The sequence below is a fragment of the Microcoleus sp. MON1_C1 genome, from assembly GCF_036701945.1.
Classification (GTDB): Bacteria; Cyanobacteriota; Cyanobacteriia; order Cyanobacteriales; family Microcoleaceae; genus Microcoleus.
In genome coordinates this window covers 65,928-123,598 of sequence record NZ_JAUBRO010000019.1, presented here as the reverse complement: position 1 = coordinate 123,598, position 57,671 = coordinate 65,928, and the positions used below count along the sequence as shown (strand labels likewise).

The following is a 57,671-nucleotide window of genomic DNA, read 5'->3' as shown; positions in this document are numbered from 1 at the left end:
CTTGCAGAGAAGGAAGTGGGTCAGTAGTTGTCATTAAGATGTTTTTTAGCTCCGTGACTGTCAGGCTGGGGTTCTGAGCTAAAAGCAGAGCCGCTGCACCTGCCACATGAGGGGCTGCTTGAGAGGTGCCTGGAATCCAGCCATACTGATTATTAGGGAGTGTGCTGCGGATGTCACGCTTATCGCCGCCTGGAAAAACCGCACCAGTACCGCCTGGAGCACCTAGGTCTACTGTATTTTCTCCATAATTCGAGAACCCGGATAGCTGGTCTACGTCATTCGTGGCCGCTACCGAGATGACATTAGGGAGGTCGTAGTTAGCAGGGTAAGACGGCAAACTGTCGTTGTTTGAAGGGCCATTACCCGCTGCTGCTATGAACAAAACGCCCTTGTTGTTGGCGTCGCCGATCGCATTAAACATTGCTTGAGAGTACGAACCACCACTAAAGCTGGCATTAATCACCTTTGCCCCTTTTTTTGTGGCGTAGTCAACTGCTCTCACTGCATCGCTAGTCGACCCCAATCCATCAAAGTTAAACTTTAATGGCATGATACTAACATTTTGACTCACCCCCACTACACCGATGTTGTTGTTACCAACAGCTCCAATTGTTCCCGCTACGTGAGTACCATGACCCTTGTCATCCATCGGATCGCGGTCGTTGTTAACAAAGTCATAACCGCGCACATCATCAATGTAGCCATTTTCATCATCATCTATGTCATTGCCTGCTATTTCTCTTAAGTTCGTCCACATATTAGCAGCAAGGTCTTGGTGAGTGTAGTCCACACCAGTATCAATAACCGCCACTACCACATTTTTGCTACCCCTTTGAATATCCCAAGCTTCCGGTGCATCAATATCGGCATCTGGCGTCCCACCAGTCTGTCCAGTATTATTCAAACCCCAGAGTTGATCGAATTGTGGATCGTTGGGTACTGAGTTGATAGAGAGCAAATAGTTGAGTTCAACGGTCTCGACCCTGGGATCTTGAGCTAAGCTGGTTTGAGTCGCTAGCAAATCTGCATTTGGAGCCAACTTTACTAATCGCCATTGCTCCAATTCACCTGGCTCCACTGCTGAATTGATCTGTAAGCTTGGCGGTACAAGGTCTTCGACTGCGATCGCGCCATTAATTTGAAAAACACTCTGGATGGCAGCATCGTTTACATTAGGTCTCAACTTAACCAGAAGCTCACCTGGCTTATATTCCACCCCAGTTGAGGGATCGACTGCGACTCGCCCATTGCTAGCAGTCTCGTTATCCCTGTTAACAACAGTGGCATCCCATGCGTTGAGGCCGTTGTAGTTACTATCGGCACTCACAGCAGGCGCAGTCACAATCTGATAAGTCTTATCGCCGTCAAATACTTGATCGTTGACACCCGTTACCGTAATCGGCTGCCACTGATTCCAATTAGCAGAATTGAAGGTAATCGATTCCGTTGAAATTACTCCCTCTGCCTCATTGTTGCTACGCACATCAATTCTCACATCAGCAGTAGGTTGGCTGTTGAGTCTGATGGTGAATTGGTCTGTGCCGCCTGTTTCTGTAGTTACTAATCCGGATGCCGGACTAATAACAATGCCAGGACTTCCTATTGGTTGCGGATCGGCAGCTACTGGTGGTGTCGGCGTCGGCGTGACTGGTGTCGGCGTCGGCGTGACTGGTGTCGGTGTCGGCGTGACTGGTGTCGGTGTCGGCGTGACTGGTGTCGGTGTCGGCGTGACTGGTGTCGGCGTCGGCGTGACTGGTGTCGGCGTCGGCGTGACTGGTGTCGGCGTCGGCGCTACATCGTTATCAGCGATCGCCACTGTCACGCCCGGAATCCCGATCGCACTATACTTACTATCAGCACTCTGGGCCGTATGAGAAATACTGCCTGTATGATTTCCTTCAACAACCGCATCGTCTGTAGCCGTTACAGTCACTGGTTTCGCGACATTCCAGTTAGTAGCGTCAAAAGTAACATCAGCGATCGCATTAATTTGACTGCCATTGGCGAAACTAACCGTCACAGGTGCCGTGGGCACAGAAGTTAGTTGAACGCTGTAAGTGCCAGTAGCACCACCTTCGGTAGCAGTTATGTTCGTAGGTGAAATACTCACGCCTGCGGTATCGTTGTCAGCAATCGTGGCAGTCACAGGAGAAATTGTCAGCGCATTATACTTGATATCGGTGCTGGCAGAAGTGTGAGCGATGGTGCCGCCGTGGGTTCCTTGGGCTATGCTGTCATCGATCGCACTAACAGTGACAGTCTGATCCACATTCCAGTTAATGCTGTCAAAAGTAATTGGGGCGATCGCATTTATTTGATCCCCTGTAGCGAAACTAACCGTCACAGGCGCGATCGGCTGTGATTTTAACTTAACCCTGTACGTGCCATTCGCACTGCCTTCGGTAGCAGTTGTACTCGTAGCTGAAATAGTCACGCCTGCGGTATCGTTGTCAGCAATCGTGGCAGTCACAGGAGAAATCGTCAGCCCATTATACAAAGTATCGGAACTGACAGAAGTGTGAGCAATCGTGCCGCTGTGGGTTGCTTCGGCTATGCTGTCCTCGATCGCACTAACAGTCACATTTTGAGCAACATTCCAATTACTGGGGGTGAAAGTCAGAGGTGCGATCGCACTAATTTGACTGCCCGCGTCAAAATTAATCGTAACGTTGGCAGCAGGTGCGGTAGTCAAAACCACGCCGTAGGTAGCCGTTGCACCGCCTTCAGCAATATTTGTACTGCCTGCCGATTGCACAATGGAAACACCGGGACTATCGTTATCAGTAATCGAAGCCGTGACATCGGGCATCGGTTTGGCGTTATAACTGGCATCGGTACTGGTAACTGTGTGAGCGATCGTACCGCTGTGGGTTCCTTGTGCTACACTGTCGTCGATCGCACTAACAGTCACAGTTTGATCGACATTCCAGTTTGTGCTGTCAAAAGTAATCGGTGTGGCGATCGGGCTAATTGCATTGCCAGTATTAAAGCTAATATTAACCGGTGCCGTCGGTTCCGAAGTTAGCTTGACTTTGTAACTACCAGTTGCGCCGCCTTCTGTAGCAGTGATGTTCGTAGGTGCAATGCTGAAATCGGCAGAGTCATCATTTGTGATGGTAGTTGTAGCAGTTGCAGCAGTAAGGGTAGGTGTCGGCCCCGGTGCAACAGGATTCGACAGCGTAATTTCAACTGTTTCGTCGGGTTCTACTAATCCGTCGCCTACCACATTTAATGTAATAGTTTTAGATGTTTCCGCTACCGCAAAATTGATTGTGCCACTAATACCCGTTGCCCCAGAAGTGCCGCCGATGTTGTTGTAGTCGCTGACGTTTGTAGCTGTTCCTCCAATTGCATAATTTACGCTACTCGCTACACCAGTGCCGCCGCTGCGAGTCACGGTAAAAGTCAGAGGAGTTGTGTCGCTATTACCTTCGGGAATGCTGGCAATATCGGCTGCGACAGCGTAAGAAACACTACCGTTAGCTGCAATAGTTAGTGTTGTTTGTTTGGTTATACCTGCAACGCTACCAGTGATTGTGCCAAAGTTGAGGATTGCTGTTTCGGCGTTTTCAGGGATATTGTCAGGTTTGATAGTAACTGCAACATTCTGGGTGAGTGCGGCACCTGTTGCACCTGCTGGGAATGTAATCGAGGTAGGGGAAAAGGTGTAGTCTGAATTTTCGGTGGCTGTGCTGCTGGGGTCGATGACAATTGGTACTGTTACAGTAGCGTCAGGAGTGCCGCTGATAGTAACGGGAATATTAACTACCGTGTCTGCGGTTCCTTCTGTTGCGCTGTAAGTTGCAGCACCGAAATTTACCGCCGGGGATGTATTCAGCAGAATCGAGGTGTTATCACCCGCAGTGTTCGCCGTAGCTAAATCGGATAAGCCATCTTTGTTAAAATCGCCTACAACAATACCTGAGGTACCGCCTCCCACAACAAAATTAGTGGCAGTCCCAAAGCTGCCATTGCCACTTCCAAACAAGACGGAGACATTGCTCGATGAACCGTTGGCTGTGGCTAAATCGAGTTTTCCATCGGCATTGAAGTCACCACTAGCAATATCTTCGGGTTGCAATCCAACGCTAAAGTTGGTAGCTGTACTAAAGCTTCCAGTGCCAGTTCCTAACAGTATTGATACGTTGTTTGAGCTGTAATTGCTGGCTGCTAAGTCAGGATTATTGTCCGCGTTAAAGTCTCCTATAGCAATGGAATAAGGCTGATCTCCAACGGTAAAGTTAGTGGCGGCGCCGAAAGTGCCATTAGCATTCTGCAACAGGATGGATACGCTGCTAGAATAAAAGTTCGTTGCCGCTAAGTCAGACTTGCCATCTTTGTTAAAGTCGCCGACAGCCACATAAGTGGGACTTGACCCCACGCTCAAATTAGTAGCTGCGCCAAAAATACCATTACCATTACCCAGCAAGATGGAGGCGTTGTTAGAGTTTAGATTGGCTGTAGCTAAGTCTGAATTGCCGTCCCCGTTGAAGTCTGCCACAGTGACGGTATCGGGGTTTGACCCCACACCAAAGTAGGTGGCTGCACCAAAAGTGCCATCACCATTCCCTAACAGGATAGAAACGTTGTTAGTCGCTTGATTACCCGTAACCAAGTCAAAATTACCGTCTTTGTTAAAGTCGCCTACAGCGACAGACTCGGTAGAGAGCAGGGTCGGCGAGTTGGTGTTAAAATAAGTGGCAGTGCCAAATTGGCCAGTGCCATCTCCCAATGCGATCGAGACGCTGTTAACTCCAGGGCTGGCAAAGGCTAGGTCAAGATTGCCATCTTTATTAAAATCCCCACTGGCCACTTCCTGGACCTCGTCGGTTATGGGAAAATTAGTCGCAGTACCAAAAGTAGACAGAACGTACTCGTAACCCGCTAACACTTCGGCTTCAAATACCAGTGGCGTTTCTATTTTCCCGGTTCTGACTTTTAGTTCCCAGTCCCCGCCCTTTGCTACACTTCCGGTGAGGTTTTCGGAAGCTGCAACACTGGCCCCGGTTAACTCACTCAAGCGTTTGACAAATGCTTTTCCTGTCTCGCCTGCTGCTACACAGCACCCGTAAAGGAGGATATTAGGTCGATTTTTGCTCCTTGAGTCGGTTTGTGGCGAAAACCATTGCTGTAGAGAATCCTGATCGCACTCTATATCATCTAAACTAAAGCGAACGTCGCCGAGTTGCAAGCTACCCGGAGCACCGTGAGAAACGATGTGAATGCTGTCAATATTGGTACGAAGAGCTAAAATTTGAGTAATTTGGTCGATCGCATCTTTATTCCCATCCAAAACGATTACTTCCGTACCCGGTTTTACCCCAGCGACTAAACTTTGGTAATTTTCTACTTGAGTGTCGATAAAGGCGATCGCACTTGGTGAAACTTGATTATTTAAATTTGGCATAGTGCACCTACTAATAGCTAAAAAAAGACAATGATTACCCTGTTTCGCGACTTGCGTCCGAAACTATTCCTGAAGGTTGTAGTAACCATAACTGTTTTTTGAGAAAATATATATAAACTTTTCTTTATAAACCCCTATTTAATTAAAGTTTTGATAAAGTTGGGGAATTCTCTTAAGTAATATTGGGGATGAGCAATCGCGAGGTTGCTCATATAACACAAAAAGAATTCAATCGCAAGTGTAATGAAACTGAAATATTAAGAGCGGGATTTTTGATATATATGTGCGATCCCGTTCCGCCGTTCGTTTCAACCCCTGGCGGACTTTCGGGCAAGGGTGGGAGCGGGTTTACTAGATAATTGGTTTTAGGCAATTATTTCTCGTAAAACAGCCCCTACAAGTTATTCGTTAGAATCTTTAAGGGCGATTCCCTACGGGATAGCTTCGCTTCACGTACTTACTTCAAACTCTCACAGAAGAAGTGCTTGAATTCAAATCGCTCTTAGAGCAATGCGAAATTAACCGCACTAATATTGCTAGCAGAAACTCCCGCCAGAGAAGCTAAAATCTCCCCTGTTTGGGCAAACCGGATTAAAGTTGAACCGCTATCTTCGGCAATTGCCAATTGCGAGAAACTTAGCCCGTTCCCCAATACTAACAAGTCTTTACCAACCTCAAAGTCAGCAACAGTATCAGTACCGGAATAGGTAGAGAGTAAGAATTTATCATTGCCTACATCCCCTACTAAGGTATCATCGCCCAAATCGCCGCTGAGGAAATCGTTACCCTGACCTCCTAGCAGAATATCATTGCCTTGACCGCCGTAGAGGGTATCGTCGCTCTTTTCACCAATTACGATGTCTTCACCTCGATTACCAGAAAGGAAGTCACTGCTGGCACCACCAGTCAAAGTATCAAAACCCTTTCCGCCATAAAGCGTATCGTCCCCAATTCCACCATCTGTTAAGTCGTTCCCCTGATTGCCATTCATCCAATCATTGCCATCAAGGCTAAACAACAGGTCATTCCCTTTTTTACCGCGCAATATATCATCGCTAGCGCTGCCCGTCAGGGTATCATCGCCATCGGTGCTTTCGGTAGTATTTTCCCCATCTTTAACGAATTCAATACCGCTTTCTAGGAATGGTTCATCGGGTGTAGATGGTGCGCTAGAGTCATCAGTATCTAAGGTATTGCGGACTGTTGGGTTGTTAGCTGTCGCCGACTGAATTTTGGTATTTAGAGATGCACCAGTATTTTCGGAAATCGCCGACTGAATCGTTTTATTTCCGGCTGCGACTTGCAGTAAATCTTGGGCTACTTCTCCTTGTGCGACTTTTTGTAGGCGGGCGATTTCTGTGGCGGCATCTGAGGGCGAGGAATTGCTGGATGCGATCGCCTTTATTCGCTGATTTCCCTCGGCAATAATAGAGGCAGCATCCGAAGCAATACTAGATACTTGCGGTACTTGCAGTTGACTTGTCGCCGACTCAATAATCGCCTGCAACTGCGTTGAATTGCTTAAATCGACAGTGCCAAATTTAATTTGATCGGCAACGGCGGAAATTACGCGATCGGCAATCTCATTTTTCGCGGTATTTGAAGCACCGCTAATTAAATCAGTTATCAAAACAATGGTATTTTGCACCTGAGCGTGTGCTGCATAAACCGCCAAACCGTTCGGGTCGTTTTGAGTAATTGCCTGTAGCGGATCGTAGCTAGTCAAGTCAATTTCTGACGACACTCCCAGTGCAGATTTTACCTCAATTTGCGCCTGATTTTGGTCAGTACCTTGCTCGACCAACTCGGTCATTAGGGTAGTTAACGGAGTGACGACTGTAGCATCAGGTGTGGCAAATAGGGGTGTTTGCTGGGGCAAATAAGTAGAAGTATCGATGCCATCGGTAAGGACAATTTTGCCTTCATTTGGTTCGATATCGCCACTGTTATTTTTGTCGAAATCGTCAAGAGAGACATCTAAGTCAAAGCTGCCATCGGCGTTAGTAATGGTGAAGGGTTCGTTATCATCTCGGATACCGTTAAAGTTGCCATCAAAGAAAACAGTAGCCCCGGCCATGTAACCGTCTATTGCTCTGCCCCTACTGCTAGAACTCGGTCCCAAACTAAAGTTAGCTAACTCAAATGTAGCCAAGTTATTATCGTAGACTGTTTTGTAATCAAATCCGCAGGGATAAGGTATACGGATGCGCTTACCAAATATTTTGAAACTTTTCTCACAGAATTTGACTGAAATTACCTTAGCTTCAGCACCGAGAAAAGCATTAACTTGTCCTGTTACATCAAACAGTACCGAGGGTTGGCTGATGCGGGAAGTAATTTCCGATGTTCTGATTTTGCCGTCGCCGCCTTGTTTGGGCTGGAATTCTCCAATATCTATCAAATCGATGCCGACTTTTCCTTGAATTCCACCTTTGACATAACCCTCGACAATTTTTGCATCTATCCCAGCACCCACCGCAATACTAGCGTCAAGACTGAGTTCGTCAACATCTGGCCCTGTACCGTCAGCATTTTCGCGATCGCTCACATAAAATCCATCCAAAACTTTGTCAGCAGAACCCGCATCAAAATTCGAGTTTTTCCACTCATTTAATCCGTAGGTATCGTACCCAAATCCTAGATGAGCTGAAGCACTAAAATTCCCTTCTAGTAAACCCTCGATCGGCCCCCAAATAGGAAATTTTTGATCGATATTAAAGTCAAATCCCAGTTTGGGCATCTGATAGGTGAATACCGGAACATCCGGTTTACCTATCAGCAATTGAATCGCGGTTTCCGGTTTGGTCAAGAGTGGCAAATCAAAGCCATCAATATCTTGTAAAGCATTTAAGAACTCCTTGACCTGGCCGCTTGTTTTGGAGTTGATTTGTTGGTTAGCGGTTTGCTGTACAGCAGTCTTTGGAAGCGGGGAAGCATTCTGAAGATTCGCACTGTTATCAGCAACGTCTATATTACCCAGAGTGTAAGAGCCCAAATCGATTTTATCGGGAGAATTTGCTATTTGGTTTGCCAAATCAACAACTTTATCAACCTTAGCAACCGCATCTAAAAAGCGAGTATCGATATCGCGACCAGAGATTTTTGCTGCCAGTTCTAGTACGCTAACTTTGCCATCCCCATTTTTATCAAACGGCCCCCCTAGACCGAGTTTAGACAGTAACTTGGTGTCGGCATTGAGGAAGTTGATAACTGGTCGAAATGGTTTAATGACATCGGAAATTTTACCGATTATTGGTTTAGCAAAATTATTGACAAATGTCCCCAAATCAAGTTGCATATTGTTAAATGCAACTGCGGGCTTTTGCGGTCCGGTTAACTGACCGTTAGCGTAATTTAGGATCGGCCAATCAACTGCTAAGTCGAAGTTATAGGAGGGGAAGGCAGCATTGCCGTTGATGCTGGTTTTTGCTGTGAGACCGAGATTAGCATTGCTCGTTAAGTTGGCATTGAATAAGTCTTTAAACTGATAGTTGCCTTGCAGTTCTGGCAAGGTGAGGCGAGATCCATCATTCAGGCCGCCCAGATTGTCTAAGTCATTGAGCTTGACTTCGAGGTTGGCATCGACTTTAGTAGGGTTGTTGGTATCGTTGGCCAGGTCAACTTGGAAAAAACCTAAGTTGCCTTTAGCCTTGAATTGGTCATCTAGACCCAAGTCAATGTTGGCGGTTAACTTGGTTTTGTCAGTATCTATGTAGCAGCCGAAATCTTTACTAACACCAACTCCTAGGGACAAGTTGTAGTTGTATTTTGATTTTGCTTTTCCATCTACATCTAAGCTTAATGCCGGTACTCCTAAGTTTGTCGAGAGATTGATGTCGGGAAACTCATATTGCTTGCCAAGAGTAATTAGCAAGGTACTTTCAGCAGAAGTAGAATTCCCAGTGAGAGCAACATTGAAGTCCGATCCCAGTGCAGTGCGGAGGCTAGTTTCTAACTGAGTCAGAGTTTGATTTCCCTGATTTTTAATCGTATCGACTAACTTAGTCTTGATGTTGCTAATAAAATCTGAGGGAATGTTCTTGAGAGGGCCGACAATGGGTAGGTTAACTGCCTGTAATTGGTCGTCAAGAATTTTCTCAAGTTTATCCAATCCAGCTTCTACGCCGCACCAATTCTTCTGTGTGTCGATGGTACCACCAGGTGTGTCATCGCCTCCAATGCGTAGCCCTATCGGCGGTGTCGGCGGTGTCAGCGGCGTTGGTGTGGGAGTCCCTGTTATCGGCGTCGGCGTCGGAGTACCAGTTGTCGGCGTCGGCGTCGGAGTAGCAGTTGTCGGCGTCGGCGTCGGAGTGCCAGTTGTCGGCGTCGGCGTCGGAGTGCCAGTTGTCGGCGTCGGCGTCGGAGTAGCAGTTGTCGGCGTCGGCGTCGGAGTGCCAGTTGTCGGCGTCGGTGTTGGTGTCGGCGTTGGTGTCGGCGGTGGCGCTACATCGTTATCAGCGATCGCCACTGTCACCCCTGGAACCACAATTTCGTTATACTTAGCATCAGTGCTACTCACACTGTGAGTGATATTACCGCTGTGCGCCCCTTCCACAATCGTATCATCAGCAGCTTTCACCGTAAGGGTTTGACCGACATTCCAATTATCTGCAGTGAAAGTCACAGGGGCGATCGCCTGAATCTGCTCACCTGTTGTGAGAGTGATAGTTACAGGGGCGATCGGCTGCGACGTTAATTTGATCCCATAACTGCCATTCGCACCGCCTTCTGTAGCAGTTGTTTGCGTGGGAGTAACAGAAATACCAGCGGTATCATTGTCCTTATTGGTAATGCTAACATCCGCTACATCTCGGTTGTTATAATTCACATCTGTACTAACAGCAGCAGCCGTGACTATTTTGTAGTCAATATCGCCGTCAACAATGCTATCGTTAATCCCTGTTACTGTCACCGGCTGCGGTGTATTCCAGTTAGCAGGAGTGAAAGTTAAACTATTAGTCGAAACAGTTCCCTCGGCAACATTATCCGTGTTCAAACCGATAGTAACATCAGCGATCGGCTGAGTATTCAGAACCACAGCAAAGTTAGCCTTGGTGCCATCTTCCCCAGTAGTTAATCCCGCCGTCGGATTAATTGTAATTCCCGGAGTGTCATTGTCAGTGCTGGTGACCGCGACATCATCAGGATCGAGGTTATTGTAATTAACATCGGTACTCACAGCAGCAGCCGTGACAATTTTGTAAGGTTGAGGGCCATCAGCTACTAAATCGTCAATGCCACTCACTGTTATTGTTTGCGGTTGAGTGTAATTAGCGGGAGTGAAAGTTAAGCTATTAGTTGAAACTGTTCCTTCTGCAAGATTGTCACTCCTCAAACCGATGGTAACGTTAGCAGTAGGTTGAGCGTTGAGTTTGACTGTAAATTCTGCCTTGCCACCAACTTCACTTGTAGTTAATCCCGATATTGAGTTAACTGTGAAACCGGCTTTGTCATCATTAGTAATAGTTGTGGTAGCGGTAGCAGTGGTAATTTTAGGTGTTACGCCCGGGCTTGTGGGACTTGAAAGGGTGACGGCTATGGTTTCGTCGGGTTCAACTAGGGTGTCGCCTAATACATCGAGAGTAATAGTTTTGGATGTTTCACTGGCGGCAAAATTAATAGTGCCAGTAACAGCAGTTGCGGCAGAAATGCCGCCGATGTTGTTGTAATCGCTGACGTTTGTAGCAGTTCCTCCAATGGTATAATTGACGCTACTTGCCCCGCCTGTGTTGCCGCTGCGAGTCGCAGTGAAAGTCAGAGGTTTTGTGCCGGTATTACCTTCGTCCATGCTTGCAATATCGGCGGCAATGGCATAAGAAACAGTACCGTTAGCAGCAATAGTTAATGTTGTTTGTTTGGTTGTACCTGCAACGCTACCGGTGATTGTGCCAAAGTTGAGAATTGCGGTTTCGGCGTTTTCAGGGAGATTGTCAGGTTTGATAGTAACTGCAACATTCTGAGTGAGAGTAGTAGTGCCGACGGGGAAAGTAACAGTAGTAGGGGAAAAGGTGTAGTCTGAATTTTCGGTGGCTGTGCTAGTGGGGTCGATCGCAATTGGTACTGTTACAGCAGCGTCAGGAGTAGCGCTGATAGTAACGGGAATATTGACTACTGTATCCGCAGTTCCTTCAGTGCCACTGTAAGTTGCAGCACCGAAATTTACCGCCGGGGATGTATTCAGCAGAATCGAGGTGTTTTGAGAGGCAAAGTTCGCCGTAGCTAAATCGGATAAGCCATCTTTGTTAAAATCGCCTACAACAATACCTTGGGGACTGGCTGCCACAAGAAAAGTAGTGGCAGTCCCAAAGCTGCCATTGCCACTTCCAAACAAGACGGAGACATCGCCCGCTCCATTGTCGGCTGTAGCTAAATCGACTTTTCCATCGGCATTGAAGTCACCACTAGCAATAGCAAGGGGTTGTGTTCCAACGCTAAAGTTGTTAGCTGCACTAAAGCTTCCTGTGCCATTTCCTAACAGTATTGATACGTTGCTTGAGATTTGATTGCTGGTTGCTAAGTCAGGATTGTTGTCCCCATTAAAGTCTCCTAAAGCAATGTAATTAGGGCTATTTCCAACGGTAAAGTTAGCGGCGGCGCCGAAAGTGCCATCGCCATTCCCTAACAGGATGGATACGCTGTTAGAACCAAAGTTCGCTGTCGCTAAGTCTGGCTTGCCATCTTTGTTAAAGTCGCCGACAAGCACAAAATAGGGAGTTGACCCCACGCTCAAAGTAGTAGCTGTGCCAAAAGTACCATTACCATTACCCGGCAAGATGGAGACGTTGTTAGAGGTTTGATTGGCTGTAGCTAAATCTGAATTGCCGTCCCCGTTGAAGTCTCCCACAGCGACGGTATAGGGCCTTGACCCCACACCAAAGTAGGTGGCTGCACCAAAAGTGCCATCGCCATTCCCTAACAGGAGAGAAACGTTGTTAGTCGCATTATTAGCCGTAACCAGGTCAGAATTACCGTCTTTGTTAAAGTCGCCTACAGCGACAGAGTAGGTAGAGAGATCGCTTGGCGGGCTGGTGTTAAGATTAGTGGCAGCGCCAAATTTGCCAGTGCCATCTCCCAGTGCGATCGAGACGTTGCGAGCCTCTCCAGTGGTTGCAAAGGCTAGGTCAAGATTGCCGTCTTTGTTAAAATCGCCAGTGGCAACTTTACGGAGACTGTAGGTTATGGGAAAATTAGTCGCAGCACCAAAACTATTCAAAACGTACTCGTAACCTGCTAATACTTCGGGTTCAAATACCAGCGGCGTTTCTATTTTCCCGGTTCTGACTTCTAGTTCCCAGTCGCCGCCTTTGGCTACACTTCCGGTGAGGTTTTGGGAAGCTGCAACCGACGCGCCGGTTAACTCACTCAAGCGTTTGACAAATGCTTTACCTGTCTCGCCTGCTGCTACACAGCACCCGTACAGCAGGATAGTCGGTCGAGTGTCGCCGATTGAGTCGGTTCGTGGCGAAAACCACTGCTGTAGAGCCTCCCGATCGCACTCTATATCATCTAGACTCAAGCTACCGTCGCCGAGTTGCAAGCTGCCCGGAGCACCGTGAGAAATGATGTGAATGCTGTCAATATTGGTACGATGACCTAAAATTTCAGTAATTTGGTCGATCGCATCTTTATTCCCATCCAAAACGACTACTTCTGTACCCGGTGTTACTCCGGCCATCAAACTTTGATAATCTTCAACTTGAGTGTCGATAAAGGCGATCGACCTTACTGAAACTGGAATATTTAAATTGGGCATAATCCACCTGACTGGGGTTTCAAAAAAATACAATAATTCCGCTATTTCGTGACTGGCGTCCGAAACTATCTATCAATTTTTATTTATACAGACACACCCTTTATCCGTAAAAACTCGGTGACTCCTCATCTTTTGTCGTAACGATAACAGTTTTTTTACAGAAAATATGTAAATTTTTCTTAAAAAATACCTGGTTAATTAAATTTTTGATAAAGATATGGAAAATACTTAAGTATTATTACTGTAACGAATGCGAGATTAATTTACCAAAAATATTTGTGAAACGTAAGTGCAATTGTACAGAAATTTCAAACTCAGCAATTTTGATACATACTTTAGGGTGCGTCAGCAATTAGTCGTGCAGAAAATACGGTCTTCTAACGCACCTACTAAACTTTTGATTATTTCAAACCCCCATCTATCCCCGCTAAAATCTGCTCAGCTTGTCCGCACAAAGCAGCGTGACAGCAACCGTTACTCGCCAACAATCCCCCCCACTGACTCACATCTCCCCGGTTATATTGCAAAGTAGAACCGTCAAAACGAGTAAATCGGCCGCCCGCTTCAGTCAAAATTAATTCCGGTGCCGCTAAATCCCAATCTTTCGGTGCAGACTTTCCCGAAAGTGCAATATAAACATCAGCCTTTTGTTCAACAATTGTCGCAATTTTACAGCCGATACTACCGACAGCTATTTGATTTTGACATGGCAGTTTTTGTAACAATTGATTAAAGCGATCGCCCCGGTGACTGCGGCTAGTTACTATAGATAAATCTGCCACTATATTTCGCGCCGAAACCTGCAATTTGACTGCAGAACCGTCCCGACTTTCCCCAAAAGCACCCGCATCGCGGATTGCGTAATAAATCTTTTGCTGTTGGGGCCAAGCCACAACTGCTAATACAGGTCTTCCCTCGAACGCTAAAGCAATGTGAACCGCAAATTCACCTGTCCTGTCAATAAAATCTCGCGTTCCATCCAAAGGGTCAATAATCCAAACCCAACTTTGAGGTAAGGGAATCTGACCGTTTTTTTCTAAATAAGATTTGTAAGTTTCTTCGCTGAGATAGCCAAATTCTGCATTCCCTAAAGCCGACTGCAATTCGTCGAGAATGTAAGAGTTGACAGCGACATCGGCGGCGGTGACGGGGCCATCTTTTTTCTCTTGGATGTCAAGGTTAGGAGTGTTGGAATCCTGGCGATAATAGGATTGTAGGATATCTGATGCACTCCAGGCGATCGATCGGGCAATTTCGCTGATTTCTTCGAGAGTTTTCATGAATTTCTTTGTTGTGAACCGCAGATGAACGCCGATTAACGCAGATTTCTGTAGGGGGGGTGCCCCCGTGCCCGCCCCTAGAAACCATACATTAGCAATTACCAATTAATATGAGGATATTTCCATTCATAATAATTTGGAAACACAAAATTAGTAAACGAAACCGAAATACTAACCTCCAATGATTTTACATGATGCCACCAACCGACCGGAATAAAGATAGCTTCTCCCGGTTCCAAAATTACTTCAATAATTTTCGCATCTCTGTAAAGCGGGTAGTTGTCATAATCGGGATTTTCGCCGTCAACCTTGCTGAAAACTCCGACGTGATTATAAAGCAGAGGTGTTTGTTGCGGAGAAATCAATTTAATTAGTTTGCGACCCGACACTTGAGCTAAAATTAAATTAACTGGGTCATGGTGCAGCGGTGTAATCGTGCCTTTCGGACCGAACCAAAAGAAAACTCTGCCTTTTGTGTCCGTTGGATTTAGGTATTCTGGGAAGATTTCAATGTCATCGAATAGGGGTTTAAATTCCTCTCTTTCCAGAGTTTGGTTGTTAGCAACCATGTAGTAGTCGTTGCTAGGCCCGCCCTTGACCACCATTTCTACATATTTGCGGAACAAAACAATTTTTTTGTGATTTTCTATTTTAATTTCGTAATTCGGGTCGGAATTGCGGTTAGCTTGAATTTGTACCTCTGCATCGCCATATTTTTGCTGCAAATACTCCGGCGTCCACAACTGCAACGCTTTCCAGTTGTGCATAATATTGGTAATAATTACTGGAGTATTTTTGGCGTAGTAATTTTCGAGAAAATACTCTCTAGAAAGGCTGCTTTTGCGTTCGATTGTGCCAAACTTGGAAGACAATGCAGCTAATTGATTGCTAATCCTGAGATGCGATTCTAATTTTTGCAATAACTGCACGTACTGACTACCTGCTTGAAAGTAGGGATGAGATGATATTTCTCTCACTTCTGCGGTGGCTGTTTCCGCATCTATGCCGGTACTTATTAGCGCTTGAATGATTTCTTCGTCGGGTTTATTTAATAATTTGTTAGCCGCCACCCACTGTTTCATATTGTCGGGGACTTCTTGTTTGCTTGGGGTGAGGAGATTGGGCAAGTTTTGTGTCAGCCATTCTAGGTTAACTTGCTGTTGTTCTGTGAGGGTAATCCGCAAAGGGGGAAGGGTGATACTTAGAGGTTGGGTGTCAGCCATGATTCGGGTATGTTGTTTTGGGAGTGTTTTGTGTGACTTTAACTTGTCTTACTAATATAGCAATTTTGTTAACGAACCGCGAAGGCGCTAAGGGCGCGAAGAAAGAGAAGAGGGAAGTTCACAAATTTTGTCGAGGTTGCTGTCAGGATTTTAACTTAACAAGTGTTGCCAGTTCAAGTTTTCTAGCTTTGAGCGGTTTTAACCGGATAGTTTGGTTAATTTTAATTTTAAATTAACCCTTATTCATCCAGGCGCGGGTTCCGAAGTTTTTGCAGGAATGGGAAGCGATTTTAGTCGCTGCGGCCAGAGTATCGGTAAAGTTATTTTGCAAAATGTAGTGACAGAAAGCCCCGTGAAAGATGTCGCCAGCGCCTAAAGTGTCGGTGGCTTGAATTTGAGGTACTTCTATAGTGCCGTAAGTGCCATTGCTGAGGTATAAAATTGATTTTTCGCCGCGAGTGATGGCAACATGGGAAATTCCGGCTGCTGAGAGGTAAGCAAAAACTTGTTCTGAATTGTCGCAGTCTGGTGGATTAAAATTCTCGGAACATACCGCCCACTCAACAAAAGGTAATATTTCCTCTGATCCGGGTTTCCAACTGCCGCCGTCGAGGACAATGGGAATGTTTTTTGACTTGGCAAGTTGAGCAATTTCTTGGCTGGCTGCGATTTGATGTCCGTCAAGCAGTACAATATTAACTGATGTTAAAAAATCCTGGTTAATTGTTTGACTGTCAACTTGCGATTTCGTAGCATTGATGGAAATTACCGATCGATCGCCCGTTGCTTCAGTTACAATAATTGAGGAAACTGGCGGCGAGTGCGATCGCCCGGGCTCCAAATCAATTATCCTGACATTATACTCCGCTAAGTCTGCACGAATTAATTGGGCGATCGCGTGAGTGCCCAAAACGCCAGCCCATATCGCCGCATTCCCCAAATAGCTAAAAGTCACCGCCGCATTAGCCGCGGGCCCGCCCGCAGCAATGGTACAATCAGAAGCAACAACTTTCTGATTTTCACGCGGAGGCTTCTCGGCCAAATAAACTAAATCTAAAGTTGCCAATCCCAAAAACAATCCGGTTTTCATATCTTCTTAAATATGTGGCATGGGCGTGTGGCATGGGCGTCCCGCCCGTGTCGCATCTGCGGTTAAAAACTTCAAAATATCAAAATGCAGCCAAATCCCAATACAGGAACACTTTACATCGTAGGAACCCCGATCGGCAACCTCGAAGACATGACATTTCGCGGCATCCGAATCTTGCAAACAGTAGACTTCATCGCCGCCGAAGATACCCGCCATACCGGCAAACTTTTGCACCACTTTCAAATCCAAACGCCCCAAATCAGCTATCACGAACACAACCAACACCAGCGACTTCCCGAACTCATCGGCAAACTGCATTTAGGCAAAGATATCGCCCTCGTCACCGATGCCGGGATGCCGGGAATTTCTGACCCCGGATACGAGTTAGTCAAAGCTTGCGCCGATGCTAATATTAACATTATTCCGATTCCCGGTCCGACCGCCTGCATTGTTGGCCTAACTGCATCAGGATTACCCACAGAAAGATTTGTATTTGAAGGTTTCTTACCCGTGAAAGGTCAAGAACGACAACAAAGTTTAGAAGCTTTGCAAATAGAATCCCGCACTATAATCTTATACGAATCTCCCCACCGATTGCGGCAAACTTTACAAGATTTAGCAAATACTTTGGGAAGCGACAGACAGATTGTTCTGGCGAGAGAGTTAACTAAAATGCACGAAGAGTTTTGGCGTGGTAGTATGGAAAGTGCGATCGAGCTTTACACCAGTCGTGAACCCCAGGGAGAATTTACCCTCGTAATTGCCGGCATCCAAACAGCAGCCCCTATATTTTCCGAAGACGCCATTAAAGCAGAATTGCAAACATTAATTGCAGAAGGCATAAGTCGTTCCCAAGCCAGCCGCCAGCTAGCGCAACAAACATCTCTGCCCCGCCGCCAAATCTACCAACTCGCCCTCACAATAGGCGACAGTTAATGATTATAATAGAAGCCATGCACGACACCGATTTTGACACGCATACACGGATTAATTATTGACCGTGAGGCAGCACTTAGAAAAAAAAGCGAAGTTTGGAATAATACCTACAATCATACTATAAAAACCTATGGCACGCGGCAACTACGAGCGACACAAACCATATTTACGCAACCCCCACATCAACAAACCAATCGCCGAAATTTATGCAGACTTAGACGCCTTTAGCTGGGAGATATTTGAGGATCAACCCCAGCGCTTCGATACCGTCAGTTTTTACGTTTTGCTTCCCCCATTGATGTACGAAGGAAAATTCATCAAAGGAATTTACTTCAGCGAAGGAATCGAACTCATCAACAAACTATTTCCCGGATTATCATCAGTCTTTCATTCCTTTGCCTATAACCCCTGGATTGGATATCCTTGGGCACCGATAGCCGATGCTTACTCCAGCTTGTACAAAAACCCGCAGCGGGATAAATGGTTTCGCGAAACTTATCCCCATCGCGCGCACAAACCAACTATACCCTTACAAGACTGCGACTTCATCAACGAATACTGGATTTCCCCCAAGAATGTCCCTGAAAAAGACATCGATTTACTCGCCGTCGCCCGAATTTCCGAAGAAAAGAACTTGCCAATTATTGCCAAAGCCTTAAAAGTTTACCGCCAAAAATACCCGCAAAAACCGATTAAATTAACAGTGGTCACTGGACATGACTTTGATGCTAGCAACCTAAAAACTCTCGACGAATATGCCTTAAACGAATGGCGACAAATCGAGACAATTTTAACCAATCCCTTCGAGTACATTAACTTATTACCGAGAGTTGACTACTACAGGGAAATGCCCGTCTATTATTCGCGAGCAAAAGCATTTGTACTCGGTTCTCTCCTCGAAGGAAAAAATCGATCCATCATGGAAGCCATGAGTTGCAACGTACCAGTAATTTGTTTCCAAGAATTCAATCAATACGCCAGAGGCAACTCGCCAGTTTTCCCCGAAGGTGCGGGTCTTTACGCCCAGTTTGACCCCGAATCTCTCGCAGATACTATATATACAGTATTGGAAAATCAAACAGAATTCAAACCGCGATATCAGTATTTAAAGCATTGCGGGCGTAAGAACTTTTTCAATACTTGTATAGACAGTTTTCCTTACTATCAGCACAACATTCCCGACTACAAGCCCGGAGATGCGATTAACAATTTGTGGCTGGATTTAGCTGTTCAACAAAATTATCAAGTTAGTTTGAATAGCTTTTTATACGGAGGTTCTCCTTTGTCTCATATTCGCGGGATAAATACGATTCAGCAAAATTTAGGCGAGTTAACAAAATTCAAATAACATATCAAAATAGCCTGAGTCAACGCACCCTAAGATTTTGCTTTTGCCAGACATTTAGTTTCTACGTCAGACGTGAATTCCCATTCAGAGCCTAGTAAATTTAACTGGAGTGGACATTCAGTTTCATTGGAATGCTTACCAAAACTAGAAGTGTGATATTTTTGATTATTTATTTTTGCAAAATGTTTTTTCTTTTCCTCAGCCGTGATTTCCCATTCAGAGCCTAATAAACTTAACTGAATCGGATATTCAGCTTGATTTTTGATTCTCCTAAAACCAGATGTTTGATATTCTTTAATATCTTCATGTATTTTGCTTGCTAGTACCCGCGCTAAATTAACAGGCACGGCATTTCCAACCATCTTGTACCCATCAACAATATTTTTATACTTCAAAATAAAGTCATCCGGGAACGTCTGTATTCTCGCACATTCTCTCACAGAAAGCCTGCGGTAAGGCATAGGCGAATTGGGGTCAAAAATGCGTTTGTCTTTGCCAAGGATAATCATTTTGCTAGATTGAGGGTGAAGAGGTGCGTGCCTGCCACTGGCCTGAATTGTAAAAGAAGGTTCGGACCAACTCCTGACTCTATTTCTGGACATATACATACTAGAAAATCCCGTATCTAGATATTCATGGTTGGGAATTTTAAGGTCAGAGTCTTTTGACGCCTCCTTATATGTAATTTTTAAGGGTTCTATAGATGCCAAATCCGAGATAACATCGCTAAGACTTAAATTTTTACTTCTCGCTTCGGGAAACTCAAAAAAAGCACTCATTTTTTCATGGTAGCCAATGATGATTACTCTTTCACGATCTTGAGGAACTTCAAAGTCTTTAGCATTCAGTAATTTGTAGGCAATTTGATATCCTATATCTTTAAATTGCGATAAGATATTAGCGAAAGCCTGTTTGTGCTTTGCTGCTAATATGCCACTCACATTTTCAGCAAGAAAAAACAACGGTTGTTTTTCTTGTACAATTCTAATGTAGTCGTAGAATAGCTGACCCCGACTGTCATTAATACCTCTTTGAGCGCCTGCCTCACTCCAGCTTTGGCAAGGTGGTCCACCTATTATCCCTATGCAGTTGGGTATTTCCTGAGATTTAATGTTTCTAATATCTCTCTTGTCTAGTGGAGTGCCAGGATGGTTATATTCATAAGTATCCCAAATAGAGCGATCGTGCTCATTCGCCCAAACAATATTAAATCCTGCTTGTCGAAAACCCAAATCCAACCCGCCACAGCCTGCAAACAGAGATATGATATTCATAATGCTTTTACCTTTAGTGTTAGATATTGTAAGTAATAATTTTAGCAGGTATAAGGTTTACAGGATTATCGGGACATTTAATCCGCTGAATATTAATATTAAATCCTGGAAGTGATATGGATTCGATCATTGTTCTGCTGTCAACTGGAAAAGATAAATATTTACTTTCCTTCATTATGGCTATTATCTGAAAATTTGTCTGGGGGTCGTATCCTGTATTTATATAATCAAAAACTATCGCAGGATTATTTATACCCCACATTCCTCTAATTCTTAAGTAAGTTATACCTAATGGGTCTACTTTATTCACTCTCCCTAATTCTCTTGTTTTACTAAATTCGACATCGGGGATTGCATTAATCCCAGTAGCTATTTGATCTCTAATCCGTTCATAATATTCTTTACTAGCAGCATAGCAGTCACCATAAATAAGCCATAGCCTTTTCAGAGTTTGTTTTGTATTGTCGGCACGGGTGGCTCCAATTGCATACACAATATCTTTCTCTGTCCATGTTTCACACTTACGACAAGCTGAGGCTATTTGTGGATTGTTAGAAAACAATTTTGATTTGGGATAAGAACTATTTAATGGAATCTGGAGGCTGGAAGTTTGTATTTTCTTGACTTCTATGGCATCGCCATTTCTGATGATTAAATCAGGAGGATTATTCGGGTTGCCACTCCAAGAAAAGAGTTCACTGTACTTTTCAAGTTTATTGCTGAGTTCTGGTTCATCTATAGTATTGGCAAAAGCGTCCTTGACAAAATACTCTAGGGCATCGCCCAGAGCATTAATTCTATTATTGCTTTGGCTTTTATAATAACTTAGTAAGTCAGGTATAGGATGATTAATAATTGTAGCGATCGCTTGCAGTATATTCGTCATTTGTTATAAAAATTATATACCCCAATTTTACCCGGGGTAATCATAGCAGATATCCTCAATGAATGCAAGTTCCCTCCTCCAATCTTACCAACACTTCGGTGTCCATCTCGGGCTGGAAAGAATTCACCAACTTCTCCAAAAACTAGACAACCCCCACCAACAAGTACCCATTATCCACATTGCCGGCACCAATGGCAAAGGTTCCGTTTGCGCTTATCTCTCTTCCGTACTAGCAGAAGCAGGCTATCGAGTTGGGCGCTACACATCCCCGCACCTAATCGATTGGACAGAAAGAATTTGCATCAGCCAAAAACCGATTTCCCCAACAGAATTGCAACAGTGTCTAGAACGAGTTGTCGCCGCCACCGAAAACAACACCGAAACTCCCACCCAATTTGAAATAATCACCGCAGCAGCTTGGCTGTATTTCGCCGAACAAAAAACCGACATTGCAGTGATAGAAACTGGATTGGGCGGTAGATTAGACGCGACTAACGTTTGCGAAACACCTCTCGCTAGCGTCATTACTTCTATCAGTCTCGAACACTGGCAAATACTCGGCCCCACCGTCGCCGATATTGCTGGGGAAAAAGCGGGAATTCTCAAAGCAAAATGTCCGGCAGTTATCGGAGAATTGCCAGAATCAGCTAGAATAGTAGTAGAAAAACGCATTCAAGAATTAGACTGTCCGGCAACTTGGGTAAAACCAGCAATAGATTTAGGACAAGGATTCGCAGAATATCAGTTTAATCAAAATGCGGAGAAAATAAAATATCAATTGCCGCTGCTGGGAAAAATTCAACTAATGAATTCAGCAATTGCGATCGCAACTTTGCAAACTCTTCAAAACCAAGGATGGCAAATTTCCCAAACCGCCATCGAAAACGGTATCGCCAAAACCCAATGGCCCGGAAGACTCCAGCAGACAACTTGGAAAAACCGCAATATATTAATTGACGGCGCGCACAACCCCGCTGCTGCGATCGCCCTGCGTGAATATGTCGATAATCTTAACAGTTCCCAACCGATTAACTGGGTAATTGGGATTCTGGCTACCAAAGACTGCGACGATATTTTGAAAGCATTACTCAAAAAGGGCGATCGACTTTACCTAGTACCCGTACCCGATCACAACTCATCATCCCCCGCAGAATTAGCCGCCCTAGCTCAAATTATCTGCCCCGAATTAACTCTCTGTCAAGCCTTCCCCGACTTAACCACAGCTTTAGATGCTGCTGTTACAGGTGACAACCTAACAATCCTTTGCGGTTCTCTTTATCTCGTCGGCTATTTTCTGCAACAACAACAATCCCAAGCTTAAACGCATCAGAATTGTGTTTCTTCCTCAGTAAAGATAGGAGGCCACAATTCCGAAACGGGCAATTCCCAACCGGGAAAAAGTTCTGCTACTGTTAAGATATCGCCATTTCCTAAAACAGTCGGTTCACCTGTAGAGCGATAAATAGTCACTGTTTCTTCATCAGGATCGATCAGAATTCCGACGATCGCACCCAGCTCTATAAACTTCAAAACCTTGGTTTCTATAGGCTTGATGCGATCGCTCTGAGATTTAATCTCAACCACCAAATCGGGGACAAGTTCTCCAAAATAACGCGGACTTTGGCGCAAGCGGGCGGCGCGCACAAAAGAAACATCCGGTGCTTTGACATTCGTATCCGGCATGATGAAACCGCCTGCGGAGTCAAAGACTCTCCCCAAGCGACGGGGATAAACCCAGTTACCCAGCAAGCGAATCAAAATACTGCTGATTTCACTGGATACGATGTCTGATGGCCCCACAATTGAAAGTCTCCCGTCTTCTAGTTCAATTTGGTAATCTAAACCCGCTTCGGAAAAAAGGGTTTGAACTTGGTTTAAATCTTTGAGTGTCATCGCTGGCATAAAAATTTTCTCCTATTCCGATCAGAGCTTGGATTTTAACACGAGTCAAATTTCTGAATATTTGAGGAATTCAGGCTAGATTCCTACAAATCATCAATCAAGCTGAATTTAGAAAGGCGCTCGCACGGGATAAATAAACCCGGTTTCTGGGATGAGCGATCGTTTTTATCAACAAACATTTACGTCTAAAATAGTCGAGATTGACTTATCCAGAGTTCTCCTCCGACTCCGCCTTGTGAAGAGGCGGTAATTTCATCATTCGATAATCACTTAAAAGCTTATATATACTTATTATATATGGTGGCACAGATTTCCATTATTTAATAATACCTCAAGTGGCATAAAAAAGCAAGGGGCGATCTCAAAAAAAACCCCGCCCCAGCTTCAATTAAAAACTACCTTTGATCCCAAGCCTTAGCCGCATCAGCAACAGCTTGGTCTACCGACTTCTCATCCAACATCGCCGCCTGCAAATTGTCATAAATCGCCTTTTGCAACTTTTTAACATCCTTGAGAGGCGGAATCAATAGCTCGGCGGAACTCAACCCAGAAGCACTAACAACCCGAGCTCGATCGGCAGCAGTAGCATCAGTCGGAACGTTCTTAAAATAATCGTCCTGCAAAGCCTCAACCGTAGAAGGCAAAACATTAGCAGCCTTAGCAAAAGCCAACTGATTTTGAGAATTAGTCACGTACAAAGCAAACTTGACAGCATCATCAGGGCGCTTGCTGTCGCGGGGCACAACCAAATTCATCACCGCCACAGTCTTCTTGCCGGTGTCCCCCGTAATTTGAGGCGCAGCAGCCGAAACAGCACCAATACTCGGAGCATTCTCAGCAATCGCCTTCAAAAACTGAGGCCCCGAAGCTAACAAAGTAGTTTCCCCAGCTTGATAAAGCTCGATCGCCCTGCGATGTCCCTGCACCAAAACATCCTGCGGCAAAAGTCCGTTCTTGTACAAATCCACCCAATACTGAAAAACAGCTTTGCCCTTAGCAGTATTAAAAGCCGCCTTGCCTTTAGCGTCAACCAAAGGCACACCCATCTGCACGAAAGATTGCAAAACTTCCGCCGAATCTTCCGGCACAAAAGTCACAAAAAAAGCAAACTTACCAGTCTTTTCCTTCACCTGCTTGGCAACAGTTGCCAACTCGGCATAAGTAGCCGGAGGCTTAGCAATTCCAGCCTTCTTCAACAACTCCGTATTGTAAATAGTTACCCCAGTCGTGAGATACCAAGGAATGCCAAAACTCTTGCCGTCGAGTACGCCAGCTTTCCAGATATTTGGCAGATAGGTCGATCGAACTTGCTGCGGAATCCGAGAATCCAAATCCAGCCAAGCATTGCGTCCCGCCAACAGCGAAGCAAAATCGGGATTTAGGTTCACCACATCCGGCGCAGTTTTCGCCGAAACCGCCCCCAAAATCTTGCTTTCCATCGCCGACCAAGGAACGTCCACCCAGCGCACCTTCACCCCCGGATTTTCCGCTTCAAAACCGGCGATCGTCTTGTTGAAATACTCAGTAAACTGAGGTTGAAGCTGCATAGTCCAGAACTCTATTTCCGGCGTATTATTTGCCTGGGAATTAACAGCAGGCTTGCCGCAACTCACCACCGCAGCCAGCAGCAGCCCCACCAGTCCAAAAACAGCAAACAGTTGCCAAGATTTACGTTTCATAGAATAAAATTTGAGAGTTATGGGAACCGTCAGACAAAAAAGCGTGAAGCGAAGCTATCCCGTTCCCCGCAGGGGTTCCCGAAGGGTAGGGAATCGCCCGAATCAAGCGCGATCGAGTCAGTAACAGAGTTTTGTACCTGGGCCCAGGAGCGAGATAGTCTGTTTTTGTGCAGAATCGGCAGGTTTTCGGTCGATCGAGCTGGAATTTATTGACATTCGCAGCAGAATAGCTATTGTCAAGTAAATTGGATAGCATAAAATCGGAACTAGCGATCGCGCAACACAGACAGAGCGGCGTAGCTACGGCGGGATACCGAGATTACAGCACTCTTTCGGCAGTTGGAAACCAACCCTCCAACACCGGGCGCGCTTAATCAGGCTGGCCAACTACAAAAGAAAAAAATAGCAATTACCGGCGACCCAATCACATGGTTAACTTTTTCAAAGGTCTACTTTCCCAACGCCAGCCAGGAATCGGGATCGAAATAGCCCCAGACCGCATCAACATCATTCAGCTCGAAAAGAAAGCTCAGACATTAAAATTAGCCACCCTAGCCTCAATAGAAGTTCCCGAAGACATAGTACAAGAAGGACAAATAGTCGATCCGCCGGGAATGGCAGAACTCATACGCGCCGTCCTCGCCGAAAACAAAATCAAAGCCAAGCGAGTAGCCACAGCCATTCCCGGCCGCGAAGCCGTCATCCGCCTCATCCCAGTTCCCGCAGAGCTCAACGAAGAAGAACTGCGGGATTACATGAATGCAGAAGCAGGACTGTACTTGCCGTTTCCCAGAGAAGACGCCGACGTAGACTATCAAAAAATAGGCCTATTTGTAGATGACGACGGAGTAGAAAAAGTGCAAGTTGTGTTAGTAGCCACCCGCAGAGAAGTTACCGACACATACATCGAAACCTTCAAAGAAGCCGGACTGATTATAGACGTACTAGAAGTAACCAGCTTTGCCCTGATCCGCACCCTCAAAGACCAACTGCAACAATTTTCCTCCCAAGAAGCCGCCGTCCTGACCGCCATAGAATTTGACAGTACCGAGTTAGCTATAGTAGTGGACGGTATACCTCAGTTCAACCGTACCATCCCGATCGGCACCTACCAAATCCAGACCGCCCTCAACCAAGCCATGAACCTGCCGCCAACCAGAGACACCAGCGAACTGCAAGGCATGACCCTGCCAGTCACAGATACAATGGGGGCATCGGGAGACGCCAATCCCGGCACAAATGCGATGATAAAAGTATTGGGAGAACTAGCAGACGAACTGCGCCGCTCAGTAGACTTTTACCTCAACCAGAGCGAAGAACTCGAAGTAGCGCAACTGCTGCTAGCAGGCCCGGGAGCTGCGATCGGCAAACTAGACGAATTTTTTATGCAAAGATTAAGCTTGCCCGCATCTCAAGTCGATCCCATCGAAACCCTAGGACTCGAAATCGGCCAAGAAATTACCCCTGAACAGCGAGCAGGTTTAGGAGTTGCCCTAGGTTTAGGACTAAGGGAGGTTATGTGACCTAACAGTTTTAGATGAGAGAAAAACCGATTTGAGAATTTTAGGTGAAAACCCCTTCCAAAAGAAGAAGGCAGAAAGCAGAAGGTAGAATATGGGAGGTAGAAGGTAGAAGGTAAAAGGTAGAATATATCTGAGGTAGAAGCAGCCCCTTCCTTCAGTAGAAGGCAGAAAGTTGTTTCTTTCTTCCCTAAATAAATCCTTCACTTGTACCAGCAATCTTGGGTTCTGTCTAAAATCTAAAATTTCAAATTTAAATCTATAGCAACAGCCAAGACTGTTAGGACCTTCTTAATTGCTGAAACATAAGCGCTAGATCACTTTTTCCTTCTACCTTCTACCTTCTACCTCGTGCCTTCTACCTTGTGCCTTCTACCTTCTTCCTTCTGCTATAAAATCGAGTGAAGCCATGTACAGCCTAGATATTAATTTTCTCAACGACCGTCCGGACTACAAACCCGTTGCAGCAGCCAAAAGCTCCGCTAAAAAAAGTTCCGGTGGAGCCAAAGACCAACTGCCCATATATGGGGCGGTGCTGTTTGCCTTCGGCATCAACGCCGCAGTCATGGGCGCCTGGTGGTGGTTCTATAACAAAAATACCGACTTGACCACAGAACAAGGAAAAATCGAGCAAGATGTGGCAAAGTTAAACACTCAAGCCAACGCCATCAAAGCCATCAACGCCGAAACACAACAAGTTACCGCCGAATACCAAGCATTAGCCGGAGTATTCGACCAAATTAAACCTTGGTCGGCGATGCTGCAAGACCTGAGTGCCCGCACTCCCGCCGGAGTGCAAATTGCCAAAATCGATCAAATCGACCCCAGTCCCTCCCCCGTTGCAGCAGCACCCCCTCCGCCCGCAGCCGCCCCCGCAGCCAGCCCGTCCCCAGGGGCGAGTCCGTCCCCCGCTAGCCCCACCCCGGCGGCAGCTCCCGTCCCCGTTGTCCCGCAGCAGGCAGCAAAAGTACAAATTTCAGGGATAGCCAGTACCTTTGCCCAAGTTAACGACTTTATGCTGCTAATCCAGCGCTCTCCTTTCTTCCTCAACACCGATACCAAACTGGTAGCGGCCACATTAAAGAACAACCCCGCACAATTACAAGTACGCAACCAAAACGCAGCACCACCAGAACTTCCTAAACTGCGACCGGTGGTGGAATATAAAATTGAAACGACGCTCAGCCCGACGGGGGCCTCCGAGTTGCTCCCCGAGCTCCGCAGCAAGCAAGCAGACGGGCTAGCAATACGGATAGAAACACTTCAAGAAAAAGGAGTGCTAGAACCACAAAAACCAGAGGTGAAAAAACAATGACAGCAAATCAGTTTATTCCCAGCGGCGCACAAGCCGAAGAGACAGGGGCTCAGGAAATATTCGGCATTAAGCTGACACCCCAAGTCCAAGCAATAGGCGTCGCGGTTCTCGGCCTCGTCATTGCCGGCGGCCTCGTCTACCAATTCGTATGGCCAGAATTCCAAAAAGGCAGCGACCTTAAGCAAAAAATTGCCGAAATCAAGCAAACGCAACAGCAATTGGAATCTCTAATTCAAAAAAAGGCAGAAGCAGAAGCAAAGCAAGAAGAAGCAAAACAGCGCCGGGCAAACGTGACGGCAATGTTTGCCAGCGATGCGAGCGCCAACACGCTGCTGCTTGACATGACCCAACTGGTTAATAGAATCAACGCGGGGGTGCAAGGAGACGACCTCAAGGCTAAAATTACCAAATTTGAGCCGGATAGGCCCCCAGCAGCAGCAACCGCCGCGCCCGGAGCTCCAGACCCTGATATTCTGGCGGATACCTCCTTCGGGCCGTCCCTGGCTGGCAAGCTCAGACGCAAAAAATTTAAGGTAGAGTTTGAAGGCACTTTCGCTCAAACCCGCAATTTTATGCGTAACTTAGAGTTGATGCAGTCGCTGTTGGTAGTTAGGAATTTGAAATCTGAATTGCTAGCATCAAATCAGCCAATTGAAGTTGATTTTTTGAAAGGGAAAATAGTTCCTGTGGAGCAGCCACCAACTAAAATTAAAACGGCTTTTGACTTGCACGCGCTGCTACCGTTAAAGCAAGAAGAAAAACCGCCAACTCCGGCTCCAAGTCCTGGTGCTAAGTAGCTGTAGTTGGGCGGATATTAGCTATTGTTCCAAACTCGCTCTTTCACAAGAAGGGAGAAGGCAGAAGGTTGAAATTGGATGATTGAAGGTAGAAGTCAAAAAAATATGAATGCCACAAAATTATTTTTATATGGCAATCAACAATTTGCTCTAAAACCTAATTTCTTCTAATACCCGTTTCAAAAAGTAATGGAACTGTATAGCAATCCTTGCAGGAGTCGTAAATTTTTTACCCCACCCCAACCCTCCGCTTACAAAGGGGAGGGAGTAAGAAATTCACAAATGATGCGAGGATTGCTGTAGGATAGCTTCTAACCCTGATGTCATCAGTTATTCCCAATCGAAAATAAAAAATCGAAAAGGGCATAACTTCTTCCTTAAAAAAGGCTCGAAGCGAGAATATTTTAGTCAGTTTAGCAGCTAGCGACAAAAGACTGCGAACAACAAATAACAAAGTGTAGTGGAGGAGAGAACGTGAAACAGCATCTACGGTTAAGTGGAGGACTCTTATGCAGCGTTGCAGGAGTTGTGATCGCCCAAGCCCCCGTCTTGGCAGCGCCGACTCAAGTCACAGGAGTGCAAGTAAGTCAAGGCAATAATGGGGTAAATATTGTGCTGGCGACAGAAAAGGGCGATCGCCCGCAAGTTTTCGCCATCAATAACGGCAATACTTACCAAGCCACAATTGTTAACACCCAGCTCCGCTTGCCACAAGGCAACAGCTTCCGTCAAGATAACCCCGCTCCGGGAATTTCTTCAGTAGAAATCAGCCAGGTAGAGGCTAACAGCATCCGCGTTGTGGTAGCCGGCACCAACGGAGTTCCCAACGGACAAATTGTGCCGGGACAAGGCCAAAGCATCGTCCTCAGCGTTGCCGGACAGGGTGGTACAGCACAGTCTGCCCAAACAGCACCTCCGCCGCCTCCAGGCCTGCCACTGAGCCAAACAGCTCCCCCGCCGGCTCCCCAAGTCCGCACCTCGCAAAACCCAGGCGTGCTGCTCCCCAATCCCGAAATTACTGTTACCAGAAACGATCGCCCGCCCCTCCCCAGCGAAATTCAATCCCAGACAAATCAGGCTGCGCCTTTCCAACCGCGGGCCGTGGCGCCGCCCTTGGGAGATATCGCGGTGTCTAACATCGCCCCCGGCGCGGGAAATATTGAACTGAGTTCGGGAGAACGCATCCCCCGCTTGGTGCTGCGGGATGCCCCAGTCCGGGACGTTTTGGCTCTGCTGGCTCGCGCTGCGGGCTTGAACATTGCTTTTACAGGTGGCGGGGCCCCTGGTCAACCGGGCCAGCCCGCAGTGCCTGGTCAGCCGGGAGCCATCGGTTCAGATGAAGGGCCAAAGATTTCTTTGGACATCGAAAATGAGTCGGTGCAAGATGTCTTTAATTACGTGCTGCGGCTCAGCGGATTACAAGCTAACCGCCAAGGGCGGACGATTTTTGTAGGGACTAGCTTGCCGATCGACTCGCGCAATATTATCATTCGGACTTTGCGGCTCAATCAAGTTCGCTCTACGGATGCAGCTAACTTTTTGAGCGCTCAAGGCGCGGAAAGTCAACTGCCGATTACTCGGGTGACTATTCAAAGCGTGGGCCAGGGAAATGCGGCGCGGGATGTGGAAATTAGGGAACCGGACATTAAGGCGATCGGCGCTACCCAAGGCACCGGGCCGCTCTTGCTGAGGGGACTGTCGGTGCTGGCGGATGCGAGGCTCAATTCCATCACTTTGGTGGGAGACCCGCGCAAAGTTGACATGGCTGTGGCTTTCTTGACACAGCTAGATTTGCGTCGCCGTCAAGTCGCTGTCAACGTCAAGGTGATCGATATCAACTTGTTGGGAGACAACAGAACTAGCAGCAGCTTCTCTTTCGGAATTAATAACAATTTCTTCGTCAATGACGGCGGGGTGGCAAGTCTCAATTTTGGTGGCATCAATCCGCCCGCTGGCCTTGGAGATCCCATCGCTAGACCGATCATCGGCAACCCCCTAGGAACCCCGGATGTTTTCTACGATGCGAACGGTCGGCGTACCGTGCCGTTTACAGGTCAAGCTCTAGGTCCAGGTCTCCCCCCCACCAAAGGTGTGTTCCTCCAGCCGACAGCCCCAGTTACTAATGACCCTACGCGAGTGGGAATTACGGATTACACTCCCGGCTCGGCGACCGCCTCAGGAAGTGCAGAGTTCGGCCTGTTCCCGCTGTTCCAGTATCCGAGGAGATTCCTGTCGGCGTTGCAGGCAACAATTCAGAGCCAGAATGCCAAAATCCTGACCGATCCGACTCTGGTGGTTCAAGAAGGAGAAACGGCGAATGTGAATATTACTGATGAGGTGATCACTAACATCACGTCCCAAACCCAGAGTACCGGCAATACAAGTACCACAACGGTGACGGCCGTCAAAGACAGGGCTGGTTTGCAGTTGGGGGTGGCGATCGACCGGATTGACGATAATGGCTTTGTCTCTCTGCGGGTCAACCCGATTATCAGGACACCTGGCGGCGAGCAAAACCTGGCCACAGGGGCGAACACCAATACTATCAGGCTGCTGGGCGAGCGATCGTTGCAATCGGGGCTAATTCGCCTGCGGGACGGTCAGACTTTGATTGTTTCGGGGATTATCCGCGATGAAGAACGGGTTACAGCGAACAAGATTCCGATTTTGGGAGATTTGCCGATTATCGGTTCGCTGTTCAGGAGAACCAGTAAGGCTAACCAGCGGGCGGAGTTGATTGTATTGCTGACACCGCAGATTTTGGATGATAGCGATCGATCCAACTTTGGCTACCAAAACAACATCAGTCCCGACGCGCGCCAACTGTTGCAGCGCAGTCAGCCAGTCCAGCCGAGACAGTAGACTGAAGGAAAAATTCCTTGCTGTCAACTTTCCACGCTCTTTACCCTGAGTCCGACAGTCCGACAGGGGTTGAAACCCCTGCCTCAAAGCTAAAGTCCTCTAAAAGAAGACTAAAAATTAGTATTTGAGTCGGTTTTAACCGACTTCAGCTATGAGACAGGGACTTCAGTCCCTGGCGGGTTTCGGGAGAATGAAACAGCCCTGCCCCATGGGAGAAAGAAAGAAGGTAGAAGGAAAAAAGTTTTCCTTTAGCCCTTGACAAATTACATTTTATTCCTTCTATTTCTCCTTTTTTTCTGCTCAGAAATCCACCGAGGCGAGAAATCTTGTCTCCAAGGTGGTATTTTTTTACCTAAATTTTGGGATTAATTAAAAAAATTGTCCAAATCCATATAAATTAAAGGTTCCACCGATCCATAACGGTCGGCAAGACTTTAGAATAATGCAGTGAAAATTAGATGCTGTGGGGTTTTCAGCAATTAGAAACAAAAATTCCTTTTCTGACCAATTACCCTAGGGTAATTGGTATTCAGCAGGAGTTGTGATTCGGGGAAGCGGACGGGAGCAATCGGGAACCACCCAAACCTCCCAAGCCACACCTCAATCCAGTTGATAACTCACGGCTAATAGTTGAACTAACTCTGTTTAACGTAATTTTGCAAATCCAGAAGGAGTTCGCAATGAACAAAGGTGAATTGGTTGATGCAGTCGCGGAAAAGGCTAGCGTGACGAAAAAACAGGCAGATGCTGTTTTGAGTGCCGCCCTTGAAGCAATCATGGAAGCTGTCTCCGATGGCGACAAAGTGACGCTGGTCGGTTTTGGCTCGTTTGAGTCGCGGGAACGCAAAGCCCGCGAGGGTCGCAATCCCAAAACTGGCGACAAGATGGAAATCCCAGCAACCCGAGTTCCTGCATTTTCCGCAGGGAAGTTGTTTAAGGACAGAGTTGCACCCCCGAAAAACGCGGAATAGCTGGCGAACTGAGTCTTGATTAGACCTGTACACGGTGGGAATTTAGCTTGGGCAGCCGCACTGGCAGGCTGCCCTGCCTCTGCTATTCTCGATTTTTCTGCGAGTATCAGTCCTTTGGGCCCTCCTGAGTCGGCCCTGGCTGCGATTCAAGCACACTTGAGCAGTCTGACGGCTTACCCCGATCCGGATTATGGGGAGCTCAGGACTGCTTTGGGTGAGGCTTTGAATGTTGACCGGGATTGGATTTTGCCGGGGAATGGTTCGGCGGAATTGTTGACTTGGGCGGCTTGGGATTTGTCGAAGCTGGAGGCGACTTATGTGGTGACTCCGGCTTTTGGCGATTACTCGCGGGCTCTTTCGGCTTTCGGCGCGCAGGTGCTGGAATGCCCTTTGGAACTCCAATCGTTGGACGCGGAGGCTGGAAGCCGGTTAGTAACGGATGATTTGTCGGTTTCTAACCGTTCCCTTGTCTCCCCTTCTCTCTGTCTCCCAGTTCCTCTTGCTATCGATGCCCATCGACGAGGTTTGCTGCTGAACAACCCCCACAATCCTACGGGTTTGCTGTTTGGTAGGAAGGCGATTTTGCCTTATTTGAAGCAGTTAGGTATGGTGGTGGTGGATGAGGCCTTTATGGACTTTCTACCGCCTTCTGAGCAGGAAACTTTGATCGATGCTGTTGAGGAGTTTCCGAATTTGGTGATTTTACGATCGCTCACTAAATTCTATTCTCTGCCGGGACTGCGCTTGGGCTGTGCGATCGCCCATCCCGATATTCTGCGCCGGTGGCAGTTGCAGCGCGATCCTTGGCCTGTGAATGCTTTGGCTGCTGCTGCTGCTGCTGCTGTGGTGCGAGATACTGTGTTTGAGCGGCAAACTTGGGATTGGCTGCCTGTTGCTCGCCGAGAGCTATTTGAGGGTTTGGCTAATTTACCGGGTTTGCAGCCTTTTGCAGGGGCGGCTAATTTCTTATTGGTTGAGTCGTCGATGTCGGTTTCTTCTATTCAAAAAAGTCTGTTGGAACGACACCGGATTTTGATTCGGGATTGTTTAAGTTTTCCTGAGTTGGGCGATCGATTTTTTCGGGTGGCTGTGCGCTCAAGGGCGGACAATCTGCAGCTAATTGCTGGACTTTCCGAAGTTATTCGTCAGTTGAGGGTTGTCAGTTGACTGTTGACTGTTAACAACCAATAAAAGTTGACAAACCGATTTTATTGGTCGTTTGAGCGGACATCCCCAAGAAACCCGGTTTCTCTGATAAATATTGGGTTTTGCAGCGAAGTATCTAGGAAGAAACCGGGTTTCTGGCCGGGCGCGCGGATCGTCCTAAACTAATGACTAATGACTACTGACTTTTTTATTTATGCTTGACTATGATTTAGTGATTATTGGTGGAACTCCGGCCGGACGTTATGCTGCTTTGACTGCAACTAATTTCCCGGCTCGCGTTGCTTTGGTGGAACCGCTAAGTAATTCGCAAGATTTGCCGACAAGGGGTAAAGAGTCGATCGACCTTGGTTTGAGATACAGCCAAACTTTGAGGGAGGCTGCTCGTTTTGCCCAGCAGATAACCCGCCAGCAGTTGGGGGTTCGCTGGGAAGTCGCTAATTCCTCTATGCCGATCAAATTGGGGTTTGACGGGGTTCTAAAGTGGGCCGAGGGTGTTGTTTCTAATTTGTCAGAAATTGATGATCTCGGCGTTTTGGCTGCTCGCGGGGTCGATGTTATTTTTGGCAGCGGCGAGTTTGTGGCGAAACCGGATTTAGCTTTTGTCGCGGGCGGTAGGAAATTGCGATCGCTCTGTTATTTGCTGGCTTGTCCAACTCTGCCCACGATTCCCAATATTGAAGGACTTTCATCTGCTGGCTTTTTTACTTCGGAAACTGTCGGGGAATTAGCAAAACTTCCACAGTTGCCTAAAAGTTTAGCTGTAATCGGCGCCGATCCCAGCGGTGTCGAAGTGGCTCAGACTTTTGCTCGGCTGGGGGTTGCTGTCACTTTGGTGGTGAAAAGTTCGCACATTTTGGCTAAAGAAGACCGGGAGGCTGCTGGGTTGGTTCAAGCTGCAATGGAAGCTGAAGGAGTGCGAATTCTGACTGCTACTGAGGTGACTCAAGCGAGGGTGATTGAGGGTAAAAAGTGGATTCAAGCTGGGCCAAGGGCGATCGAAGCTGAGGAGATTTTTCTGGCCACGGGCCGCCAGCATCATTTTGCATGGTTAAATCTCGAAGCCGCTGGGGTTAAATTCAGCGATCGGGGGGTGATTTTAAATGAAAAGCTGCAAACAACTAATCGCCGCATTTACGCGATCGGCGATCTTGCTGGGGGTTATCCGTTCCCTCACATCGCTAATTGCGAAGCTGCGGTTGCTGTGAAAAATGCTTTGTTTTTGCCGATGTTTCAAATTGATTATCGCGGGATTCCTTGGGCGATTTTTTCTGATCCGCAATTGGCGAGGGTTGGCTTGACTGAAGCGCAAGCAAGGCGCCGTTTTGGAGACGATCTCATTATTGGTCGGGAATATTTCAAGAATGTTGAAAGAGCTCAAATGTCCGGCGATACAACTGGTTTTTGTAAGATTGTCGGGCATCGCAACGGGGAGATTTTGGGAGCGAGTATTGTGGGGCCACAAGCTGCTGAGTTGATTCACGCGATCGCCTTGGCTGTGCGTCACGGGATGAAAGTTGAGGCGATCGCCGAACTTCCTTATATTTGGTCGAGTTTTTCGGCAATTAACGGTCAAACTGCTGCTGCTTGGGAGTCGCAGCGCTTGGGCAGCAATACTTTTATGCAGAATTTGTGGGAGAATTTGTTTCACTGGCGCAGGTATTGGAAGAGATAGTTTTGAGTTGGGGAATTGGGAATTGGGAATTGGTAATTGGTAATTGGAATAAATAGAAGTATTTTAGTAAAAAACCCAGTTTCAAGTGAGTCATGATGGTTGGTAGTAAGGACTTTAGTCCTTATTAACTTAAAGCCAGAAAAAAACTGAAGTCCTCACTACAAACTAATGGTTCGATCGAGCATCAACTTTACCGTTTTCCAGAACAAGTAGGATGTCTGTTGTACAGAGATCGAGAAGAAGGATGAAGGGAAAGGGCGATTCCCTTCGGGATAGCTTCGCTTCACGAACGCGGGCTATCTTTTCAACCGCCACAGCCGGCACCGCCGCCGCCACAGCCCCCGCCGCCACCGCCACCGCCGCCACCGCAGCCACCGCAGCCACCGCCGCCACCGCCACCGCCGCCGCCATCACCGCCACCGCCACCACCGCCACTGCTGCTACTCGCATACGGTGTTAACACTTGCGACAAATCTGCCAAAGAACTGCCTGTTAAAACAGTGTGGCCCAAGAGAGCAAAAGCTAGCACAATTTGATCGGTTGGTCTGGGATTAATTCTCGTGGGATTAATTCTCGATCGCAATTGTTGCAGCACGCGATTGCCATAGGGGGTGAGCCACGACGAATTTGGTGGCGAAAACCCCCAGCCAATTATTACTGTGATGCTACAAAGAATTACCAGGTAGCCTACTGGTTTGCCACGGGAAATCCCCACTAAAATCTTGCTAATTCCTAATATCAACGCTAGCCAGATCGGAAGTACAGACAACTGCATGATATTGGTTAGGCTTTCATTCGCTAACAGCCCCAGGTTCTGCAAGCGATCGCGGATGTAGTTTGTCGCAGGTGGCACCAATTGCTTAATTCGCCAGACGTAGCCGTTAATGCTGACTGCTTGCACGAGGGCTTTTTCTAAAGGAGCGCTATTTGGTGGTAAGGCGGTTGCTAACTGCAAAGTTCGTGTTGAGGGCAGCGGTTCCAAGTACCCGCGAATTGCGAGATTCACAATCGCTGTTTCTACAGCGCGGGATTCCCCACCAGTTAAATATGCGATTTCATAAACAGATAAATCTGGTAATTCCTGAGAGTAATGGCCGCTTGATTCTCGCAAATATCGGCGCAAAAGCACTGTCAATGAAACCGCTACAGTTGCCATGACCATGTAAAAAAAGAGAAACTCAGGCCCTGTGAAATCAAGCGGGTTGGGGAGGCTTGCCAAAATAGATGGCTGGCAGGCTGTAACTGTTAGTGCTGAGGCGAAAACTAGGAAAGCGAGCCCTAATTGCTGCCAGCGCAATTGTTCTAAATCCAGACGGATTTGCTGTAAATCTGGCTTCGGCCAAATCCACTTTTGTTGAGTGTTAACGCGCCGAAAATGCAGGTCTCGACCAAAACGAATCCGTGCTGGCGGCCAAATATCTTCGGGCGGTTTTTGCCCAAAGAAATGTTCGTAGCTAGCTAAAGTCTTGTTATACCAGTCATTAAATTTGTCATGTTCGCTCCCTCCGCCGCGAGTTGGGCCGTGATGCAGAGCTTTTCCTAAGACATTCGGGCAAAATTCGTCCCAATAAGAGCGCGTGTAAACTAAGTGTAAATGCCAGACTTGATCGACTTGATCCGAAGGTGTTACGGGATGTCCGGCAACAACAGCGAGAAAAGCAAACTTTTTGTATTCGACAATGACGCGCTGAGTGTAATTAGCACTCCAGCCGTTATCTCGCGCCAGCCGTTTACTAAACGGTAAAGCTGTATCGGCTTCATCTAAAGAAAATTGTTCTATGCTCTGGTATAGTTCCCATTGATTGGTGTTCATAGATAGCTCCTTATTTCCAATATAATCACAGTATTTTTCAGAAGTTGCGTTCCTATCAATCAATGCGCTCGATGTGCTACCATCAATGCTTGTGCCCCTTTGCTAACAGCATCAGCTTATGATTGTTTTTTAACATTTGTTCGGCTTGCCTAGATTGTGACGCTAACTGTGGTAAAATCAGTTTAATTGCGATCGCTTTTCCCATCGCTAAATTTCCTGCTTCTTTGTTGCAAGTTTGATAAGCTAAAATCGCTTGTTGTTCCGCTTGTTTTAATTCCTGTTGTTTGGTGTCGTATTGCTCTTTCGCGCACTGATAACTTGCTGCGATTTTAGCAGCGGATTGCTCTATGGATGGGAGTGATACTTGAGCAAGTTCTCTGCCAACTCTGCCGCCGGATTCAGCACATAATCCCCAGATTTTGTTCAAAATTTCGATGAATGTGCGAGCGGTTTGACCGCTGAATAACCAATAGGTAATTGTTTTCATATCGGATTTCCTTGTAGGAATATAGTGCGAATAGATGAGAAATGCAGATGTCAGCAAAAGAGAAGTTTACCCGTGCGACGCTCGGCTGATGTAATAATTATCAATAAAAGCTGTTTTACAGTCAATTCATAAATTCATTTGTTGAATTCATAAAAGTCCTAGTATTTGAATTCATAAAAGTCATATTTGTGAATATTTTTTCACTAACTAATTGTTACCGCATCTCATAGGAGCAGGACTAAAGTCCTTACTACAAGCCAACCTGGGAACTATAAAATAGTTTGTAGTGAGGACTTTAGTCCTCAATAGGAGTGATACCAGATCCGGTTTAAATATCCCCCTTATTTCTTAGTCCGCTTGCAGTGGACTTCGTATGTGTAGTAGCGGTTGAAACCGCCGAATCATAAAGGGGGTGGCAAACCCAGATTTGGTAGGACGGGAGGACTTTTGTCCTTACTACAAACCAATCTGGGGACGACAAATACTAAAAAACCCGGTTTCTTTAAGAAACCGGGTTTTGAACGCCCTAAAAGTTGATTGTTAAACGGAGAGGGTGGGATTTGAACCCACGTTAGGTCGCCCTAAAGTAGATTTCGAGTCTACCGCATTCAACCGCTCTGCCACCTCTCCAATTGATTGGCGATTTTACCATAATCGCACGACTGAAGCTGAAAATCAACCACAAATTTAAGGTTGCTGTTGCTTCACGACGGTGAAGATCGCATAATTCGGCGATCGAGCCACAAGTCTTGTTGAGATATTTGCTAAACGTATTTTACCGCACAGTGCGCCAGATTGTAAATCTTTATAAAAAAGAAGTTTGATTTTCTTCAGATTCCAAAGTGGTCTTAAATCCCCCTGCTGGAGTCCACTGGAGGGCTCCGTCGCGCCCTGTCCAGAATATCTGGGTTTTGCTTTGGCGCAGTTGGGCTGCGGTTTCTGGGTCTATTTCGTCAGCAGATGCGATCGCCACTTGCGGCCCCACTGCGCCCAATAACTCGGCCGTTAGGGCTTTTCCTGACCACCACAGCACTTGAGCCGGCTTCAAGGTTCCCGTTGCTGCCAATTTTTTTTGCGCTTCCGGTGTCATTTCACCGACGAGCAACCAAGTTCGATTTCCCACCAGGAATTCTACCACTGGAATCTCCGCATTCACCAACTGCAACCGCGTCGAACCCAGATCAACTGTACTGTTAGTTTCTAAAGGAAAGTAAACGCCTTGGCGAGATTGCACAGCCGTCATAAATTCCTGATTGTTGCCACGGTGAATTTGTTTCGGAGCATTATTATCATAAAATGTTTTAATTGGCAAGCGTTGTAGTAATTTTCCCCAACCGCTGCTCAAACCTAAATGACCGTGAGTGGCGATCGCAAAATTCACAGAATTAACTCCTTGCTGCTGCAAAAAAGGCAACACTGTAAACCTTACGGTATTTTCATCACCGCTATTAATTAGCGCCACTTTTCCCCTATCTTGAATTACTAAAACTGGATCGCCAGATGTCGCCAGCAAAGTAACTTGAAATAAAGATGATTGAACCTGCCAAGCTGGCAAAACTATGATACTTATTCCCGCCACAAGCGCCAGCGGTAAAATCCAAGCCGATGAAAAACTCGGCAGCGAAATAACTCTACTTTTCCCCTTCTTTTTTCTTCCTTCTTCCTTCTTCCTTCTTCCCTCTTCCTTCTTCCTTCTTCCCTCTTCCTTCTTCCTTCTTTCCCCGATCCAAACCCAGCAAATTAAACTGTAAAGCGCTATTAGCTGAAACACCGATACTTGACCGACAGCTACCGAATTACCGGGTAATTGCGAGAAATATTGGGCGATCGCAATTAACCCCTTTGCCGGATAATCGAGCAGTTGCGCTAAAACACTGCCAGCGGGCGGAAAAATCAATCCAGCTAAAGCGCTAACCATCCCCCCAATACTCAAAATCCACAGCAAAGGAGCCGCAATAATATTAACTAAAATGCTGTAAGGTGATACCACACTAAAAACATAAAGTAACAGCGGCAGCACCCAAACTGAAGCGGCGATCGGAACCACAACAATCGAAGCGATCGCGGGAGGCATCCAGTCCAACTTTGCCATCAGCGGGGGCGTTGTCACGATTAACCCTAAAGTCGCCAAAAAACTCAGTTGAAAACCTAAATCCCAAATCCACAAAGGGTTAACCAGCAGTAAAATAGTAGCAGCGATTAACAGCAACCCCAGCGGCTTAACTTGGCGGTTCAGCACCAAAGCAAATAAGGTTCCAAATCCCATCAAAGCAGCGCGGCATACTGAAGCTTCAAAGCCAGTTAATGCCACGAGCAAAAATAAAGCACCGACGCCAAAGCTAAATTGTAATTGTTTGGAAAAACGTCTGGTTAAACCTAGAACTAAAGCCAAAACCATTGAAACTTGAGTGCCGGAAGCTGCGATCGCGTGGGCCAATCCAGCCTGCACAAAATAGTCGCGGATATTGTAAGGTAAATCTACTGCTTGTTTGCCGAGGGCGATCGCACTGATTAACGGCCCTTCGGGAACATTTAACTGCGATAGTTGCGATCGCACGATCCGTTGCCGCATCGCTTGAATTTTCGATGGCTGCATCCCGCTGGGCTCCAAGAAAGCAGCCGTTTGGCTGTTAACTCGATTTACCTCCGCAATCGCCTTTTCTCTCGTCCAGTCAATTTGACGACCTTTGAGTCCGACAAAAGCCCCTTCTCTGGCTAAATATGCTTGAAAATCAAAAGCCCCTGGATTCGACGGCGGCTGCGGTTTGTACAAGGAACCCACAACTGCGATCGTATTGTCGGCGTACAAACCCGTTGCTTGCAGCAGGGGAACTGTAACGTAGAGTTTGCCGGATACTGGGCGGTTGACAACTGCTCCTCCCTCGCCGCCGTTGATTTCGCTAACTAAATCTGTTTCTAGCCAAAATTGCGATCGACCCGATCGAGTCAATCGAGGCGTACTGACAACTCTACCGCGCACTGTCACTGCCACTTCTTGAGTATTCCCGCCCGCCGGAATCAGTTTGCTGATGTCATCTATTGCCGGTTGGGGCGATCGAACTGCAAAATAAATGCTAGCTAGAAATGCCACCAAACCCGCAACTGCCCACACCCATTTCGCTCTCGGCAGCATCTCCAACAAACTCAATTCTTCCCTCGCATCTAAGGGTTCTTCAAGAGTATTTTCTTTTTGCCGGGTGCGTCTTTTCTTGGTGACTTTGACAGAATTTTTAGTAAATTTTCGCAACAATTTTGGCATGGCGATCGCCACCGCTATTGCCAAAGCAAGTATCCCGTATCTACCCCAAGAAACCGCTGTAGAAATCAATCCCAAAATGTAGGCAAGACAGAAAATGGCACCCGTTGCTTGATTCATTAATTAGTAATTTAGAGGGGGAATATTTCAGGGAAACCTATGCGGGACGTATGCACTCCTTACCAAAAAAACCGGGTTTTTAAACCTAGATCAAAAGCTAAACGCTGTGTATTTAGATAAAAAACCCAGTTTCTCGCTACCCGTGCGTAAGTTAGGGCAAAATTTCTTTCCTTACATTCTTTCCCTTCCCCTTCCCCTTCCTTTTCCTCTTCTAAATAGACAGCCCCAATTTTAAACCGAAAGCCGCGTGCAGCACCATAAGTGCAAGGGCGGTCGTGCCTAAATAAGCGTGAACCGCGCGCAGTGCCAGCTTATTGCCCCCAAAACCCGTTAGCGAAATCAAGCTGCCAACAGCCAGTAAAACCAGCACTGCCGAACCTGTCCAAAAATGCGGACTTTCCATGACTGGCTGGTGCTGCATCACCAGCGACAGCAAGCCGCCTGTATAGCCCAAAGCTAGAAACAGAAACATCCACGGTGCAAGCTTCCGGTGATCCGAGCGACTTTTGAGTGCGACATCTTTATCGGCGGCCAAACGTCCCTGCCATCCCGTATACCCGACAAAACTGCCCATCGCCACCACCACTATCCCCATCATTACAGGGTGTCCCCAATGGGTAATTGGTTCGGGAATTCCCATACTGCGAAATTGACTGGCGATAGGTTCTAGTAGTTCGCTGAGATTTATCATTTGCTTGAGATTCCTAACTTTGCGATCGCTAATTTTGATTTAACCAACAACTTGCTCTAAATAGCAATATATCGATCGCGATTTTCAATCACTGTTTCCAGCCAGAAGTCTGTATAAAATAAAAGAGCCGGACACAGGAGAAGTGTATTCCCTAGCCTCAGCCGGGGAGCGGCCATTTCAGTTAATTTGAGGTGAGCAGTATCCAGTTTTTTGTCCCCACACCCGTAAGAGGATGCTATTGCAGACGGCGCTATGATTAAGCCTTACCGATTTTTGCAGCGAATTGCTCAACTGCTCGCCTACGCTTACTCAGCACTGATTGTCAGCTATCTGATTCTGAGACTGATCTTTTGGGACAGGCTGTGGCCGATTGCCTTGATGGGGGATTTTGTTCCTTGGATTTTCTTGCCAATCTTCCTGCTGCCAATTTTAGGGTTTTTTATCATAAAGAAACGCTGGTTCGCGATTGTTTCCTCTGTGGCTGGCATCTGTTTGCTGGGTTGGCTACACGTCACCTACTTTTCTCCCCAGCCGACGAACATCAGTGACTCCCAGCCAACCCTCAAGATTTTTTCTCTCAACCTCGGCTGGCATCACAAATCCCCACAAGCTTTGGTCAACCTAATTGAGGAAGAAAAACCAGACCTCATTTGTTTGCAAGAAATTAAGGAGGATTACGCCAAAGAAGTATTCTCTAAGTTGGCCGCATTATACCCGCACCACCTGGGGCGCGGATACCATGTGATTCTCAGCAGATATCCCATTCGCTCTTTTCAAAAGTTAAAGCTAGCCGGTGGGAACGAACCACAGGAACGAGCTATTATCGGAATGAACCAGCAAGATGTAGTTCTTTATAACATTTCAACAACCCCACCTTGGTTTCGCCAGCATAAAATTTTGCCTTTCCTCAAAATCCCAGTTTACGAGTACGGCGACCGACCGGCACAAATTCAAGATTTAGTGCGGCGACTCCAGAAAGAAACGCTGCCGACTATTGCTGCGGGGGACTTTAATCTGACTGACCAGTCTCAAGACTACTATTATTTGAGAGCGGTTATGCAAGATGCTTTCCGAACAGCAGGACGGGGTTTTGGCTTTACTTTTCCTCACGGGTGGGATCTGAATTTACTGGTTAAACAGTTAAACTGGAAATTAACTTTTCCCCTGGTGAGGCTTGACTATGTTTGGTATTCTCAGCACTGGGGGGCGAAATCAGCCAAGGTTTTACCGCCAATTGGTTCAGAGCATCTGCCGCTGTCGGTCCAACTGCGGATGCAACCGGAATTGGGACGAGTGTAGGGGGTACGCAACACTTTGGTGGGGCTACCACAAGGGAATTAGTGTCAATTAAAGCTCCGGGCGAAGATTCTGATGCTGTTGGCGAATCCGTGAAGCGTGACACCCCACATTTGCTCCCGTCGCACCCCTGTTAGATCATTTCCGGTAATTACCCGCAATTAATTTTTATTTCCCTGTTTCTCTTTCTTCTTTCTTCTTGGCGTACTTGCCATCTTGGCAGCTCATTATTAAACCTCCCAAGGAAAGAAAGTATTGATTCGCCAACAGTCTCATGGAATTCGCGGCTATCCAAACAAGGAATTTTAGACAAATGAAGATGTTTTCCATCAAGCACACACTAATTGCTCGAATTAAGCCTTACCGGCTTTGCAGTTGACTGCTGAATCGCCCCTAGGCGATAGCCCCCGGTATGCGCTTCACCCAATCTTCACAGCCTCATCCTCACTCTGGATGTTAAATTCTACCTGCCTGCTCAAAGTTAATTTCAATTCCTTGACTTTGTGAATGCCAAAGGGAGAAATATTAACTTCGCAGCCGACGAGCACTCGCTCTTCTACATTTTGCTAATCGCTCTCAAGGGAGAATCAACTTCTGGAAAAAAAACTAGAGGTTCCAAGTTTGAGACTTCTGGCATAAAGTATGCCGTCTGCCCAGGCTCACTTCGATCGACTGAGCGCTAACCCGTCTAGAAGGCACCCTGATAGCACCCTTGTCTGTTGAGCAGCCATCGGTGTGCACCTAAATGAACCCTCTCAACTAACTCGCTGGGGATTCGGTTTTAGCAGACAAGCACCCACTTTCTTGCGTCGCCTTCCTCGGAACCGTGCAATCGCTAAAATCACTGCGCCGTCGCTAAAGTAGCTTCCGAAGGTTGGATTTGATACTTTACGAGATTTGCCAGTTCTTGTAACTGACTAATAGCTTCTGCACCTTCTAGTTTCATGAGTTCGCGGTCGTCCCGCATCTCAGTCCAAGTGATACCGTAATCTGACACTAAAAATCGAATCAGATGGTTGTCCGTCAAACTGACCATAAATGAGGCACTGTTCATCTGACCCCCGCAAGTGTAGCAGGATGCCAGATAACCCCGATGCTCTAGCACGATCGCTAAAGCTTGGAGGTTCATTACCAGATCTTGAACGAATTTACGGTGTTGTTCTGCAAGTCTCAGAAACACAGTTCTCCTCCTATCACCACACCGTGTATTTTACATCCCATTTAATAATTTCTTAATAAATGGGTATTTAGGTGCTGGTTCAGTATACGTTTAGTATGCTCAAAAAAAATCGGATTAGCGACCTCTTCAGCCTACCTATACTAGATTAACCGAGTTGTGGTCGAAACGAAGTATCAGCAGCGACATTCAGCCAAAACAGGCTCTCGCGGGGGACTCCAGCCGGAAAATTTGCCTGCTGTCATGGCTGATTCAGCCGTCGGAGAGGCCAAAGATACAAATAACTAATGATAGTAATGAAATTAGTTAAGCATAAGAGTTCAATCGCCTTGGGGATACTCGTCCCAAAGCGTCGTCGTCTGCCGCAAGCTCCGAAAATCGCCATTCCCCAAAATCAAGTGATCCAGCAGCGGAATCGACAAAAACTGCGCTCCCGCCAGCAACTGCCGCGTCAAAGCAATATCCTCCGGGCTTGGCTCCACAATCCCCGAGGGGTGATTGTGCGAGATAATCGCCCGCGTCGCCCCCTGGCGGATCACCTCGCGAAAAATATCCCGTGGGTGAGCCAAAGTTTCCGTCGCTGTGCCGATCGTAATTACCTGAGTACCCAGCAGCCGATTTTTCACATCCAGCAGCACTACAGCAAAACGTTCCTGAGACTGCCACATCAAATCCTGACTCAGGGCGTCCGCCGCCGCTTGGGGAGAGTCAACCACAGCCATTTCCGGTGGTCGCGACTGAAACACCCGCTTCCCCAACTCCACCGCAGCCAAAATCGAAGTTGCCTTGGCAGGGCCAATCCCGTGAATCTGCGTCAACTCCTGAACGCTAATAGTGCGTAGCACAGCCAGAGGATCGCGGTGGTGCAAACTCAACTGATTTAAAATATACTGTCCGAGCCCGACGGCGGAAAGTTTGCCTTGTCCCTGACCTGTACCCAGGAGAATCGCAATCAATTCTGCAGTCGCCAAACTTTTCGGGCCACCCGCCATCAACCGTTCCCGTGGCCGTTCACTCGTTGGCAAATCGACAATTCTCAAGCTGTAAGTCATAGCTGCACCCGCACCGCAAGCTCAACAATTGCACCATTTTAGCCGATCGATTGGCGTTCTTCAATTCGTACAATCACCCAAAAAAGCCTCGATCGTTAACCGAGGCTGTTGGTAGAGTAAATCTAACCTAGCGTTTCGCAAGCGATCGAGTCTCGATCTCGATCGAGCTTAAACGGATCGCCCGGATATGCCTCTAACACTCGCTGCGCTTCGGCTTGACTCGCAAAGTCAGAACAGTCGCAATCCGAGTTAACGCAACTCGGAAAATCGGCACTTTTAACCTTCTGTTTAGAAGACTCATAAATAACTTTCTTGGTATCTTCCTTTGGCTGCTTTGCATCAATAGCAATCTCTGCGGTTCGCTCAACAGATTTGACTGAAGATGGCAATTTGCGATCGGGCCCTGGTTTGGCAAGTGCAGGTGTGGCAGCAGAAATGGCAGGTTTCGGTGTTGGTGTCGGCGTTTTCACAGTCTCCGGCTTGGGTGTCGGCGCTGCCGAAAGCGGTGACGGCTTAGCGGTTTGAGATGATACTAGCGGAGCGCTTGGGGCCGGAAGCGCCACTGAAACTTCCTGAGACGGAGGGGGTGCGGTGACGCCAACAAGCACAAACGAAGCCGCCATCAACCCGCCGTACATCGCGATCGATCGCTTGCGGGTTGGTGCGCCCACCCATTTCGGATTAACAATACCCAGAAACAAGGCAGGGATAGACAAGAGAAAGCTTAAGACGAAAAAATTAAACATAGCGATTTTTAGCAGTAAAAAAGAGAAGTCATCCAGGACGCAGAAACCGGGTTTCTTTTACCCAAATCCGAGGTGAAGCACGAAGGATATCTGTTTAAACCACCTGAGTTCTTTAATCCCTGTGCGTAAGTCCTGAGAAGTTAACTTGCTTATTTATCTACCGATCAACTCAAAAATCCCTATGATTTACGAAGTAAACTAGAACGTTGGACACCTGACCCTAGTGCAACCCCGTTTCTGAGTCAGTCCTGGACGCACTCAAAGACCAAAAACCCGGTTTCTGCGTCAATATTTATCGAAAAAGCGACGAGTTGTGGAATAAACCGGGTTTTTTGCGTAAGTCCTGTTAGGGTATTTCTCCTTACTAAAGCCCCGATTTTTCCCTACAGTTCGCGATCGCACTCCGACGCCTATAAACCGGGGTTTTTAATTGCAGTAAATGAGTAGAACCAAGTATTTTTCTTAAAAAACTACGTTTCTGGGCCCAACCGGCCGTAAGTCCTGGTAAAATTTCTTGTAATGCTGCCAAAAAAGTGAAATGCATACCCAGCTACCTTCAGCGCAAAGGTGCGCTTACCCTAAATTCTAGCGATTCAGTTGAGGCCAGCAGCCCCGATGAAACTGGTTGTGGCGCCTTGGGTGCTGTAACCCCAAGCAAAACGAACGAAACTGCCATCAAGCCGCCGTACAAGGCACTCGATCGCTTGCGAGTTGCCAGTCCCACCCATTGAGGATTTAGCAGACCCAGACAAAAAGCCGGTGTGGAAAACATGAAAGTTAATACAAACAAGCTGGACATCACGCACCTCCGACTACCGAATTGCAGCGATTAATTACTTTTCTCTCCAATTAATAGCTCACAAATCCGCTTAAAAAAGTGGTAATTTAGGATTTATAACTTGAGAATTATTCATGTTTATCAAACAATAATAATTTTTTTTAAATCTCTTACTTTAGGTAGTGGTTAAAAAAATAAGAGCTTTCTAAAGAGTTCAAAAATTTAGCTTAAAATAGAAACTAAATTCCTTACTCAAAATATGAAAGTCCGCTTTAACGTAGTGCGCCAAAATCAAAACGAGGCTCCTCGGGTTCACACTTACACCCTAGATGTGGAAGAGAGCAATACCATCCTAGACTGCCTCAACAGTATTAAGTGGGAACACGACGGCACTTTAGCTTTTCGCAAAAATTGTCGCAATACAATTTGCGGCAGTTGTTCTATGCGAATTAACGGTCGCTCAGCATTAGCTTGCAAAGAAAATGTAGCCAGCGAACTGGCAAGACTGCAAAAAATAGCCGATTCCAGCTCAGCAGAAATACCTACCGATTTCATCCCAGAAATCACCGTCGCCCCAATGGGAAATATGCCGGTTATTAAAGATTTGGTTGTTGACATGACCAGCTTTTGGGACAACCTAGAAGCAGTTGAACCCTATATCAGCACCGCCTCGCGAGCAATTCCAGAACGCGAATTTCTGCAAACTCCAGAAGAGCGATCGAAACTCGACCAAACCGGCAACTGCATCCTCTGCGGCGCGTGCTATTCTGAGTGCAACGCCCGCGAAGTCAACCCGGAATTTGTCGGCCCCCACGCCCTCGCCAAAGCTTACCGCACGATCGCCGACTCCCGCGACAGCGAAACGGAAAATCGGCTCGAAAAATACAACGAAGGCACCGCAGGCGTCTGGGGATGCACCCGCTGTTACTACTGCAACTCGGTTTGCCCGATGGAAGTGGCGCCGATGGATCAAATTGGTAAGATTAAACAAGAGATTCTCGATCGCAAAGACGACCAAGCCAGTCGATCGATCCGCCACCGCAAAGTTTTAATCGATCTCGTCAAAGAAGGTGGCTGGATAGACGAGCGCAAATTTGGGATCGAAGTAGTAGGAAACTACTTCCGCGACATTAAAGGTTTGCTGAGTCTGGGCCCGTTGGGTTTGAGAATGATCGCTCGCGGCAAGTTCCCGCTGTTTTTTGAGCCTTCTGAAGGTACCGAAACCGTGCGAAATCTGATCGAATCGGTTCAAAGTTTAGAAAAGTCAGCAGATTAGCCATGGGCTGTCATTTTCCTGGTAAATTACAAGTTGTGCGATCGCCAAGCTTCCGAAAATTCATCACTCAAAACTCAAAACTCAAAACTTTTAAATGACTGCTCAAACTCCTCCCTCCCCAAAACCGACAACCTCAAATACCCCAAAACCAGAACCAGCCTTTGGGTGGAATGCCTATGCAGAACAAATCAACGGACGATTTGCGATGGTGGGATTCGTGGGACTTTTGCTGCTAGAATTCTTCACCCGCCAGGATTTTTTTACCTGGCTGGGGCTGCGTTAAATTAATCTAAATCAATCTAGAATGGAAGTTGAAAAATTATCGATATTTCAGCTTCCATTCTACTTTTAAGAGTTATTTAAAATACAGTTTCTCAAATTATAAATGCAAAATTATGACTTTTCTAGTTTCAGATAACACATGAATGTACCAAAGTCGATCGCAGTTGCTTGTAGTGCGATCGTCCTAGAATTATAGGGACACGGCAAGGCCGTGCCCTGACTCCCAAGTTTCGTTCAAACTAATTTCCAGTTGTTTCGCGGACGGTCAAACTGTACTTGCCTCTACCTTTTGGAGGCGGATCGTAAGCATTGACAATGACGCGGTAGCGACCGTTCGCAGACAAGGTAACAGTAAGCTCAGAATTGGAATTTTGCTGCGTCGCATCATCATTTTCTGCAAGTAACTCGCCCTGGGAGTTGAAAATAGCCAGGTAAGTATCAAACTCGGTACTTTCTACGGTAACAACCACTTTCTGACCCTGAGTGCCTTCAAAGGTATACTCGTCGTACAAACTGCTGTCCGAGGGCAGTACAGAAGACTTAGCCGGGGTGAGTTCTCCGTTTTGCTCTAAAATGACCTTAGATGACCCCGCATCAGGACTCGACCGAGGTTCTACCGTTGGACTCTGAGTTGGCGAACTCTGTGGTGATGGCGACTGGTTGGGGCTGGCTTGAGCTAAAACCGCCTTTTCAGCAGGCTTTGCATCAGTTAAATTTTGAGGAAGTTTTGCTGAAAGGAGGGTGGAACTACTGTTAGCAACTCCACCTAAATTTGAAACTGGTAGGGAGACAGTCGGCTTACCAGAAAAAGTAGCTAATAGAGCAATTGGCGCGATCGCCCAAAATCTAACTTGACGCATGAATTACCTCGGTTTGCAACGAAGAAGGAAGTTCGGCAACGGATTTTGTAACGGATTTAACGGATGGAAGAAGGAAGTTCGGCACCGGATTCTGTAACGAATTTAATGGATGCACGGAAGCAGGAAGCAGAATAATTCGACCAATTACCAATTCCCGATTACCCATTACCTTTTTCCCCATTTTCACCGGACAGTTAGAGTGTAACGACCCCGGCCAGAAGCATCGTAAGCATTGACAATTACGCGATAGCGACCCGTAGCGGGCAAAGTAACGGTCAGAAACGCATTTTTAGTCGAATCGCTCCCATCGTCATTTTCTGCCACTAATCGACCGTTAGGGCCAAAGATCGCCACATAGGGATCGAAATCTGTACTTTCGAGGGAAATGGTTACAGCCTGACCCGATCGACCTTCAAAAGTATACTCGCGATACAGACTGTTGTCAGACGGCAATACTGGGCCGCCTGCTGCTAAAGCGCCTTCTTCTTGCAAAATCGCCCGAGAAGGCGCGGTAGGAGCACTCGCTTTCAGTTCTAACGTATAAGCCCCTGACTGCCTAGCTTGGTAGGAATTTGCCACTAACGTGTAAATCCCGTCTGCTGGCAGCCTGACTGTAATTCTGGCGTCTTTACTGCCTGCCCCGTCATCGTCTTGCGCGATTTCGCGCTGGTTGGGCCCGAGCAAAATTAAATAAGGGTCAATTTCTTGACTTTTCATTTCTATGGTGATTTGCTGGCCCGCTTTTCCCTCAAAGGAGTAGAGGTCAAAAAAGCTGTTGTCGGTGGGCAGAACGCTAGACTTGTCGGTGAGGATGCCGCTGACGGCGGGCCCGTTTAACGGAACTTTTTGAGGTGATTTGTTGCCAAAGGGCGATCGGGCTTGAGCCACGCGGGGAGCTCGCCCTTCTCGTACCGCTGTCAGGAAAGCGGGTATTTTGTCTGCTGAAATTGCAAAACCGATACCGATACTGCCACCGCCCCGACCGCGAGTAAAAATAGAAGTATTGACGCCGATTAATTCTCCTGAACTGTTGAGCAAGGGCCCTCCAGAATTGCCGGGATTGATGGCGGCGTCGGTTTGAATTAAGCCCCGCTGCTGGTCGATGCGGCTGACGATTCCGACTGTAAAAGTACCTTGAAATTGACCGAATGGATTGCCGATCGCAAATGCTTGTTGCCCGACTTTCACCGAACCGGGACGGGCTAAAGGAATGGTGGGCAAATTGTTTTGACCGCGAATCTTCACCACGGCTAAGTCTAGACCTTCTTCGCCGAATCCGATGACATCGGCGACAAGTTTTCTGCCGTCTGACAAAATGATATTGACGGTACCGCCTGCCGAAACAACGTGGGCGTTAGTTAACACCATGCCGTCGGGGCTGATAATTGTGCCGCTGCCGTTAGATTTATCTGTATCGACGGTAACAACCGCCGGACTAGCCTTTTCGTAGACTCGAATATTGGTTTGTTCTTCAACATTTTGGGCGATCGCACCCTGGGAATGCACCGAGTTAAATTCCGTTAAATCTGTTGATTGCCGCACAGGGGATGTCGTAATAACCGCAGTAGCGCTGGTTGCAACCCCAACCGTTAAAATTCCCGATACTGCTAAAGTTAGAAGTTTGAAATTCATGGCGATCGATTATTATTTAGCGATCGGTAGCTAGGAATTAGGTTTTGTGGCTAACCGCTAACTACCTTCTGTAATTATTTTAGGACTTGCACCAGGGTAGTGACCTTCCTCACGCCGGTTCTCCAATTTGGGAATCTGAATCAGCAGCTAAATACTTAAAATTAGCTTCTCGTACCGCAGCGTCCTCATTGCCGTAGAAAAAAGACAGCAAAGCAAAGCGCTGACCACTAATCACGGTAGTGGCTTCATGCAGCAAAGAACACGAAAAAATAATCGCCGTGCCAGAATCGCCTTTATAACCGTGCGGCGCGTACTCTGGAAACCGTAAAAATCCCCCCGTGTACTCTCCCACATTCAAGTTTAGCGTCATCGCAAACCTGCGGTGCAGCGTAGCTTTGCTAGTGTTGTCGCGGTGCGACCGAAAATAACCGCCGCTGTCAGCATCGTAACAACCTATCAAATACCGTTCAAACCTAGTGATTGTAAACTGAAAAGCTTTCTCTACTTCCGGCCGCACCCGGCGTAGAATAATCGCATTCAATTGTTGCTGGAAATCCTCGTCTTGAATAAAGAAATCTCGGCGCTTCTTAAAAGTGTCGTCGTGCAAGCCAACAGTTTTCCCGCCTATTTGCCTCATAAAGCCCGAGGGACTGCCACCATTAGCTTTGTACATATCGATCAAACTGCGGCAAGAGGCTTTGTCTAAAACGTTAGGAATTACCAACACCGGGGCGTGGCGAGTGGCTGCTCGGGCTTCCTCAATAGGGGGCAAAGTTTTGAGAAAATCTAATACTTGTTGGGCGTGTTGGTGCGGTTCGCCCATCGGCAAAATATTAATTATTTGAAGGTTTTCGTTGAGTACAAAAGTTTGGGGTGCATAGTGAACTCCGGCAAATCCATTTTCTTCGACATCTCGGAAAACACCGTACTGCTGACTGACTGTTTTATGCAAGTCCCAGAAAAAGAGGAATGACGGAGCAATTGTTGTCGGTCTGTTTTGTTCTTTGTCTGCTGGGTCAACGCTCACTCCGAACCGGGCTACATGCAACCTTTGGAATTCTTCTGAAAGCTCTTGAAAGCTTTTGAGGATAACTTGGATTTGTTGAAAAGCTGCGCTGGCAAAGAAAAACAGCACGACTCGTCGGCCGGCAACCGTTGAGAAATAAAATAAGGGGTTATTTGTAGAAGGAATGGAAAACCAGGGAGCCGGATCTCCTATTTCGAGTAATGGCATCTTGCTGATTTAATAAGTGGTATTTTATATTAAGATTATTATGCTGTCGATTAGTTCCACAGGTTCGGTAGGTCAAAATAATTTTAAAAAAAATTAGCTTTTATTTGTGTATATCTGTGTTGGTCTGGGTTTCACACTCACAATTTACTGGCTTTTTAATCACTTTAATATCTGAGAATAAGTAGATGGGACTCAATAAACGCAACTTATTTTTTTGCCTGCGGGCACGAGAAAAGTTTAGTTTCACCCATCTACTTAGTGTTTGCCTATTTGTCGAAACTGGGGGAATTATCCGGTTGGTCTTCCGGGTATTCTACAGGTCGATACTCCACGTAGTCTGACGGCGGTGCTTCCACGTCGCGGTTGCTGGGGCGAGACCTGGATGATTCCGTAGGACGGGGTTTTTTGGTTCTCGGCGGCGTATCGGAACTGCGGTTTTCCGAAGCAGGGGGACGACTGCTGCGGCTGCGGGTTGGTCTTTCTTCGGGGTTGTCTGAAACGTCCCAGTTGTCAGACTCTTGGGCAGGCGGGGCTTCTGGGCGAGAGGGACGTTTGCGCGACGATCTATCGGGCGACTCAGGCCTGGAGGTGTTAACGCTGCCGTTGCGATTCGAGGGGCGGCGGCGGGGTTCATCCTCGTAGGCTTCGCGAGAGGAACGGTAGTCTTGGCTGCCTCTGATCCGGGGACGCTGCGGATAGTCTTCCTCTGGTTCTAGCTGTTCCATTTCGCCATCGTAGCCCTCGTAACCGTAGGCGTTGCTGACCGGTCGCTCTTCATCTACGTATTGGGCGCGAGTTTTGGCTTGGGCTGTGGTCGCTCCTCGCAGTTTAATGCTTTCTGCTGCAAAAAATATGGCGGAACCAGCGAGCAGAAATTGACCGAATGCCAGAATGGGATCGAGCCGCCATCCTTGAAATAACAGAATACCGCCGCACAGCAGGCCGACTGCTGCAAAAAAAATATCGTGGTCTCGGGCTAGTTTGGGACGCCACGATCGCAGAAAATACAGTCCTGCCCCTGCTACTGCTAGGATGATCCCTAACAGGCTGCTCCAGTTCAATCCTAAATTGACCATTAGCCTATCTCCTATGTCTTTCCTATGTTAGCGAGTTAGATTTTACATCTATCATTAAGTCTGTCAGCCCGACTGTGCTTTCTGGGGCAGCGTCCGGTCAGGGTTTCAGCTTGGGAAGTGAGTATAATAATGAGTTTAACGGGAAAAAACCTCAGCTTGGCAGTCAACTGAAGGTTTTGCCTTGACAGTTGCTGGCAGCCGAGGTTTCTCGGATCGGGGAAATGCCGGACTTGTAGCCCACAATTGACTTGCAGCGCCGGACTTAGAAACCCGCTGACTTTTTAGGTGCGCTTGATTTTGTCTTTTTGGCTGATGAAGATCAGGCCGATCGTTGCTGGAAGCACTACAACCACCACGCCCACCAGCAGGCTGTACAAAAAGTTCGCGAGAGAAGGAGTCATAGATTCAAAGCCTTTGTTACAACAATTTGATTTTTATTAATTTTATACTTTCGATCGCACCTGTCAAACGGTTAAAATTATGAAGAGCAGACTTAACAAAACTTAAAATTTCGAGATAAGACCCATGACTGGTATTACCGTTGCAAGTTGGATTCTGGGCTCTGTCCTAGTTGTGATGACCTTGCTGTTTATTTTTCGGATCGTCCTGACTTGGTATCCCGAGGTGAACCTGAGCAAATTTCCGTTGAGTCTGATTGCTTGGCCGACGGAACCTTTTTTAGCCGTAACGAGAAAGATTGTACCGCCGATCGGCGGGGTGGACATTACGCCGATTATTTGGGTGGGTATCTGTAGCTTGCTGCGAGAAATGATTCTCGGTCAGCAAGGAATCCTGACAATGATGATGTGATAGTCAGTTGGCGGGCATCGGGCATCGGGCATCGCGCATCGCGCATGGATTAGTTGCCACCAACTGCCAACTGCCAACTGACTACTGACTACTGACTATTGTTCAAGAACTGTTCGACGAAATTGGTGTAAACTTCGCCGCTGAGAAACTCAGGGGAATCGAGGATTTTTTGGTGAAAGCCCAGGGTGGTAGGCACGCCGGTGATAGCACATTCCCGCAGGGCGCGTTTCATGCGCCGGATGGCTGAGGGTCGATCGCGCCCCCATACAATTACTTTACCGATTAAAGAATCGTAGTAAGCGGGTATTTCGTAATCGGTGTAAACGTGAGAGTCCATCCGCACGCCGGGGCCACCGGGAGGCAAATAACCGCTGATTCTGCCGGGATGCGGTCGGAAATTGCGATCGGGATCTTCGGCATTGATGCGGCACTCGATGGCGTGGCCGTTGAGAATTACTTGGTTTTGCTTGATTTGCAGTTTTTCTCCTTGGGCGATCCGAATTTGTTCGGCTATCAAGTCGAGGCCTGTAATCATCTCGGTGACGGGATGTTCTACTTGGATGCGGGTGTTCATTTCCATGAAGTAGAACTTGCCCGATTTGTCAAGCAAAAATTCGACAGTGCCGGCACCCGTGTAGTTGATGGATTTGGCTGCGGCAATGGCGGCGTGACCCATTTGATCTCGCAGTTTCTGGCTGAGGGCTGGGCTGGGGGCTTCTTCGAGGAGTTTCTGATGTCGGCGCTGAATCGAACAATCTCTCTCGCCGAGGTGGATGACGTTACCGTAGTTGTCGGCGAGGATTTGGATTTCGATGTGCCGGGGTTTTTCGATGAATTTTTCGAGGTAAAGTCCGGGGTTGCCGAAGGCTGCATCGGCTTCGCCTTGGGCGGCTGAGAATAGTTTGGGGAGTTCCGAGGGTTCTCTAACTAGCCTCATGCCGCGGCCTCCACCGCCGGCTGTGGCTTTGATCATCACAGGATAGCCGATGTCGCGGGCGATCGACAAAGCTTCGTGTTCGTCCGCCAGCAATCCGTCGCTACCGGGAACTGTGGGGACTTTCACCCGCTGCATAGTTTCTTTGGCGGTGGATTTGTCGCCCATCGCCCGCATCGCGGCTGCAGAAGGGCCGATGAAGGTAATTTGATGGTCGGCGCAAATTTCCGCAAATCGGGCATTTTCCGAGAGGAATCCGTAGCCCGGGTGAATGGCTGCGGCGTTGCGCGTCAGGGCGGCCGCGATGATGTTGGGGATGTTTAAATAGCTTTTGCTGCTGGTGGGGGGGCCGATGCAAACGGCTTCGTCTGCCAACTGGACGTGCAAGGCGTGTTTATCTACGGTGGAGTGAACGGCGACCGTGGCAATCCCCATTTCCTCGCAGGTCCGCAATATGCGGAGGGCTATTTCCCCCCGATTAGCGATTAAAATTTTCGAGAACCCCATCTTCGCTGCTTAATTCACTCAATATTCTGTACAATAATGCCTTTCGGTATGTTCTGGATAATCGTTTTGCAGAAATTGTTCACAAAAATTTATTTTACATTTTGCTGGTAGTGGTGCTATGATTTTAAATCGGCGGTGCAAAAGGGCAAGTCACAAGTTAAATGTCAGGAACCTCAACCTGTAAATCTTTAACTCGTAACGCAAAAATCCCGGAGATTGCCAGAAAGAGCGGATGTGGCGGAATTGGTATACGCGCACGCTTGAGGTGCGTGTGGCATTATGTCCTTGCGAGTTCGAGTCTCGCCATCCGCATTGAATATAGAAAACAACTGTTGACAGTTTTGGCTGTTGGCAGTTGTTTTGTATTAAGTGGTTTTTTAGATCGAGGCTTCTTACCAGGAAGTGCGATCTAACTTCTTTTTTTTGTATAAGAATTATCAGTTATGGAAGGGCGATCGACATTAGTATTCTTTATTTCCCGTGTCACTAACCTAATGGTATAGTTGGCACTACCGTTGCAGAATCCGCATTGAATATATAAAACAACTGTTGACAGTTTTGACTGTTGGCAGTTGTTTTGTATTAAGTGGTTTTTTAGATCGAGGCTTCTTACCATGAAGTGCGATCTAACTTCTTTTTTCTGTATAAGAAGTATCAGTTTTGGAAGGGCGATCGACATTAGTATTCTTTATTCCCCGTGTCACTAACCTAATGGTATAGTTGGCACTACCGTTGCAGAGTTGAGATAGGGTACCGTTACTTAAATAAATAATATGTCTAAGCAACCCGTAATTATCACCTGTGCAATCACTGGTCATCGCACTACTAGAGAAATAGCTCCTGTTCCGTTAACCCCAGAAGAACAAGCAAAATCGGCTCAAGAAGCACTTGAACATGGAGCTGCGATTATACACCTCCATGTTCGTGGCGATAATGGCGAAGAATCTCTCGATCCAGAGAGATATTATGAAGCTATTTCTAAGCTCAAACAAATTGTTTCTACTCCCCTCATCGAAATCAGCCCACGTGGAACAGACAGGTTAGCACAAGGACCAGAAAAATTTGAACGGGGTAATTTGGTGAAAATATCTTCTGCAATGTGGGGGAATAAGCCTGAACTCCAGCCTGAGATGTGTGCGCTCAACCTGTCAACACGGAATATTGATGAAAAAACAATCATCCTAAACCCGCCACATGATGTAAGAGAGCAGATTGAGCGTATTTACAGTTTAGGGCTGATCCCTAGATGCGATATTTACGATCTGGGAGATATCCGAGTAGCCTTAGAATTACTGCAAAAAGGTATCTTAAGAGATCCGCTTCATTTCCTCCTAATTCTAGGAAGTTATTCAGGGATTGGAGCGACATCTCAAAATCTGGAGTACATGGTTAAGCAATTGCCAGAACAATGTCACTGGACAGCATTGGGTACTGGCAGTCGATATAACTATTTTATAGCAGAACAAGCTATTCTACTTGGGGGGCATATTCGCACAGGATTTGAGGACGAAACCTATGTCTGTAAAGGACAAAAAGCGAAATCAAATGCAGAATTAGTGGCGAATTTAAGAGGTCTTTGCGAAAAATTAGGGCATCCCATCGCAACACCTGAGCAAGCTCGCCAAATCCTTGGGATGCAAAAGCAGCCACAGCACTCATTCTGACGGTTCGCTCATTTTAAGCTAAGTTTCCAGAATTTGCCTCGACAGAATCTGGTTTCGGGCCATCGTTTCAAAACTCCTGTAATGAAGCGCGAATTGAGATGCCCACTACCCTCTTTCTTCATAATTTTTACCATGACACAAGTAAGTGTTAGCAGTATTTTAGGTGTGTTACATTTGTTTCCGATTGGCATAATTGTTGGAATTATTTCTGCTCTCCTTGGTATTGGAGGCGGCTTACTTTATGTTCCAGCCCTTGCAGCAATTGGCGCGTCACCTATTCAGTCTGTTGCAACGAGCTTAGTTGCAATTAGCCTGGGCGCACTTTCTGGAACAATCCAGAATTGGAAAATGAACTCGCTTAAAATTGAAACGGTTTCCTTATTAACATTCCCGGCAATGCTAACAACCGAAATAGGAGTTGCCATTGCTAATGCTTTACCTAGTAAATGGCTATTATTGAGTTTTGCTGCTCTCCAGATAACTGCAATCTGGCTGATCAACTTGAAAAAGCAACTTCAAAAAGAAGAGAAAAAAGCAGCAAAAATTGATTTCTCTGAATCGCAGACAAATTCAACAGCGCCCATTTTAAAAACTCAAGGCATTGGACTGATAGCTGGAGTTTTATCGGGTTTGTTTGGAGTAGGTGGAGGGATTGTGATGGTTCCCCTGCAAGTTCTGTTGCTTAAAATGCCCATTAAAGAATCTGTACAAACCAGCTACGGAGCTATTGTATTAATTTCATTATGGGCCGTCAGTCGTTATGTAATCGCAGATTCTAGTAATGTATTGATAGAGCCAGGATTAATGCTGGGTTTGGGATCGTTATTTGGGGCCAATTTTGGTGCTAGGCTGTTGCCAAAATTGTCAGATAAATTAGTCAGATTTCTATTTACCGGGT

At 46.9% G+C, this 57,671-nt stretch carries 41 protein-coding genes and 2 tRNA genes (2 of these 43 cut by a window edge); 19 read left to right on the top strand and 24 right to left on the bottom strand.

From position 1 onward, the window contains the following. From QUA62_RS13205 to QUA62_RS13185, 5 genes are all read right to left on the bottom strand, one after another. On the bottom strand, window positions 1-5,407 hold the 5' portion of the coding sequence (locus QUA62_RS13205) for an FG-GAP-like repeat-containing protein (protein ID WP_333404522.1). 2,276 nt of this gene lie to the left of the window's left edge; the window shows 5,407 of its 7,683 coding nt (coding positions 1-5,407); the start codon lies at window positions 5,405-5,407; the stop codon falls past the left edge of the window. A 502-nt stretch (window positions 5,408-5,909) separates the two neighbouring features. Next, complete coding sequence (locus QUA62_RS13200) at window positions 5,910-13,160, bottom strand: DUF4347 domain-containing protein (protein ID WP_333404520.1); 7,251 nt, start codon at window positions 13,158-13,160, stop codon at window positions 5,910-5,912. Window positions 13,161-13,561: 401 nt separating this feature from the next. After that, entirely contained in the window at window positions 13,562-14,440 is an 879-nt protein-coding gene (locus QUA62_RS13195) for an inositol monophosphatase family protein (RefSeq protein ID WP_333404518.1), read from the bottom strand. Between the two features lie 98 nt (window positions 14,441-14,538). After that, window positions 14,539-15,663, bottom strand: a complete 1,125-nt coding sequence (locus tag QUA62_RS13190) for a cupin-like domain-containing protein (RefSeq protein ID WP_333404516.1) — start codon at window positions 15,661-15,663, stop codon at window positions 14,539-14,541. A gap of 232 nt (window positions 15,664-15,895) precedes the next feature. After that, window positions 15,896-16,753, bottom strand: coding sequence for a PfkB family carbohydrate kinase (locus QUA62_RS13185; RefSeq protein WP_333404514.1), 858 nt, complete (start codon window positions 16,751-16,753; stop codon window positions 15,896-15,898). Between the two features lie 84 nt (window positions 16,754-16,837). On the opposite strand from QUA62_RS13185, the gene rsmI reads away from it, so the two are divergent. Both rsmI and QUA62_RS13175 read left to right on the top strand, forming a co-directional pair. Then, on the top strand, window positions 16,838-17,689 hold the full coding sequence (gene rsmI / locus QUA62_RS13180) for a 16S rRNA (cytidine(1402)-2'-O)-methyltransferase (RefSeq protein ID WP_333404512.1): 852 nt from the start codon (window positions 16,838-16,840) through the stop codon (window positions 17,687-17,689). Window positions 17,690-17,819: 130 nt separating this feature from the next. Continuing rightward, complete coding sequence (locus QUA62_RS13175) at window positions 17,820-19,037, top strand: glycosyltransferase (RefSeq protein ID WP_333404510.1); 1,218 nt, start codon at window positions 17,820-17,822, stop codon at window positions 19,035-19,037. A 29-nt stretch (window positions 19,038-19,066) separates the two neighbouring features. Here the strand turns inward: QUA62_RS13175 and QUA62_RS13170 are convergent, their stop codons facing one another. After that, window positions 19,067-20,311, bottom strand: a complete 1,245-nt coding sequence (locus QUA62_RS13170; RefSeq protein WP_333404508.1) for a DNA cytosine methyltransferase — start codon at window positions 20,309-20,311, stop codon at window positions 19,067-19,069. Between the two features lie 19 nt (window positions 20,312-20,330). Further along, window positions 20,331-21,197 (bottom strand): NgoPII family restriction endonuclease, encoded by an 867-nt coding sequence (locus tag QUA62_RS13165; protein ID WP_333404506.1) that lies wholly within the window; start codon window positions 21,195-21,197, stop codon window positions 20,331-20,333. Window positions 21,198-21,255: 58 nt separating this feature from the next. Between QUA62_RS13165 and QUA62_RS13160 the strand changes: the two genes are divergently transcribed. Then, window positions 21,256-22,518, top strand: coding sequence for a folylpolyglutamate synthase/dihydrofolate synthase family protein (locus QUA62_RS13160; RefSeq protein WP_333404504.1), 1,263 nt, complete (start codon window positions 21,256-21,258; stop codon window positions 22,516-22,518). Window positions 22,519-22,523: 5 nt separating this feature from the next. Here the strand turns inward: QUA62_RS13160 and QUA62_RS13155 are convergent, their stop codons facing one another. The 3 genes from QUA62_RS13155 to QUA62_RS13145 all read right to left on the bottom strand — a co-directional run bounded on the left by QUA62_RS13155 (window position 22,524) and on the right by QUA62_RS13145 (window position 25,034). Then, a complete protein-coding gene (locus tag QUA62_RS13155; protein ID WP_333376835.1) occupies window positions 22,524-23,099 on the bottom strand; it encodes a Uma2 family endonuclease in 576 nt (191 codons plus the stop codon). A 395-nt stretch (window positions 23,100-23,494) separates the two neighbouring features. After that, window positions 23,495-24,778, bottom strand: coding sequence for a sugar ABC transporter substrate-binding protein (locus tag QUA62_RS13150; protein ID WP_333404502.1), 1,284 nt, complete (start codon window positions 24,776-24,778; stop codon window positions 23,495-23,497). Beyond that, complete coding sequence (locus QUA62_RS13145) at window positions 24,768-25,034, bottom strand: hypothetical protein (protein WP_333404500.1); 267 nt, start codon at window positions 25,032-25,034, stop codon at window positions 24,768-24,770. Before QUA62_RS13145 ends, QUA62_RS13150 begins: the two co-directional genes overlap by 11 nt. Window positions 25,035-25,206: 172 nt before the next feature. On the opposite strand from QUA62_RS13145, the gene pilM reads away from it, so the two are divergent. From pilM to QUA62_RS13110, 7 genes are all read left to right on the top strand, one after another. After that, window positions 25,207-26,301 carry a type IV pilus assembly protein PilM gene (gene pilM, locus QUA62_RS13140; RefSeq protein ID WP_333404498.1) on the top strand — a complete coding sequence of 365 codons (1,095 nt, stop codon included), beginning with the start codon at window positions 25,207-25,209 and terminating at the stop codon, window positions 26,299-26,301. Between the two features lie 406 nt (window positions 26,302-26,707). Further along, complete coding sequence (locus tag QUA62_RS13135) at window positions 26,708-27,613, top strand: PilN domain-containing protein (protein WP_333404496.1); 906 nt, start codon at window positions 26,708-26,710, stop codon at window positions 27,611-27,613. Further along, window positions 27,610-28,410: a pilus assembly protein PilO gene (locus QUA62_RS13130; RefSeq protein WP_333404494.1), complete on the top strand. Its 801-nt coding sequence runs from the start codon at window positions 27,610-27,612 to the stop codon at window positions 28,408-28,410. The genes QUA62_RS13135 and QUA62_RS13130 overlap by 4 nt, the downstream gene beginning before the upstream one ends. Window positions 28,411-28,884: 474 nt before the next feature. Continuing rightward, window positions 28,885-31,272, top strand: a complete 2,388-nt coding sequence (locus QUA62_RS13125) for an AMIN domain-containing protein (RefSeq protein ID WP_333404492.1) — start codon at window positions 28,885-28,887, stop codon at window positions 31,270-31,272. 662 nt (window positions 31,273-31,934) lie between these two features. Continuing rightward, complete coding sequence (locus QUA62_RS13120) at window positions 31,935-32,243, top strand: HU family DNA-binding protein (protein ID WP_278187376.1); 309 nt, start codon at window positions 31,935-31,937, stop codon at window positions 32,241-32,243. Between the two features lie 15 nt (window positions 32,244-32,258). After that, window positions 32,259-33,410 carry a threonine-phosphate decarboxylase CobD gene (cobD, locus tag QUA62_RS13115; protein WP_333404490.1) on the top strand — a complete coding sequence of 384 codons (1,152 nt, stop codon included), beginning with the start codon at window positions 32,259-32,261 and terminating at the stop codon, window positions 33,408-33,410. 193 nt (window positions 33,411-33,603) lie between these two features. Then, window positions 33,604-35,082, top strand: coding sequence for an NAD(P)/FAD-dependent oxidoreductase (locus QUA62_RS13110; RefSeq protein ID WP_333404488.1), 1,479 nt, complete (start codon window positions 33,604-33,606; stop codon window positions 35,080-35,082). Between the two features lie 304 nt (window positions 35,083-35,386). Here QUA62_RS13110 and QUA62_RS13105 read toward each other — a convergent pair whose 3' ends face one another. The 5 genes from QUA62_RS13105 to QUA62_RS13085 form a co-directional block, all read right to left on the bottom strand. Then, entirely contained in the window at window positions 35,387-36,895 is a 1,509-nt protein-coding gene (locus QUA62_RS13105) for a TIGR04222 domain-containing membrane protein (protein ID WP_333404486.1), read from the bottom strand. An 82-nt stretch (window positions 36,896-36,977) separates the two neighbouring features. Beyond that, window positions 36,978-37,382, bottom strand: coding sequence for a hypothetical protein (locus QUA62_RS13100; RefSeq protein WP_333404484.1), 405 nt, complete (start codon window positions 37,380-37,382; stop codon window positions 36,978-36,980). Window positions 37,383-37,927: 545 nt separating this feature from the next. Then, window positions 37,928-38,012, bottom strand: a tRNA-Ser gene (locus QUA62_RS13095). Between the two features lie 175 nt (window positions 38,013-38,187). Continuing rightward, window positions 38,188-40,758 carry a ComEC/Rec2 family competence protein gene (locus QUA62_RS13090; RefSeq protein WP_333404482.1) on the bottom strand — a complete coding sequence of 857 codons (2,571 nt, stop codon included), beginning with the start codon at window positions 40,756-40,758 and terminating at the stop codon, window positions 38,188-38,190. A 211-nt stretch (window positions 40,759-40,969) separates the two neighbouring features. Beyond that, window positions 40,970-41,449 carry a DUF4079 domain-containing protein gene (locus tag QUA62_RS13085; protein WP_333285484.1) on the bottom strand — a complete coding sequence of 160 codons (480 nt, stop codon included), beginning with the start codon at window positions 41,447-41,449 and terminating at the stop codon, window positions 40,970-40,972. 252 nt (window positions 41,450-41,701) lie between these two features. On the opposite strand from QUA62_RS13085, the gene QUA62_RS13080 reads away from it, so the two are divergent. After that, window positions 41,702-42,748, top strand: a complete 1,047-nt coding sequence (locus QUA62_RS13080; RefSeq protein WP_333404480.1) for an endonuclease/exonuclease/phosphatase family protein — start codon at window positions 41,702-41,704, stop codon at window positions 42,746-42,748. Between the two features lie 838 nt (window positions 42,749-43,586). Here the strand turns inward: QUA62_RS13080 and QUA62_RS13075 are convergent. Continuing rightward, window positions 43,587-43,925, bottom strand: coding sequence for a DUF1815 family protein (locus QUA62_RS13075; protein ID WP_006634844.1), 339 nt, complete (start codon window positions 43,923-43,925; stop codon window positions 43,587-43,589). 156 nt (window positions 43,926-44,081) lie between these two features. Here QUA62_RS13075 and QUA62_RS13070 point away from each other — a divergent pair, with 156 nt between their 5' ends. After that, window positions 44,082-44,210 (top strand): hypothetical protein, encoded by a 129-nt coding sequence (locus tag QUA62_RS13070; RefSeq protein WP_333404478.1) that lies wholly within the window; start codon window positions 44,082-44,084, stop codon window positions 44,208-44,210. A 32-nt stretch (window positions 44,211-44,242) separates the two neighbouring features. Here QUA62_RS13070 and radC read toward each other — a convergent pair whose 3' ends face one another. Next, window positions 44,243-44,974: a RadC family protein gene (radC, locus tag QUA62_RS13065; protein WP_006634845.1), complete on the bottom strand. Its 732-nt coding sequence runs from the start codon at window positions 44,972-44,974 to the stop codon at window positions 44,243-44,245. Between the two features lie 122 nt (window positions 44,975-45,096). Beyond that, window positions 45,097-45,720 (bottom strand): excalibur calcium-binding domain-containing protein, encoded by a 624-nt coding sequence (locus QUA62_RS13060; protein ID WP_333404476.1) that lies wholly within the window; start codon window positions 45,718-45,720, stop codon window positions 45,097-45,099. Between the two features lie 533 nt (window positions 45,721-46,253). On the opposite strand from QUA62_RS13060, the gene QUA62_RS13055 reads away from it, so the two are divergent. From QUA62_RS13055 to QUA62_RS13045, 3 genes are all read left to right on the top strand, one after another. Continuing rightward, window positions 46,254-46,451: a hypothetical protein gene (locus tag QUA62_RS13055; protein WP_333404474.1), complete on the top strand. Its 198-nt coding sequence runs from the start codon at window positions 46,254-46,256 to the stop codon at window positions 46,449-46,451. A 306-nt stretch (window positions 46,452-46,757) separates the two neighbouring features. Further along, entirely contained in the window at window positions 46,758-47,774 is a 1,017-nt protein-coding gene (locus QUA62_RS13050; protein WP_333404472.1) for a succinate dehydrogenase/fumarate reductase iron-sulfur subunit, read from the top strand. A gap of 94 nt (window positions 47,775-47,868) precedes the next feature. Next, window positions 47,869-48,057 carry a chlorophyll a/b-binding protein gene (locus tag QUA62_RS13045; RefSeq protein ID WP_190655732.1) on the top strand — a complete coding sequence of 63 codons (189 nt, stop codon included), beginning with the start codon at window positions 47,869-47,871 and terminating at the stop codon, window positions 48,055-48,057. Between the two features lie 238 nt (window positions 48,058-48,295). On the opposite strand, the gene QUA62_RS13040 is transcribed toward QUA62_RS13045, so the two are convergent. The 5 genes from QUA62_RS13040 to psbX all read right to left on the bottom strand — a co-directional run bounded on the left by QUA62_RS13040 (window position 48,296) and on the right by psbX (window position 53,259). Beyond that, entirely contained in the window at window positions 48,296-48,916 is a 621-nt protein-coding gene (locus QUA62_RS13040) for a pre-peptidase C-terminal domain-containing protein (RefSeq protein WP_333285497.1), read from the bottom strand. Between the two features lie 183 nt (window positions 48,917-49,099). After that, entirely contained in the window at window positions 49,100-50,548 is a 1,449-nt protein-coding gene (locus QUA62_RS13035) for a trypsin-like peptidase domain-containing protein (protein WP_333404470.1), read from the bottom strand. Between the two features lie 109 nt (window positions 50,549-50,657). Then, a complete protein-coding gene (locus tag QUA62_RS13030; RefSeq protein ID WP_333404469.1) occupies window positions 50,658-51,782 on the bottom strand; it encodes a redoxin domain-containing protein in 1,125 nt (374 codons plus the stop codon). Window positions 51,783-52,048: 266 nt separating this feature from the next. After that, window positions 52,049-52,858, bottom strand: coding sequence for a Ycf66 family protein (locus QUA62_RS13025; protein ID WP_333404468.1), 810 nt, complete (start codon window positions 52,856-52,858; stop codon window positions 52,049-52,051). A gap of 281 nt (window positions 52,859-53,139) precedes the next feature. Beyond that, entirely contained in the window at window positions 53,140-53,259 is a 120-nt protein-coding gene (psbX, locus tag QUA62_RS13020; protein WP_006634855.1) for a photosystem II reaction center X protein, read from the bottom strand. A 124-nt stretch (window positions 53,260-53,383) separates the two neighbouring features. On the opposite strand from psbX, the gene QUA62_RS13015 reads away from it, so the two are divergent. Beyond that, on the top strand, window positions 53,384-53,668 hold the full coding sequence (locus tag QUA62_RS13015) for a YggT family protein (RefSeq protein WP_333285505.1): 285 nt from the start codon (window positions 53,384-53,386) through the stop codon (window positions 53,666-53,668). Window positions 53,669-53,756: 88 nt separating this feature from the next. On the opposite strand, the gene accC is transcribed toward QUA62_RS13015, so the two are convergent. Continuing rightward, on the bottom strand, window positions 53,757-55,109 hold the full coding sequence (accC, locus tag QUA62_RS13010; RefSeq protein WP_333404467.1) for an acetyl-CoA carboxylase biotin carboxylase subunit: 1,353 nt from the start codon (window positions 55,107-55,109) through the stop codon (window positions 53,757-53,759). A gap of 228 nt (window positions 55,110-55,337) precedes the next feature. Here accC and QUA62_RS13005 point away from each other — a divergent pair. From QUA62_RS13005 to QUA62_RS12995, 3 genes are all read left to right on the top strand, one after another. Beyond that, window positions 55,338-55,421: transfer RNA gene (locus QUA62_RS13005), tRNA-Leu, on the top strand. A gap of 461 nt (window positions 55,422-55,882) precedes the next feature. Next, entirely contained in the window at window positions 55,883-56,773 is an 891-nt protein-coding gene (locus QUA62_RS13000; protein ID WP_333404466.1) for a 3-keto-5-aminohexanoate cleavage protein, read from the top strand. A gap of 132 nt (window positions 56,774-56,905) precedes the next feature. Next, window positions 56,906-57,671: the 5' portion of a sulfite exporter TauE/SafE family protein gene (locus tag QUA62_RS12995; RefSeq protein ID WP_333404465.1), read on the top strand. 50 nt of this gene lie beyond the right edge of the window; the window shows 766 of its 816 coding nt (coding positions 1-766); it begins with the start codon at window positions 56,906-56,908; its stop codon lies off the right edge, out of view.

Bases quoted from the DNA above. Each gene is read 5' to 3' on its own strand.
- QUA62_RS13200 (WP_333404520.1), bottom strand. From the start codon at position 13,160: ATGCCCAATTTAAATATTCCAGTTTCAGTAAGGTCGATCGCCTTTATC.
- QUA62_RS13195 (WP_333404518.1), bottom strand. From the start codon at position 14,440: ATGAAAACTCTCGAAGAAATCAGCGAAATTGCCCGATCGATCGCCTGG.
- QUA62_RS13190 (WP_333404516.1), bottom strand. From the start codon at position 15,663: ATGGCTGACACCCAACCTCTAAGTATCACCCTTCCCCCTTTGCGGATT.
- QUA62_RS13185 (WP_333404514.1), bottom strand. From the start codon at position 16,753: ATGAAAACCGGATTGTTTTTGGGATTGGCAACTTTAGATTTAGTTTAT.
- rsmI (WP_333404512.1), top strand. From the start codon at position 16,838: ATGCAGCCAAATCCCAATACAGGAACACTTTACATCGTAGGAACCCCG.
- QUA62_RS13175 (WP_333404510.1), top strand. From the start codon at position 17,820: ATGGCACGCGGCAACTACGAGCGACACAAACCATATTTACGCAACCCC.
- QUA62_RS13170 (WP_333404508.1), bottom strand. From the start codon at position 20,311: ATGAATATCATATCTCTGTTTGCAGGCTGTGGCGGGTTGGATTTGGGT.
- QUA62_RS13165 (WP_333404506.1), bottom strand. From the start codon at position 21,197: ATGACGAATATACTGCAAGCGATCGCTACAATTATTAATCATCCTATA.
- QUA62_RS13160 (WP_333404504.1), top strand. From the start codon at position 21,256: ATGAATGCAAGTTCCCTCCTCCAATCTTACCAACACTTCGGTGTCCAT.
- QUA62_RS13155 (WP_333376835.1), bottom strand. From the start codon at position 23,099: ATGCCAGCGATGACACTCAAAGATTTAAACCAAGTTCAAACCCTTTTT.
- QUA62_RS13150 (WP_333404502.1), bottom strand. From the start codon at position 24,778: ATGAAACGTAAATCTTGGCAACTGTTTGCTGTTTTTGGACTGGTGGGG.
- QUA62_RS13145 (WP_333404500.1), bottom strand. From the start codon at position 25,034: ATGCTATCCAATTTACTTGACAATAGCTATTCTGCTGCGAATGTCAAT.
- pilM (WP_333404498.1), top strand. From the start codon at position 25,207: ATGGTTAACTTTTTCAAAGGTCTACTTTCCCAACGCCAGCCAGGAATC.
- QUA62_RS13135 (WP_333404496.1), top strand. From the start codon at position 26,708: ATGTACAGCCTAGATATTAATTTTCTCAACGACCGTCCGGACTACAAA.
- QUA62_RS13130 (WP_333404494.1), top strand. From the start codon at position 27,610: ATGACAGCAAATCAGTTTATTCCCAGCGGCGCACAAGCCGAAGAGACA.
- QUA62_RS13110 (WP_333404488.1), top strand. From the start codon at position 33,604: ATGCTTGACTATGATTTAGTGATTATTGGTGGAACTCCGGCCGGACGT.
- QUA62_RS13105 (WP_333404486.1), bottom strand. From the start codon at position 36,895: ATGAACACCAATCAATGGGAACTATACCAGAGCATAGAACAATTTTCT.
- QUA62_RS13100 (WP_333404484.1), bottom strand. From the start codon at position 37,382: ATGAAAACAATTACCTATTGGTTATTCAGCGGTCAAACCGCTCGCACA.
- QUA62_RS13090 (WP_333404482.1), bottom strand. From the start codon at position 40,758: ATGAATCAAGCAACGGGTGCCATTTTCTGTCTTGCCTACATTTTGGGA.
- QUA62_RS13085 (WP_333285484.1), bottom strand. From the start codon at position 41,449: ATGATAAATCTCAGCGAACTACTAGAACCTATCGCCAGTCAATTTCGC.
- QUA62_RS13080 (WP_333404480.1), top strand. From the start codon at position 41,702: ATGATTAAGCCTTACCGATTTTTGCAGCGAATTGCTCAACTGCTCGCC.
- radC (WP_006634845.1), bottom strand. From the start codon at position 44,974: ATGACTTACAGCTTGAGAATTGTCGATTTGCCAACGAGTGAACGGCCA.
- QUA62_RS13060 (WP_333404476.1), bottom strand. From the start codon at position 45,720: ATGTTTAATTTTTTCGTCTTAAGCTTTCTCTTGTCTATCCCTGCCTTG.
- QUA62_RS13050 (WP_333404472.1), top strand. From the start codon at position 46,758: ATGAAAGTCCGCTTTAACGTAGTGCGCCAAAATCAAAACGAGGCTCCT.
- QUA62_RS13045 (WP_190655732.1), top strand. From the start codon at position 47,869: ATGACTGCTCAAACTCCTCCCTCCCCAAAACCGACAACCTCAAATACC.
- QUA62_RS13040 (WP_333285497.1), bottom strand. From the start codon at position 48,916: ATGCGTCAAGTTAGATTTTGGGCGATCGCGCCAATTGCTCTATTAGCT.
- QUA62_RS13035 (WP_333404470.1), bottom strand. From the start codon at position 50,548: ATGAATTTCAAACTTCTAACTTTAGCAGTATCGGGAATTTTAACGGTT.
- QUA62_RS13030 (WP_333404469.1), bottom strand. From the start codon at position 51,782: ATGCCATTACTCGAAATAGGAGATCCGGCTCCCTGGTTTTCCATTCCT.
- QUA62_RS13025 (WP_333404468.1), bottom strand. From the start codon at position 52,858: ATGGTCAATTTAGGATTGAACTGGAGCAGCCTGTTAGGGATCATCCTA.
- psbX (WP_006634855.1), bottom strand. From the start codon at position 53,259: ATGACTCCTTCTCTCGCGAACTTTTTGTACAGCCTGCTGGTGGGCGTG.
- QUA62_RS13015 (WP_333285505.1), top strand. From the start codon at position 53,384: ATGACTGGTATTACCGTTGCAAGTTGGATTCTGGGCTCTGTCCTAGTT.
- accC (WP_333404467.1), bottom strand. From the start codon at position 55,109: ATGGGGTTCTCGAAAATTTTAATCGCTAATCGGGGGGAAATAGCCCTC.
- QUA62_RS13000 (WP_333404466.1), top strand. From the start codon at position 55,883: ATGTCTAAGCAACCCGTAATTATCACCTGTGCAATCACTGGTCATCGC.